Below are 57,671 nucleotides of genomic sequence, written 5' to 3' on the forward strand. Positions count from 1 at the left end.
GCACCACCGCCTGCCCGCTCAGCGCACCGGCCACGATCGTGCGCACCTTGCGCTCCTGCTTGCGGGACAACGGCAACGGTGCAGCAGCAGGGTGGGCCATACATGCTCCCGGGCAAAGGATGTGGCGGCGCGTCAGGACGAATACTGCCCCGCTCCGCCCGCGCTCCCGGACGGCGGGCCCCGAACCCCCGCCCCGGGGCCGGCCGTGCGCCACACTGGCGTCATGCCGGTTCCCCCAAGGAGACTCAAGGACGACGTCGACGGCACCGTCGACCACTACGCCGCGCAACTGGGCCGCTGGCCCGCCCTGGCCGAGGTTGATGTGTGCTGGCGCGGCTCGTTCGGATACCTGGCCGCGATCATCGAGCACGACGGGCAGGACGAGCACATCCCGCTGTGCCGCATCGAGTACCTCGGCGACGACGAGGAGTGGGCCTTCGCTCTCTACTCAGCCGCCACCGACTCCTACACCGCGGCCCTCCTGCACACCGGCACCGACATCGGCCACCCCAACGACGCCTTCGACACCGCCGCCATCGTCCACCTCGCCGACCACGAGGCGTGACCGCACCCAACCCGCCCAACCGGAAAAGGACCTGCAACGCGCTGCACTAGGGCCGGCGCCTCCGCGGCCTTGCCGTCGACCCGGCCCTCGCCCTCTTCCTCTTCCTCGAACGCCTCCGGGGGGTCGACCCCGACCCCGTCCCCGTCCGCCCCGCCCTCGGCGTCCGGGGCGGGGGCGGGCCCGCCCTCGGACCCGACGGGCGACCCCGTGCCGCGGCCCCCCTCCGCGCAGGCACCCCCGGCGGGCGGCAGGGCGCCGGCCGATCCGGCGGCGCCGCTGCGGGCGGCGGTACGGTCCCACGTGTGGGCCGCCGGCTGCGACCACGCCTACCTCTCCCCCCGGGAACCGGCGGCCGTGCCCCCGCCCCCGGTGGAGGCGGACGCCGCCGCCTGGGCGCGGGACCGGCAGGCCGTGCACGCCGGGAGCCAGATCGTCGAGGTCACCCTGCACGGCACGGGGGAGGGGGCCGTGGTCCTCCAGGGCATGGAGGTCCGGGTGGCCGCCCGCCGCACCCCGCCCGCCTGGAACGTCTACCAGATGTCCCAGGGCTGCGGCGGGGGACTGACCCCGGCCACGTTCGCCGTCAACCTGGACGCCCCGAGGCCGCTGGCCCGGCCCGTCGCGGGCAACGACGCCGGGGAGGCGATCCCCGCGCCGGCGTTCCCCATGCGGGTCTCGGCGGCGGAACCGGTCGTGCTGCGGGTGGAGACGGCCACCACCGGCTGCGACTGCGACTGGTACCTCGACCTGCGCTGGACCGGCCCCGCGGGCTCGGGCACCCTGCGCCTGGACGACGGGGGGAGCCCCTGGCGCACGAGCGCCCACCCGAACCGCCCGGTGTACGGATTTGCCACGGAGCGGTCCCGCTGGTCCCGCTGAGGCGGGCACCCGCCCCGCCCCGGCCCGGGCCGCCGGCTGCCCCGCGCGGGCCTGCGGACCCCGCCCGGCCGGGGCAGCGGCGCTGTCAGTGGCCCCACCTAGACTCGACGGCAGACGCGACCGCCGACCAACGGGAAGGGAGGACCCACCGTGACGCCGCCACCGCCGCCGCCGGCGGACCCCCTCGTCCCGCTGTTGCGGCACGCCGCCGTGTTCCTCCCCGACGCCGTCCCCCGCCGGGGCCGGCTCGCCTTCTGGGCTCCCGACGGCGCCCCCCTCCCCGAGGTCGGGACCACGCAGCCGCTGAGCGTCGTCCGCCCGCACGGCAGCGGGGTGCGCGCCCGGACCGTCCCGGCCGTGGCCCTGCCCGTCGTCGACGCGCTGCCCCTGCTGGTCCGCGCGTCCCGCGACCTCGGCGTGGCCTGCGCCCCCGCCACGCGGGCCTGGGCCACCGCCGCCACCCACGCGCTCAGCCTGGTCGCGCGCGGCCGGTTGCTGCCCGGGGTGACCCCCGAGGGCGTCGACGCCTGGCGGGCCGGCCCGCTCGACGCCGAGGACGTCGGGTACCTGCGCGCGGTCGCGGCCGCCCTGCCTTACGAGGCGTACGCCGCCCCGCTCGCCGGCCGCCGCCCGGTGACGCTCCCCGAACCGGAGGCCCTGGTCCGGGCGTTCCTGGACGCCGTGGCCGACGGCCTGCCCCGCACCCCGGCCGCCCCGGTGGCCGCCGGGCGTCCGTTCGCCGCGTCGGAGCCCCAGCGGGTCCCCGGCATACGGGAGTGGGCCACCCAGGTCGCGGCCGGCGCCGACACCGGGGTGGGGATCTCGCTGCGGCTCGACCTGTCCTCCTTCCGGCTGTTCGACGAGGCCGAGCCCGAGGACGTGCGGCGCGCCGGGGCCGCCGTGGTCCAGGTCCACAGCCTCGCGGACCCGACGCTCGTCGCCGACGCGGGCGCGCTCTGGGCCGGCACGGCCGCCGCCGGGTTCGGTCCGCGGGCGCGGATCGACGCCGTGCTCGCCCTGCGCCGGGCCGCCCGGGTGTGGCCACCGCTGCTGCGCCTGCTGGACCAGCCCGTGCCCGACGCCCTGGCCCTGTCGGATCCGGATCTGGAGGACCTGCTCGGCGCCGCCGCGACCCGGTTGGCGAGCGCCGGGGTGCTGGTCCACTGGCCGCGCGAGTTGGCCCGTACGTTGTCCGCGACCGCCGTCGTGCGGTCCACCGCACCCGGCTCCGCCACCGACGGCACGGCCTTCTTCGACGCCGGACAGCTCTTCGCCTTCTCATGGGAACTCGCCCTCGGCGGCGACCGGCTCACCCCGGGGGAGATGGACGCGCTCGCGCAGGCGCACCGGCCCGTGGTGCGGCTGCGCGACCAGTGGGTGCGGGTGGATCCCGAGCTGGTGCGCAAGGCCCGCAAGCGGGAGTTGGGCCTGCTGGACCCGGTGGACGCGTTGGCCGCCGTGCTGACGGGGACGACCGAGGTCGAGGGCGAGCCGGTGGAGGCGGTCCCGGTGGGCGCGCTAGCCGCGCTGCGGGAGCGGCTCACCGGCGAACTCGCGCCGTTGCCGCAACCCGCCGCGTTGAAGGCCACCCTGCGCGACTACCAGGCGCGCGGTCTGGCCTGGCTGGACCTGATGACCTCGCTCGGTCTCGGCGGCTGCCTGGCCGACGACATGGGCCTCGGCAAGACGGTGACGCTGATCGCGCTGCACCTGCACCGGGACCGGGCCGAGCCGACGCTGGTCGTCTGCCCGGCCTCGCTGCTGGGCAACTGGCAGCGGGAGATCGAGCGGTTCGCCCCCGGCACCCCGGTCCGCCGGTTCCACGGCGTCGGCCGCAGCCTCGAAGGGCTGGACGAGGCGGGCGGGTTCGTGCTCACCACGTACGGGACGATGCGCGCCGGCGCCCCCCGCCTGGCCGAGCAGCGCTGGGGCATGGTCGTCGCGGACGAGGCCCAGCACGTGAAGAACCCGCATTCGGCGACGGCGAAGGCCCTGCGCACCATCCCCGCGCCCGCCCGGGTGGCGCTGACGGGCACCCCGGTGGAGAACAACCTCTCCGAGCTGTGGGCGCTCCTCGACTGGACCACGCCCGGGCTGCTGGGCCCGCTCACCACCTTCCGGGCGCGCCACGCCCGCCCGGTGGAGCACCAGCAGGAGGAGGACGGCGGCAACGACGAGGCGGTCGCCCGACTGGCCGCGCTGGTACGGCCCTTCCTGCTGCGGCGCAAGAAGTCCGACCCCGGCATCGCGCCCGAACTCCCGCCGAAGACCGAGACCGACCACCCGGTGTCGCTCACCCGGGAGCAGGCCTCCCTCTACCAGGCCGCGGTGGACGAGGCGATGGCCGTGATCGAGACGAGCGAGGGCATCGAACGACGCGGAATGATCATGAAGTTGTTGGCCTCGCTCAAGCAGATCTGCAACCACCCCGCGCAGTACCTCAAGGAAGAGTCGCCCCGGATCCCGCACCGGTCGGGCAAGCTCGCGCTGCTGGACGAGTTGCTGGACACGATCCTGGCCGAGGGCGGCTCGGTGTTGATCTTCACGCAGTACGTGACGATGGCCCGCATCATCGAGCGGCACCTGGCGAACCGCGGCATCGCGCACCAACTGCTGCACGGCGGGACGCCGGTGGCGCGCCGCGAGGAACTCGTGGACCGGTTCCAGGCGGGCGAGGTGCCGGTGTTCCTGCTGTCGCTGAAGGCGGCGGGCACCGGCCTGAACCTCACGCGCGCCGGTCACGTCGTCCACTTCGACCGCTGGTGGAACCCCGCCGTGGAGGAACAGGCCACCGACCGCGCCTACCGCATCGGCCAGACCCAGCCCGTACAGGTGCACCGGATCATCGCGGAGGGCACCGTCGAGGACCGGATCGCCGAGATGCTGGAGGCGAAGCGGGCCCTGGCCGACGCCGTGCTGGGCTCCGGCGAGTCGGCGCTGACCGAGCTGTCCGACCGCGAACTGGCCGACCTGGTGTCCCTGCGGAGGCCCGAATGATCACCGCGCGGGACGATCGTCGGCGCACGTTCGAGACCGTGCCCCCCGGACTGGAGGCGACCACCTGGTGGGGTCGGGCCTGGGTGGTCGCGCTGGAGGAGCGCGCCCCCGACGCGGCCCGCCTGGCCCGGGGGCACGCCTATGCCGCCGAGGGCCACGTCGACGCGGTGACGATCACCCCGGGTCGGATCGTGGCGTACGTCCGGGGGAGCAGGGCCCGCCCGTACCGCACCGAACTGGCGCTGCCGGCCTTCGCGGACGCCGAATGGGGAGAGGTCCTGGAGACGGTCGCCGCCGACCCCGCGGCGCTCGCGGCCCTGCTGGAACGGGAGGTTCCGGAGTCCCTCGCGGAGACGGTCCTGCCGGGCCCGGCCGAACTGCTCGCGCGCTGCTCCTGCCCCGACGTGGGGCGGCCGCCGTGCAAGCACGCGGCGGCCCTCTGCTACCGGGCGGCCCGACTGCTGGACGAGGACCCGTTCGTGCTGCTGCTCCTGCGCGGACGCGGGGAGCGGGAACTGCTGGAGGAGCTGACCCGGCGCAACGCCGCCCACGCCGCCCACGAACAGCCCGACGCCACCGCCGACTTCCCCGGGGTCCCCGCCCGCGCGGCGGTGGCCCGCACCGCGCCGCCCCCGCTGCCGGCGCCGATGCGCGCCCCGGCCGCCCCCGGGCTGCCGCCCGCCTACCCGGCCGACCCCGCCGCGCCCGACCCGCTCGCACTGGACCAGCTCGCGACGGACGCGGGCGCCCGCGCCCTCGCGCTGCTGGCGACCGGCGAGGACCCGATCGCCGGCCTCACCCTGTGGCAGGACGCCGTCCGGCTGGCCTCCGCGCACCCGACGGCCGGCCTGACCGGCGTCGCCCGCACCCTCTACCGGGACCTGGCCCGCGCCACCGGCCGGACCACCACCGACCTTGCCCGGGGCGCGGCCGCCTGGCGCCAGGGGGGTCTGCCGGGCCTGTCCGTCCTCGACGAACCCTGGGATCCGCCGGCGGGCCCCTTCGACCGGGCGCGCCCCGCCCTGCTCGCCGCGGGCCGTGGCCTGTACCGCCCCGACCGCAACCGCCTCACCGCCGGGACCCGTCAGCTCCGGCTCGGCCGCGAGGGCCTCTGGTACCCGTACGAGTCCCGCCTCGACGACGCCGACTGGTGGCCCTCCGGCCGCCCGTCCACGGACCCGGTGACGGCCCTGCAGCGCTGAGCGCCCCGACGGACCGGTGCCGCCGGGCGGACCGGTGCCGCCGTGCGGAGCATGCGGCCCCGGGCGCCGTCCCGCGGTGTCCGTCGACCCTTCCTCGGCGTCCGCCAGGGCTTCGGCGACGGCGTCGTCGGACGCGTCCGCCCGCCGGCGTGGCTCGACGACGTCCGGCCGCGACGCCGGGGCGTCGGTACGGGGCATCGGTCCATGACGTCGGATCGCGATGCGGGGCCGTCAGGCCGGGCCGTCGCGGCGCGGCGTGGGGCGTCCGGTCGGGGCGTCGGTCCGCGCGGGGCCGTCAGGCCGGGGTGTCGGGTCGGTCGAGGTGGGTCGCCCAGTGGGTGAGCGCGGCGAAGTCGCGGTCGCGGAGCCCGTGGCGCGGATGGACGCGCAACAACAGGGCCGGGGCGGGGTGATGGGCGGCGACCCAGGCCCGGTCCCGCGGGTTGATCATGTCGTCGACCCAGGCGAACGGGCGGCCGGCGGCCCAGGCGAGGAGCGGGCGGGTCTTCCAGGAAAGGCCGTCGGGATCGTGGGCGAACAGCTCCGGCCACTCGATCACCGGGAGATCGCCGGGCAGCCCGATGCGCGGGGCGATCATCGTGTTGGCCTGGTGCATCCAGGTGGTCGCCCAGGCGAGTTCGTAGGGCAGGGCCAGCAATCGGGCACCGTGGGCGGGGTGCAGGCGGACCCGGAGCCCGCGCCGTGCGCTGCGCGAATCCGGGGCGCGGCGGGACATCCAGATCTCGGGACGCATCCGGTGGCTGTCGTACCCGCGCAGCCCGGCGAGCCGCGACCGGAAGGGGTTGAGCGGGCCGTCCACATCAAGGAGAAGCAGCGGGCTGTTCATCATGAGATAGGCATTACCCCGTACACGATGGGGTGAAATGCCCATCGGCGCTATAACCCGATTGGGGTTACGGCGTTGTTTCCGGTGCGGGCGTCTCGCCCGCGGACTCCTCCGGAAGGCGGGAAAACTGATGCGTCACAGTCGTCGCAATGGCTTGATCACGGCGGTGGTTGCGGGAGGTGGACTGGCGGTCGCGGGGGTGGGTGGCCTCGCCTACGCCGATGCGGACGCGGGCGGCAGAGCCGCAGGCTCCCCGGGCCTGCTCGCCGGGAACCTGGTGCAACTGCCGGTGAACACACCGGTGAACGTGTGCGGGAACACCGTCAGCGTGGTCGGGCTCCTCAACTCCGCCACCGGCAACCGCTGCACGAACGCCTCCCAGGGCGGCGGCGTCCGCTCCGGCTCGGGCGCCTCGGGGCAGGGCCACTCCTCGTCCTCCACGAAGGCCGGTACGGCCAACGGCGGCGGATCGGTGGCCGACGGACAGACGACGGGTTCTCCCGGCCTGCTGTCCGGCAACGGCATCCAGCTCCCCGTGGACCTCCCGCTGAACGTCAGCGGCAACTCCGTGAACGTGGTCGGAATCGGCAACCCCTCCAGCGGCAACATCTCCGTCAACGGCGGCAAGCCCAGCGGTGGCAAGCCGGTCCAGCCGCCCGTCGTCGTCACGCCGCCCGTCATCCCGCCGGCGCCCGTCACGCAGGTGAAGCCGCCGGCGCCGCATACCCCGCAGACGCCGCCCCGGCACACCGAAGCCCTCGCCCACACCGGGTCCGACGGCCTCGGCTACCTGATCCCCGGCAGTGGCGCGCTGCTGCTCGGCGGAGCGCTGCTGTACCGCCGCTTCCGTACGCAGGGTTCCGTCTAGGCCGTCTCGGCCCGGACCGGCTCCCCGGACGCCGCCCGCCATCCGTCCAGGATCGCGTCGATCCGCTCCGCCAGCCGGGCCCGGGCGGCGAACCGCGGCACTCCCGCCATGAGCAGGGCGTCGTACTCGGTGTCGAGGTGCCGCACGGCCGCCCGCACCGCCATGGACACCGCCGGTTCGTCCAGGGCCCGGCCTGCGGCGGTCCGGCCCACGCGGCCACTGCCGCGCAGCGAGGCGTGCGCCGCGATGACCCGCGCGCGTTCCTCCGGGCAGCCGGGGAACAGCCGCCGGATCTCGGCGGTGAAGGCCGCCGTGAAGCGGACGTCCTCGGCCGCGCGCCGCAGCCGGTCGCGGTCCCTGCGGCGGGCCCGCACCTCGGCGTCCGCGAGGCAGGCGCGCTCGGCGCGGGCCAGGGCGGCCTCCTCGACCAACAGGCCCTGGCGTTCGTAGCGATGGCGGCGTTTGTGCCGGCGCACCACGACGGCGGAGAGTGAACTGGCCTCCCGCGCACGTCGGGTGAGCGCCGCGTCGCCGCGCGGCAGGTAGACCAGATGGCCGAGGTCGACGCAGTCCAGGCAGCGGGGCACTCCCGCCTCGCGGACGAGGAGCCGGAGCGGGCCCTGCCGGCACTCGGCGCAGTGGATCCGCTTGTGCGACTCGAACACGACAAGACTCATGACGGAGTGATACCGCGCGGCGGTCCTTATATCACCTTGTAGAGCAGGGTTGTTGTCCTTTCATCGGATCTTCCTCGACGTCGTGATCTCCTCCTACCGTGAGGCGGCCGGGCCGCGGTGGCCCGTGGAGGAGGAACGATGGGCGGACGTCAGGCGACGGCGCGACGGCCGGGGGCGAGCGGGGGACCGGACCTCACGGGCCGGGAGATCGTGATCGAGCCCGGGCAGTGCACGGGATGGCACTACCACGACGTGCCGCTGATGGCGGTGGTCGCCTCCGGAACGCTGACCCGGATCCTGGACGACGGATCCGTCGAGACGCACCCGGTGGGAGCCACCTTCGTCGAACCCTCGGGCAGCGACCACGTCCACCTCGGCCGCAACCTGGGCAGCGAACCGGTCGTGCTCCACGTGACCTGCGCCCTCGCCGAGGACGCCCGTTGGTCCGTGGCCACGCCCGCCCCGTTCGGCGCGACGCCGTGCCCGTGCCCGGGGCACGCCCGCTGAGTCCGCGACACCGGCCGGTCGGACACGGCGCGCCCCGCGGGCCGCGGCCGGCTCAGACGAGTCGGCGTATCTCCCCGCGCACCCGGTAGAAGCCGCCGGACGCCGCGTGCAGCCCCTCCACCACGTAGCGGGCGCCGGCCTCCCGGATCCCGCGGGGGAACTGCACGTTCCAGCCGGGCTCGAAGCCGTCGGACACCACGTGCACCCGCGTCCGTCCGCCCTGCTGGACGCACTCCACCACCACACCGCCCGCCGGCGCCGCGGCCACCGAGACCGTCGCCACCGCCGAGGCTGACGCGGCCGGCGTGAACACGGGCAGCGCGGCGGCCGACTTGACGTCCATCGCCGTCGGCACCGAACCCTGCTGCGCGGCCGTGATCGCCTGCTCGCTCGCGTCCACGCACACCAGCGAACCGTCCGTGGTGACCAGGTACAGCCGCCCGTCGAGGTACTGCATCGACAGCGCCGACCCACTGCCCGTGCCCAGCTTCCACAGCCGCCGGCCGTCCGCGTCGAAGCAGTACACGGAGGAGGAGAGGTCGCCCGCGAACACGTGCCGCCCGTCCGGCGACGTCGCGCACGAGTACACGGCCGCGTCACACCGGTACGAGGCCTCCACCGCGCCCGTCGCCTTCGACAGCCGCTGCACCGTGTTGCGCCCGGTCCCCGCGTACACGGCGGAGTCCTCCTGCCACCCGAACAGCACCGAACCGTCCGTCGCCGTGTGCCACAACTCCCGCCCGCCGTCCGGGGCGTAGGCCGTCACGCCCTTGCTGTGGCCGTGGTACACCGCCCGCTCGTCGGCCCGCACCATCCAGGCGTTGGACCCCGACGAGCGCCGCGACCACTGGAACTCGTCCTCGTGGTCGATGACGGTCAGGCCGCCGCTGCGGTCGGACACGTTCAGCACGCCCTCGCGGATGTCGAGCCAGAAGATGTCCACGTCCGCGGCGATGTCGTACGCCCCGAACGGCACCTTCGACGACAGGTCGTACACCGTGCCGTCGTCACAGCCCGCGTAGATCCAGAACTCGTCCGCCACCAGGCACTTCACCCCGTCCGGCAGCGAGTACCGGGCCAGCACCTCGCCGCCGTGGCTCAGCGTGTAGACGTCACCCGCCTGGTTGCCGACCCAGCAGCGGTCCTCGTCCACGTGGATCCCGAACGCCGAGGAGCCCGTGCGGAAACGCCACAGCACGGGAGCCACCGCGCGCGCCGTCGACGGGGCCGAGGTCACCTGCCTGCGGGTCACCGACCGCGCCGCGCGGGCACCGCGAACGGCCGGGGCGTAGCCCTTGCGCACCTTCTCCCCGACCTTCTTCGCGGCGGCCGCGCGCGCCTTCTCCACCGTCGGGAAGGAGGAGTTCTGCACCTGGCCCTCCGCGCCGATGCGCCCGTACCGCACGGTGACGGACGTGCCGTCCACCGTCACCTCGTAGAACTTGTGCGCCCCGCCGTCGTCCTGCGACAGCTCCATGTACGTCGTCTCGCCGGCCATGACAGACCCCTCCCCGCGGTCGGGCCGACGACTCCGTTTCGCGCCGGTGATCCCTCGTGGAAAAAGTTAGGACCCGCCACTGACAATGGCCACGTGCAGCTGGAAGCGATCACATGGCAGCGGATGGCCGAGCGGCTCGCCGGTCGTCTGGAGGACCGGTCCGAGGGCCCCGACCGGGGACCCTGGCAGCGGGTGGGCATCGACGGCGCGCCCGCCGCCGGAACGGACGTGCTCGCGGACCGGCTCGCCGAGGAACTGCGCGGGCGGGGCAGGCCCGTACTGACGGTCCCGGCCGACGGGTTCCTGCGTCCGGCCTCCCTCCGCTTCGAGTTCGGCCGGCAGGACGTGGACGCCTACCTCGGCGGCTGGTACGACACGGCCGCCCTCTGGCGCGAGGTGTTCGGCCCCACCGACCCCGGCGGCACCGGACGGGTACTGCCCGACCTCTGGGACCCGGCGACCGACCGGGCCACCCGCAGCCCCTACGTCGAACTCCCCGCGGGCGGCGTGCTGATCGTGCACGGACCGCTGCTGTTCGGCCACTGGTTCCCCTTCGACCTCGGCGTGCACATCCGCCTCTCCCCGGGAGCCCTCGCCCGCCGGACCGAGGAGTCCGCGCGCTGGACCCTGCCCGCCTTCGCCCGCTACGAGGCCGAGACCGACCCGGCGGCCGCGGCTGACGCCGTCGTCCGGGCCGACGACCCCCGTCACCCGGCCTGGACGGGACTCGCGGACTGACCCCGCGGGCATCCACCCGGTCACGGACGTCCGGGATCGGCAACAGCGCGATTCCCGGTCGGTGACGAACGGGAATCGGGCGTCGTCGTGGCCGACGGCGGCGGGCTACGTTGTCGCCACGCTTCGACGGCGACCGCCGGGTGGCGCCTTGGCAGAGGGAGACGGCAATGGGTGGACGCGGCGAGACGATCGAGGGACCGAGACGGTCGCGGCGGGGGTGGACGCTCACGACGCTCGCCCTGTGCGCGGCCCTGACCCTCACCGCCTGCAACGGCGACGACGGCGCCGACGCCGCGGGCACGACGCCCGGCGCGAGCACCGCCGGTCCGAGCGCCCCCCCGACCGCGGTCGCCACCCCGACCGCGACACCGACCCCTCCCCAAGGTGCGGGACCGTCGGCGTCCGCCGCGTCCTCGAAGCCGACCGCACCCGCCACCGCCAAGGCGACCCCGGCGGGCAAGCCCAAGTCGCCCGCGCCCAGCTGCGACCACAAGATGCCGATCTCGCCCGACGAGATCGCCGTCAACCGCTACACGCCCGAGGGCGGCTTCCACAGCCTGATCGTCAAGCACGGCAACTGGGGCTGCGGCGCCCCCGACTCCGACGGCGCCCCCTTCGAGACGGTCGGCAAGGAGACGTTCATCCCGATCCAGGACGATGCGAAGATCACGGCCGTCACCCCGATCGTCGAGAGCACGGAGAACAAGCCGATCACCCTCGACGCCCTCATCGCGTGGCTCGTCGCCCACCCGAACCAGGGCCTGGTGTTCCGCTACCACCTCGGCGGCAAGGGCGCGATCGACACCCTGGACCAGGTGTTCACCCCGTGAACCCGCCCCCGGGGCGGCCCTGATCGACCCGCCCCGGGTCCCTCGACACCGGTCCCGGCCGGGCGGTGCGGGTGAGGGCGGCCCTACGGACGTCCGCCCATCCGGGTGACCGCCACCGCGGCCGCCCGGCACCCCGCGCGGGCCGCCTCCACCGGGGTCGCGCCCGCCAGCCGGGCCGCCAGGAAGCCACCGGTGAACGCGTCCCCCGCACCCGTGGAGTCCACCGCCGCGACGGCCTCGGCGTCGACCTCGGCCGTGATGTGCCCGCCCTCGGCGATCAGCGCCCCGGCCGCGCCCCGGGTGACCACCACCAGCGGCACCCGGCGGCTCAGCGCCACCGCCGCCCGGGCCACCCCGGCCGGCTCCGGGAGCCCCGCCAACAGCCGGGCCTCGTCCTCGTTCGGCAGCAGTACGCAGGCCCCCGCCACCGCCGTCAGGAAGCGCTCCGGGCCCAGCGTGGCCAGGAACCCCGCCGAGGCCGGGTCCACGCTCACCGGCACCCCCCGGGTCCGGGCCGCCCTCAGCGCCACCCTCGCCAACTCCCGGCTGCTGTCCGCGAAGAACAGGTACCCCGACAGGTGCAGGTGCGCGGCCCCGTCCAGCAGCGCCGGCGCCCAGTCGGCCGGGCACAGCCGCAGGGACGCCCCGCTGTCGGTCAGGAAGGTCCGCTCCGCGTCCTTGCCGACCAGCGCCACCACCGTCCCGGTCGGCTCCGCCCGGTCGACGACCAGCTTGGGGCGAACCCCCGCGTCCACCAGCGCCCGCTCGTGCCAGCGCGCCGACTCGGTGCCCACCCGCGCCAGGATCCGTACCTCCGGGGCACCCTCGTGCGCCGCCCAGCAGGCGGCGTTGCCGCCCGCCCCGCCGGGCTGGGTACGGATACGGGCGACCGTGTCGGTGGCCGGCGCGAGCGGTACGGTGTGCACCGCGACCACGTCCGTCACCACGTCCCCGACGACCAGCAGCGCACCCGGCGCGCCCCCCGCCCCACGCGCGGCCGGCTCCCGCGGGGCCGTCGTCGTCGCGTCCGTTGTCGTGTCCGGCCCGCTCGTGCCCGGCCCGTTCGCGTCCGGCCCGCTCGTGCCCGAGCCGGTCGCGCCCGTCTCCGTCGATCCCGCTCCGGTCACCCCCCGCCCGGTCATGCCCGGGCCGCCCAAGCCCCCGCGATCCGGGCCCCGAGCCGGACGTTGCCCCGCACCGCCGCCAGGTTCGCCTCCAACGACGCGCCGCCGGTTGCCCGTACCAGGAACCCCAGGAGGAACGGGGTCACCGCCTGCCCCGTGATGCCCCGCTCCCGGCACGCGTCCAGTGCCTCCGCCAGCACCCGGTCGTGCAGCTCCGGATCCAGCTGCTCCGCCTCCGCCACCGGATGGGCGACCAGCAGCGCGGACTCCGGCCCGCCGAGCGCGTCCTGAGCCGCCATCACCGCCGCCACCTCCTCGGGCCGGTGCACGGTCCAGTCCACCGGCTCGCCGGAACTGGACAGGTAGAAGCCGGGGAAGCGGTCCGTCCCGTACCCGAGCACCCCGACCCCCAGGGTCTCCAGCCGTTGCAGCGTGGCGGGCACGTCCAGGATCGACTTCACCCCCGCGCAGACCACCGTGATCCGGGTGCGCGCGAGCAGCGACAGGTCCGCCGACTCGTCCTGGGTGTGGGCGAACTCCCGGTGCACCCCGCCCAGCCCGCCCGTGGCGAAGACGCGCAGACCGGCCCGCGCCGCCAGGAAGGCCGTCGCGGAGACCGTCGTCGCCCCGGTCGCGCCCGTCGCGAGGGCGGGCGCCAGATCCCGGTGGCCGAGCTTGCGCACGTCCTCGCCCCCGGCGATCCGCTCCAGTTGCCCCTTGTCGAGGCCCGCGTACGCCACTCCGTCCACCACGGCGATCGTCGCCGGAACCGCCCCCTCGGAGCGGACCAGGGCCTCCAACTCGGTGCCCACCGCCAGATTGCGGGGGCGCGGCAGGCCGTGCGCGATGATCGTCGACTCCAGGGCGACGACGGGCCTCCCGGCGGCCAGCGCCTCGCGCACCTCCTCCGAAAGGACGGGTACCGAGGAGGGCGCCGAGGCCGGGACGGCGGACGCGGACAGGGGCGCGGATGCTCTGTGCTGTGGCATGCACCCATCCATGGCACCGGATTCGCGCCCCCAAACGCGCTCCCGCCGCTCCCGCGCGAACCTGTCCGAGTACCGCGCCCGGCGCACCGCCCGCCCCACCCCGGACCACGCCCGCGCGGGACGAGGTCCACGACCCGGACGCCCACGCCGCCGCCACCGTCGCGCACCCGCCGCCCTGGCCGAAACCCGGCGGACACCGGGCCCCAAGGGGTGGACAGGATGCCTCGTCCGGCGCGTCCGCGCTGGACGCTCTGGTCGCCCCTAGGCGGGGGACCACCCGATTAGGCTGGCGCGCCATGAGCACCCGTGATCACAGCGCAGCCCCCGCCTCCTTCGCCGTCTCCGTGACGGACTTCCCCGACGCCGAACTGGAGGTGGAGGAGCTCGACCCGGCCCAGATCGTCTCCGGCACGCCCGTCGTCACGGGCAAGGTGCTGTGGGAGGCCGAGGACGGCTCGCAGATCCGGGGGATCTGGCAGATCACCCCCGGCGTGGTCACGGACACCGAGGCCGACGAACTGTTCGTGGTGGTCGGCGGCCGCGCCACCATCGAGGTCGAGGGCGGCGACACGCTGGAGGTGGGCCCCGGCTCCGCCTGCGTGCTCCGGGAGGGCGACAAGACCACCTGGACCGTCCACGAGACGCTGCGCAAGGCCTACCACATCAGCTACTAGGCAACCGGACCTGTCGCCGGCCGGACGGCCCCGCGGACGGCTACGCGCCCGCGTCGGCCTGCGCGGGCACCGGGTGCCGGCGCGCGGTGAAGAGGGCCAGGGCGGCCATCGGCAGCAACAGCGCGGCGCCGATCGCGTTGAGCCACCCGTATCCCGCCCGGGCCATGACCAGGCCGGCCGCGGCCCCGCCCAGACCGGCGGCCGCGTTCATCGTGAGGTCGCTCAACCCCTGGACGGCGGCCCGCGCGGGCTGCGGTACGGAGTCGGTCAGCAGGGCCGAGCCCGAGACCATCCCCGCGGACCAGCCGAGACCGAGCAGGAACAGGCCGAGCGCGGACTGCGCGTGACTCGGTCCGGCGGTACCGGCGAGCAGCGCGGCGACCGACAGCAGCCCGGCCGCGAGCCCGATCACGGACAGCCGGCCGATCCGGTCGGCGAGCCATCCCATGACGGGGGAGAAGGCGAACATGCCCGCGATGTGACCGCTGATCACCAGACCGACGAGCTCCAGGTCGGCGCCGTGGTGACCGAGGTCCACCGGGGTCATGACCATGATCGAGACCATGGTGGTGTGCGACACCGCGACGGTCAGCAGGGCGAGCCTGGCGCGCGGCGACTCCCGGACGGCCGTGAAACCGGCGCGCAGCGAGCGCCCGGCCCGGGTCTGCTCCCCGGGCGCGGCCAGCGCCCGGGCCGTCAGCAGCGGATCGGGTCGCAGGAGGACGCCGATCAGCGTGCCGGTGAGGACGAAGACGGCGCCGGCCCACACGAAGGGGCCCGCCGTCTCGGGTATGGAGGTGCCGGCGAAGCTGTGACTGGCCGGTGCGGAGAGGTTCGGGCCGAGCACCGCGCCGATGGTGGACGCCCACACGACCACGGAGATCGCCCGCGCGCGGCGGTCGGGCGCCGCGAGGTCGGCGGCGGCGAACCGGGCCTGGAGGTTGGCGGAGGACGCGGCGCCGAAGGCGGCCATGCCCACCAGCAGGAGTGGGAAGTTCCTGATCGTGGCGGCCAGGACGACGAGGGCCGCGCCGGCGGCTCCGATCGCGTAGGCCAGGACCAGACCGGGGCGGCGCCCGCGCGCGGTCATCAGGGCGGCGAGCGGCAGCGAGAGCAGCGCGGTGCCGATCACGGACGCGGTGGACGCGAATCCCGACATGGCCTCGGTGCCGCTGACCTCGGTGGCGAGGACCGGGGCCAGGGCGATGCTGATGGGCACGCCCAGCCCGCCCAGCATCTGAGCGGCGATCAGCACGGCGGAGGTGCGCCGCTGCAACCGGGGGAGATCCGCTGCCACGACCGGGGGCGCGGTGCGTTCGGTGCCGGGGGAGGCCGTCACTGTGCACACCCCCTCGGAGGCCGCGGCAGGCGTACGGAGGACGGGGAGCCGGGTGCGGCGGCGGGAGTGTTCACCGCGGCAGTGTGCCACCCCGTACCGCCAGGTGGAACCGGGTATCGGGGCCGCACGGTCGCGCGCCCCGCGCACCCGCGAGCGGCGGGGCGCGCCCACGACGGGCGCCGGGCCCGTGCGTCGGACCCGCCTCGCAGTGGCTTCGCAGCGGGTCCGGAACGGGTCTCGGAACAGGGGTCTCAGAACAGCGGCTGCGGAAGCACGCCCTCCAGGGCGAGCAGCAGGCGCTTGGTCTCCACCCCGCCGCCGAACCCGCCGATCCCGCCGTCGTTCTCCACCACCCGGTGGCAGGCCACCACCAGCGGCAGGGGATTCGAGCCCATGGCGTTGCCCACGGCCTGGGCCGCGCCCGGCTGCCCGACCCGCGCGGCGAGTTCCCCGTACCCGACGACCGACCCGTAGGGCACCGAGCGGTCCAGCTCCCGGAGCACCTGACGGTTGAAGCCGGAGCTCAGCCGCCAGTCGAGCGGCAGCTCGAAGCGCCGCAGCGAACCGGCGAAGTAGGCGTTCAGCTGGCGCACGGGCTCGGCGAGCAGGACCTCCTCGCCGGGCGCCGGCCGCCAGGCGTCGGCGCCGAGCCGGGAGACCAACGCGCCGATCATCTTCTCGACGCGGTCCGGGCCGGCGTGGAACTCGACCCGGACCAGCCCCTCGGGGGTCGCCGCCAGGAGCAGGGGGCCGATGTCGCCGCTGACGACCGTCCATTCGAGGTGCGGCCCGCGGGGCCGCTCGGAGCTGTCCACCCGTCCACGGTACGGCGCCCCGCGGACAACGACGACGGGTTCGCCCCGGCCGGGGCTCAGTACCAGCCCACCGCCCTGCGGACGACGTCGGGCGTGTTGGTGATGATCCCGTCCACGCCCATCTCCTGGACCTTCCGCGCCGTCGCCGCGTTGTCCACGGTCCAGGTGTCCACCTCCATGGCCTTGCCGTGGGGGCCGCGCAGGGCGTGCACGGCCGCCACCCAGTCCGCCGACAGGGTGGTGTGCCAGGGGTTGATCCGGTCGGTGAAGGCGGCGTAGCGCGGCAGCTCGGCCACGGTGGGCGTGCCCAGGAAGGCCGTCACGAGGTCGGGCCGCAGGTCGTGCACGATCCGGATGGAGTCGGCGCTGAAGCTCTGCACCACCAGCCGCCGGTCCACGCGGTTCCTGTCGAGCCAGCCGGTGGCGTCCAGCAGGTTCAGGGTCTCCCGCTCGATCCCCGGGTAGATCTCCGGCCGCTTGATCTCCAGCAGCAGCTTCTGCTGGTTGCGCCGCACCCGGGCGAGGTACTCCCGCAGGGTCGGCACCGTGGCGCCCGCGTACTGCTTGTCCTTGCCGAACCAGCTGCCCGCGTCCAGCAGGGCGATCTCGTCCGCGGTGAAGTCCTTGACCAGCCAGGGCTTGCGGTCGGGGAACACCTGCTCGACGTCGGTGGTGCGGGCCAGGTTGTCGTCGTGGATCACGACCAGGACGCCGTCCTTCGTGCGCTGGACGTCGTTCTCGACCCAGTCGATGCCCATCCGCATCGCGAGGTCGATCGAGGCCAGCGTGTTCTCCGGGGCGTACGCCGAGGCCCCCCGGTGGGCGTAGACCACCGGAGGGGAGGACGCGACCGTGCCGGACCCCGAGGCGGGACCGGACGCGGTGGCCGAGGTGGCCGTGCCCAGCACGGAGAGGGTGAGGCCCAGGACTGCGGCGGCCACGGCGGCTGGTCGGACGACGTACATGTGCGTTCTCCTCGGGTCGTGAGCCCTGCTCCTGCCTCAAACGGGCGCGGAGCGGCAGACGTTGCGGCGATGCACTTCACGGAGTTTCGCGATCATCATGCGGTTGAAGATCACGGGGCCGCCACCGAACTACGACAAACGGACCAGAATGGAGCAGACCCGCCGGACCCCCGGAGGCCGTGCCGGGCGTGAGTGTCAGTGGGGGGTCGTACGGTTGAGGCATGCGGCCCGTATCGAAGATCGAACGCACGGTGGCGCCTTTCGAGGTCGTCAGCCCCTACCAGCCCAGCGGCGACCAGCCGGCGGCCATCGCCGAGCTGGAGAAGCGCATCCGTGCAGGTGAGAAGGACGTCGTACTGCTGGGTGCGACCGGCACCGGCAAATCGGCGACCACGGCCTGGATGATCGAGAAGCTCCAGCGGCCGACGCTGGTGATGGCGCCGAACAAGACCCTCGCCGCCCAGCTGGCGAACGAGTTCCGCGAGCTCCTGCCGAACAACGCCGTCGAGTACTTCGTCTCGTACTACGACTACTACCAGCCCGAGGCCTACGTACCCCAGTCGGACACCTACATCGAGAAGGACTCCTCGATCAACGAGGAGGTGGAGCGGCTGCGCCACTCCGCGACCAACTCGCTGCTGACCCGGCGCGACGTGATCGTCGTCGCCTCCGTGTCCTGCATCTACGGCCTCGGCACCCCGCAGGAGTACGTGGACCGGATGGTCTCGCTGAAGGTCGGCGAGGAGTTCGACCGGGACCAGCTGCTGCGCCGCTTCGTCGACATCCAGTACACGCGCAACGACGTGGCCTTCACCCGCGGCACCTTCCGGGTACGCGGCGACACCATCGAGATCTTCCCGGTCTACGAGGAACTGGCCGTCCGCATCGAGATGTTCGGCGACGAGATCGAGGCGCTGTCCACCCTGCACCCGCTGACCGGCCAGGTCATCAGCGAGGACCGCGAGCTGTACGTCTTCCCCGCCAGCCACTACGTCGCCGGCCCCGAGCGCATGGAGAAGGCCGTCGCCGGCATCGAGGCCGAGCTGACCGATCGGCTGGCCGAGCTGGAGAAGCAGGGCAAGATGCTGGAGGCCCAGCGGCTGCGCATGCGCACCACCTACGACCTGGAGATGATGCGCCAGATCGGGTCCTGCTCCGGCATCGAGAACTACTCGCTGCACATGGACGACCGCGAGCGCGGCTCCGCCCCGAACACCCTCATCGACTACTTCCCCGAGGACTTCCTGCTCGTCATCGACGAGTCGCACGTCACGGTGCCGCAGATCGGCGCGATGTACGAGGGCGACGCCTCCCGCAAGCGGACCCTGGTCGACCACGGCTTCCGGCTGCCGTCCGCCCTGGACAACCGGCCGCTGAAGTGGGAGGAGTTCCAGGAACGGATCGGCCAGACCGTCTACCTGTCCGCCACCCCCGGCAAGTACGAGCTCTCCCGCGGCGACGGCTTCGTCGAGCAGATCATCCGCCCCACCGGCCTCATCGACCCCGAGGTCGTCGTCAAGCCCACCGAGGGCCAGATCGACGACCTGGTGCACGAGATCCGCCAGCGGGTGGAGAAGGACGAGCGCGTCCTGGTCACGACGCTCACCAAGAAGATGTCCGAGGACCTCACGGACTACTTCCTGGAGCTCGGCATCCAGGTCCGCTACCTGCACAGCGACGTGGACACCCTGCGCCGCATCGAGCTGCTGCGCGAGCTGCGGGCCGGCGAGTACGACGTCCTGGTCGGCATCAACCTGCTGCGCGAGGGCCTCGACCTGCCCGAGGTCTCGCTGGTGGCCATCCTCGACGCGGACAAGGAGGGCTTCCTGCGCTCCGGGACCTCCCTGATCCAGACCATCGGCCGCGCGGCGCGCAACGTCTCCGGCCAGGTCCACATGTACGCGGACAAGATGACGCCGGCCATGGAGAAGGCCATCGACGAGACGAACCGGCGCCGCGAGAAGCAGATCGCCTACAACACGGCGAACGGGATCGACCCGCAGCCGCTCCGCAAGAAGATCAACGACATCGTCGCCACGATCGCCCGCGAGGAGCTGGACACCGAGGAACTGCTCGGGACCGGCTACCGGCAGGCGAAGGAGGGCAAGGGGGCCAAGGCCCCGGTGCCCGCGCTCGGCGGGAAGGCCGCCGGGGGCAAGGCGGGTGGAAAGGGAGCGAAGGGGGCCAAGGCCGCGGCCACTCCCACGGACCGCCCGGCCGCCGAACTGGCCGCGCTGATCGAGCAGATGACCGAACGGATGCGGGGGGCGGCGGCGGAGCTCCAGTTCGAGGTCGCGGCCCGGATCCGCGACGAGGTGGGCGAGCTGAAGAAGGAGCTTCGACAGATGAGGGAAGCGGGCCTCGCCTGAGGTGGGGGCTGTCAGTAGGGTTGGGCGACAGCCGCAGGTACACGCTGCGACCCGCCGACATCGGGGCGGGCCATGGAGAGGGGACATCACGTGACGGTCAACATGACCAAGGGTCAGGCCATCAGTCTGCAGAAGGCGGACGGAGGCACGCTGACCGCGGTCCGGATGGGGCTCGGCTGGCAGGCGGCGAAGCGTCGGGGGCTGTTCGGGTCGCGGACCCGGGAGATCGACCTGGACGCGTCGGCGGTGCTGTTCGCCGACAAGCAGCCGGTGGACGTCGTGTTCTTCCGGCACCTGCAGAGCGACGACGGTTCGGTCCGCCACACCGGTGACAACCTGGTCGGCGGCGTCGGCCAGGGCGGGGACGACGAGGCGATCCTCGTCGACCTCCAGCGCGTGCCGGTGCACATCGACCAGATCGTCTTCACGGTGAACTCCTTCACCGGGCAGACGTTCCAGGAGGTGCAGAACGCCTTCTGCCGCATCGTCGACGAGACCAACGGCCAGGAACTGGCCCGCTACACCCTCGACGGCGGCGGCGCCTACACCGCGCAGATCATGGCGAAGGTGTCCCGCGTGGGCGCCGGCTGGCAGATGACGGCCCTCGGAAACCCGGCCAACGGTCGGACCTTCCAGGACCTCATGCCGTCGATCCTGCCGCACCTGTAAGCAGCACCGGACAAGAGCAAAGAGAAGAAGGCACGGGGGAGGGCTGCACGATGACGGCCGAACTGGTCCGGGGGCAGAACCACCCCCTGTCCAAGAGCAGGGTGGAGATCAGGGTCTCGGCGGGCACGCCGGTACTGGCCCTGGTCTCGACCGGTGACGACGAGGGCCGGTTGGCCGGACCCGCGGCGCTGGCCCACCCCGGCGCCCGGGCCCTGCCGGGCCTGGAGGTGCCGGACACGGTCGCGGGCGGGCACCGCTTCGCCGTCGACCTCGACGCCGTCGACGAAGCCGTCCACCGGCTCCGGGTGGTGCTCGTGCTGCCGCCCGGCGGCCCGGCGCGCTTCGGCGCGGTGCCGGCCTCGTACGTCGCCGTCGCCGAACCACAGGGCGCCGAGCTCGCCGGGTACACCCTGACGGGCCTGGAGTCCGAGACCGCCGTGGTCGCCCTGGAGCTGTACCGGCGCCAGGGCGCCTGGAAGGTCCGGGCCGTGGGCCAGGGGTACGCCGGCGGGCTGAGCGCCCTGCTGGTCGACGCCGGGCTGCCCGCGCCGGCCGCCGCCGAGCTGGCCGCCGTGGCCACGGGACTCGTGGCCACGGGGGACATCACCCTCGCGGCCATGCCGACCGGGCCGGTCCCCACCGTCCCGCGCGGCCTGCGCGCCCCGCTGGACGCGCCGCCCGCGACCGGGGCCCCGCAGGCCCCCGAGCCCCCGGACCCGATCCCGGTCTCCGACGTGCCCCTCGCGGGCGCGGGATCGGCCGGCGACACCGCGGGCGGTCCGCCGACCATCAGCTACGCCCACCCGCGCCGCCGCCGGACCAGCACCGAGGCGCCCGAGCCGGCGCCGCGTGCGGCCGAACCGGACGAGCCGGGCCGACCTCCGCGCCCCGTCGCCGGCGACGCCAGTGGCTGGTCCATGGACGAGCGGCTCTACAACCAGGTCTGGGGCATGTTCGAGGACATGGCCCGCACGGTCGCCGCCTACCGCAGCGCCGTCGAGTTCGCCGACTCCCGCATGGACCGGGAACTCGACGAGGCGCTCTCCGACCCGCGCCACCGCCTCGGCGGCTCCGGCGACGGCGCCCGCGCCACCGCCCGGGCACGGCGCGAGGAACTCGTCGCCCAGGCCCGCGCCGTGCTCGACCGGGACCTGGCCCAGCTGGTCGCCGAGTCCGAAGTCGTCGAACCCGCGCTGCCGGCCGCGTACGCCCGCTGGGACAACCCCGTCTGGCACGCCCCCGGCACCCCCCAGGAGAATCCGCTCGCGCTGCGCCTGGGCGACCTGTCGCTGCCCGAACGGCCCGAGCTGCGCATCCCGATGCTCATGCGGGTGCCGCTGGAGCGCGGCCTGTGGATCGACAACGGCCGCACCGGCTCCGAGGCCGCCATGGCCATGGACACCGACCGGCTGCGCCGGGCCGCCATGGACATGGCCGTCGCGCACGCCGTCCGGCTGCTCGCCGTCCACCCCGGCGACAAGTACTCCGTCCACGTCATCGACGCCGCCGGGGCGGGCGCCGCCTCGCTGGCCCCGCTCGTCCGCTCCGGGGTGCTGGCCGGCCCGCCGGCCTCCGGTGCCGCCGGGGTGACCCAGACCCTCGCGCAGCTGACCCGGCGGGTCGATCTCGTACAGATGGCGCTGCGGGCCGGCGCCCCCGAGGACCTGCCGCCGGACGTGGACACGGCCGAGCAGCTCCTGATCGTCCACGACTTCCCGCACGGCTTCGACGACCGTTCCGTCACCCAGCTGCGCTACCTCGCCGACGAGGGTCCAGCGGTCGGCGTGCACCTGCTGATGGTCGCCGACCGTGACGAGGCCTCCGCGTACGGGCCGCTGCTCGACCCCCTGTGGCGCTCGCTGATGCGACTGTCGCCGATCCCCGACAACCACCTGGCCGACCCCTGGGTCCATCACGCCTGGACCTTCACCCCGGACCTGCCCCCGCAGGGCAGCCGGGTCCTCGACCAGGCACTGAACCGCATATCGGAGGTCCGGCGCAGCGCCCGCCCGTGAGTCGGACGGCAGGTCGCGCGAACCGTTCCATGACGGATGTGTGACCTGCCACTGACCTTTTCTTGGTACTCCCTTTACCTTTCCTCGGTTCGCCGGGTACTGTGGTGCACGCGGAGGGGAGTATTCCTGCTACCTGCTACGGCGTACCCGTCAATACGGACCGCGATCGGTCCCGGGGCGCCGGCCCGAGGCCTCCAGGCCATCCGGGTGGAAGAGACCTCCGGCAGCGATGACGCTGACGAAGTGCTGAGCCATCCCGCCGGAGGCGTGTAGACAGTGGACGTTTCATTCAACATGTGGTTGCTGACCATTCTCGGTCTGAGCATCCTGATCGGCGCCGATTTCTTCATCGGCCGCAAGCCCCATGACGTATCCATGAAGGAAGCGGGCATCTGGACGGTCGTCTGGATCGCGCTCGCCGGCCTCTTCGGCCTCGGCCTGCTGTACTTCGGCAACGGCCAGGCGTCCCAGGAGTTCTTCGCCGGCTTCATCACCGAGAAGTCGCTGAGCGTCGACAACCTCTTCGTCTTCGTCCTGATCATGGCGAAGTTCGCGGTGCCTTCCCAGCTCCAGCAGCGCGTCCTGCTGATCGGCGTACTGATCGCCCTGGTGCTCCGCGCGATCTTCATCGCCGCCGGCGCCGCGATCATCACCAACTTCTCCTGGGTCTTCTACATCTTCGGCGCGTTCCTGATCTACACCGCCTGGAAGCTCATCCAGGAGGCGCGTGGGAACGACGAGGAAGAGGAGTTCGAGGAGAACCGCCTCCTCAAGACCATCGAGAAGAAGTTCGGCGTCGCCGACCGCTACCACGGCACGAAGCTCTTCATCCGGAACAACGGCAAGCGCATCATGACCCCGCTGATGGTCGTCATGCTCGCCATCGGCACCACCGACGTGCTGTTCGCCCTGGACTCGATCCCCGCGATCTTCGGCCTCACCCAGGACCCGTACATCGTCTTCACCGCCAACGCCTTCGCCCTGATGGGTCTGCGCCAGCTGTACTTCCTCATCGGCGGCCTGCTCAAGAAGCTGGTCCACCTCAGCTACGGCCTGTCCGTCATCCTCGGCTTCATCGGCATCAAGCTGGTGCTGCACGCCCTGCACGAGTCCGGACTGCACGTCCCGCAGATCTCCATCCCGGTCTCCCTGGGCGTCATCTGCGGCGTGCTGGTGATCACCACCATCACCAGCCTGATCGCCTCGAAGAAGCAGGCGGCGGCCGAGGCCGCCGCCGACTCCAAGACCATCGACGCCTAGGCCCTGTCGGGGTCGGGAGTCCTTCGACTCACACGGGGGCGGCCGCTTCGGCCGCCCCCGTTCGCGTGCCCCCGGCCGCCTTCGAGGCCCGCTCGCCGAGCACCGTCGGGTTCGTCTCCGGCAGCAGCGCGAAGCAGCCCAGGCTGACCAGGGCGATCACGGTCAGGTACACCGCGACCCCCCAGGGCGGCCCGGAACCGTCCGCCAGCGCGGTCGCCACGATCGGGGTCAGCGCCCCGCCCAGCACCCCGCCCAGGTTGTAGCCGACGGCCGCCCCCGTGCAGCGGATCCGCGGGGCGTACAGCTCGGGCAGGTACGCGCCCACCACGGCGAACATCGTCACCATGCCCAGCAGCGCCACCACGCAGCCCAGGGTCATCAGCAGTGGATCCGCAGTCCGCAGCAGCGCGACGAAGGGGAACATCCACACCGCGCAGAGCGCGCAACCGGCCAGGCACAGCGGGCGGCGCCCCCACCGGTCGCCGCACAGCGCCACCAGCGGGGTCGCCAGACCCTTCAGGGCGACCGCCGCCATCACGCAGGCCAGCATGACCGTACGGTCCACCCGCAGGTGCTCGGTGGCGTACGCCAGGGACCAGGTGGTGACCGCGTAGAAGACGGCGTAACCGATCGCCAGCGCCCCGCCGGTCAGCAGGAGCAGCCGCCAGTGGCCCCGCACCACCTCGCCGAGCGGGCTGCGCGCGCGGCGGCCCGTCTCGGCGAGCGCGCGGAACTGCGGGGTCTCCTCGACCGAGTGCCGCAACCACAGCCCGGCCAGCGCGGGCACCGCGGCGGCCCAGAACGGGACCCGCCAGCCCCAGGCGGTGAACTGCGCGTCGGTCAGGGTCGCGGACAGGGTCAGCATCAGACCGTTGGCCAGCAGGAAGCCCACGGCCGGGCCGGCCTGCGGGAAGCTCGCCCACAGCCCGCGCCGGTGCTCGGGCGCGTGCTCGGCCGTCAACAGCACGGCGCCGCCCCACTCGCCGCCGAGCCCGAGTCCCTGGAGGAAGCGCAGCAGGAGCAGCAGGAGCGGGGCGGCGATGCCGATGGACGCGTACGAGGGCACACAGCCGACCGCCACCGTGGCGAGGCCGGTCAGCAGCAGGGAGCCCAGCAGGACGGGGCGGCGGCCGTACCGGTCGCCGATGTGGCCGAAGACGGCCGAACCGAGGGGGCGGGCCAGGAAGCCGATGCCGAAGGTGCCGAAGGCGGCGAGGGTCCCGGCGAGCGGCGAGAGGGACGGGAAGAACAGCGGGCCGAGCACCAGGGCCGCGGCCGTGCCGTACACGAAGAAGTCGTAGAACTCGATGGCGGTGCCGGCGAGGGAGGCCGAGGCGAGCCGCAGCATCGAGGGAGGTGCCGAGGAGGGGACGGGGGAGGGGTCTTGTCGCATGGTGCGGGAACTACCCCGCCCCACACCCTCGGGACGTGCGTTCGGTCGTCATCGACCGGAAGGAGTGCACCCCTTCACGGCGTTGACGGGGCTCCGACCGGCCGTCGGACGGCGGCCGGCGGTCGGCGAACCGCCACCGGAGGCCGGCCGGCATCCGACGCCGGCCGGACGACGGTGACCGCTACCAGCCGCGCTCGCGCCATTCGGCCAGGTGCGGCCGCTCGGTGCCGATCGTGGTGTCGTTGCCGTGCCCCGGGTAGACCCAGGCCTCGTCCGGCAGCTGCTCGAAGAGCTTGTGCTCGACGTCGTCGATCAGCTGCGCGAAGGCCTTCGCGTCGCCCGAGGTGTTGCCGACGCCGCCCGGGAAGAGGCAGTCGCCGGTGAACACGTGCGGGTGTCCGTGCGGGTCGTCGTAGACCAGCGCGATCGAGCCGGGGGTGTGACCGACCAGGTGCCGCGCGGTCAGCTCGACGCGCCCCACCCGGATCGTGTCCCCGTCCCGCACCGGCACGTCCGTGGCGACCGGGATGCCCTCGGCGTCGAAGGCGCCCGCGTACGTGCGCGCGCCGGTGGCCTCGACCACCGCCTGGAGCGCGCCCCAGTGGTCGCCGTGCCGGTGGGTGGTGACCACGGACGCGATGCCGCCGTCGCCGATCAGCTGCAGGATCGTCTCCGGCTCGGCGGCCGCGTCGATCAGCAGCTGCTCGTCGGTCGCCCGGCAGCGCAGCACGTAGGCGTTGTTGTTCATCGGGCCCACCGCGACCTTGGAAATCATCAGGTCCGAGAGTTCATGCACGTCGGCCGGACCGCCGACCTTCACCGCTCCGCTGTACGTCATGTGTCGATCCTAGAGCGGCGGGAGAGCGGGGAGGGAGCCGCCGTCCACCGTCAGGTGCGCGCCGAGGTCGCCGCGCCCGGCCAGCCAGCCCAGCAGTTCGGCGCCGGTGCCGGACACGGTGACCGGGGCGCCGTCGCCGCCTGAGACGTTCCAGGTGCGGCCGGGGCCGCCGGACCCGAGCACGAGGGTCACCGGCGGGACCTCCCGCCGGCCGGACCAGCGGTCGGCCAGGAACTCGATCTCACGGGCGGTGAACTCGTCCGGGAGGTCGGCGAGCCCGTACCCGATGCCGAGGTCGACGTGGTGCAGCTCGACCTCCACGAGACGGCGGAAGGGGATCCGGGCGACGGAGTCGGTGACACCGTTGCGCAGCTCCACGGTCCGGGACCAGTCCTGCGGGAGTTCGGTCGCCGCCTCGTACCGGGAGGCGGAATTCCGGAGGTCCTCCAGCTGTTCCACCAGGGGTCGGCCCGAGTCGCGCGCGATGTCCGCGTCGCGCGTGGCGGCGCTCGCGTACATGGGGCGTCCTTCGACGACGTTCACGAGGGCGTCCGCGTTGCGTGCCAGGTGGGCCAGGACGTGGCCGCGGGTCCACCCGGGGAGGAGTGACTCCTCGGCCAGGGCGGCGTTGTCCAGTTTCGCGGCCGCGGTCAGCAACCGATCGGTGGCCTCACGCAGGGATCGCAGGTCGTGCACATGATCAGTCATGCATCCGAGCCTAGTGCGGACAAGGCCTCCGCCACACGATCGGGTGAACAGGTCTTGCGCGTGCCGTAAATCGAATGTGCGTGCTATACGCTCGGAAGTCCACTCATCAAGCCCATCGCAGAGGCGCCCCCCATACCCTGGGACGGGGGCCCGTGCCCCCGCTCTCTCAAGAAAGGTGCGGACCGGCGTGACCGACCGTCTCATCGTTCGTGGCGCTCGCGAGCACAACCTGAAGAACGTCTCGCTCGACCTGCCCCGCGACTCGCTCATCGTCTTCACCGGACTCTCCGGGTCGGGCAAGTCCTCCCTGGCGTTCGACACGATCTTCGCCGAGGGCCAGCGCCGCTACGTCGAGTCGCTCTCGTCGTACGCCCGCCAGTTCCTCGGCCAGATGGACAAGCCCGACGTCGACTTCATCGAGGGCCTCTCCCCGGCCGTCTCGATCGACCAGAAGTCCACCTCGCGCAACCCGCGCTCGACCGTGGGCACCATCACCGAGGTCTACGACTACCTCCGCCTGCTCTTCGCGCGCATCGGCAAGCCGCACTGTCCCGAGTGCCGGCGGCCGATCTCACGGCAGTCGCCGCAGGCGATCGTCGACAAGGTCCTCGCGCTGCCCGAGGGCAGCCGCTTCCAGGTCCTGTCGCCGCTGGTGCGCGAGCGCAAGGGCGAGTTCGTCGACCTCTTCGCCGACCTCCAGACCAAGGGGTACAGCCGGGCGCGGGTGGACGGGGAGACCATCCAGCTCTCCGAGCCGCCCACGCTCAAGAAGCAGGAGAAGCACACGATCGAGGTGGTCGTCGACCGCCTCACCGTCAAGGACGGGGCCAAGCGCCGGCTCACGGACTCCGTGGAGACCGCCCTCGGGCTCTCCGGCGGCATGGTCATCCTCGACTTCGTCGACCTCGCCGAGGACGACCCCGAGCGTGAGCGGATGTACTCCGAGCACCTCTACTGCCCGTACGACGACCTGTCCTTCGAGGAGTTGGAGCCCCGCTCCTTCTCCTTCAACTCGCCGTTCGGCGCCTGCCCCGAGTGCACCGGCATCGGCACGCGCATGGAGGTCGACCCGGACCTGATCATCCCGGACGAGGAGAAGTCCCTGGACGAGGGCGCGGTCTCCCCGTGGTCCCTCGGGCACACCAAGGACTACTTCCAGCGCCTGATCGGCGCGCTCGCCGGGGAGCTCGGCTTCCGGACCGACATCCCGTGGGCCGGGCTGCCGCTGCGGGCGCGCAAGGCCCTGCTGTACGGCCACAAGACGCAGATCGAGGTCCGCTACCGCAACCGGTACGGGCGCGAGCGGGCGTACACCACCGCCTTCGAGGGCGCCGTGCCGTTCGTCAAGCGGCGGCACGCGGAGTCCGAGAGCGACGCCAGCCGCGAGCGCTTCGAGGGCTACATGCGCGAGGTGCCCTGCCCGACCTGCGAGGGCACCCGCCTCAAGCCGATCGTGCTCGCGGTCACGGTGATGGACCGGTCCATCGCCGACGTCGCCGCGATGTCGATCAGCGAGTGCGCGGACTTCCTGGGCCGGCTGCGGCTCGACGCCCGCGACAAGAAGATCGCCGAGCGGGTCCTGAAGGAGGTCAACGAGCGACTGCGGTTCCTCGTCGACGTCGGCCTGGACTACCTCTCGCTGAACCGCGCCGCCGGCACCCTCTCGGGCGGCGAGGCCCAGCGCATCCGGCTCGCCACCCAGATCGGCTCCGGCCTGGTGGGCGTGCTGTACGTCCTCGACGAGCCCTCCATCGGCCTGCACCAACGGGACAACCACCGGCTGATCGAGACGCTGGTGCGGCTGCGCGACATGGGCAACACCCTGATCGTGGTCGAGCACGACGAGGACACCATCAAGGTCGCCGACTGGGTCGTGGACATCGGTCCCGGCGCCGGCGAGCACGGCGGCAAGGTGGTGCACAGCGGCTCGCTCAAGGAACTGCTGAAGAACACCGAGTCGATCACCGGGCAGTACCTGTCGGGCAAGCGGTCCATCCCGCTGCCGGACGTCCGCCGCCCCGTGGACGGCGAGCGCCGGCTGACCGTCCACGGCGCCAAGGAGAACAACCTGCGGGACATCGACGTGTCCTTCCCGCTGGGCGTGCTCACGGCGGTCACGGGCGTCTCGGGCTCCGGCAAGTCCACGCTGGTCAACGACATCCTCTACACCCACCTGGCCCGCGAGCTGAACGGCGCCCGGTCCGTCCCGGGACGACACACCCGGGTGGACGGGGACGACCTCGTCGACAAGGTCGTTCACGTCGACCAGTCCCCGATCGGCCGGACGCCGAGGTCCAACCCGGCGACGTACACCGGTGTCTTCGACCACGTGCGTCGGCTCTTCGCGGAGACCATGGAGGCGAAGGTGCGCGGCTACCTGCCGGGCCGCTTCTCCTTCAACGTCAAGGGCGGCCGGTGCGAGAACTGCTCCGGCGACGGCACGATCAAGATCGAGATGAACTTCCTGCCGGACGTGTACGTCCCGTGCGAGGTCTGCCACGGCGCCCGGTACAACCGGGAGACGCTGGAGGTCCACTACAAGGGCAAGTCCATCGCCGAGGTCCTCGACATGCCGATCGAGGAGGCGCTGCACTTCTTCGAGGCGGTGCCGACGATCGCCCGGCACCTGAAGACCCTGAACGAGGTCGGTCTCGGGTACGTCCGGCTCGGTCAGTCCGCGCCGACGCTGTCGGGCGGTGAGGCGCAGCGCGTGAAGCTGGCGTCCGAGCTGCAGAAGCGGTCGACGGGGCGGACGGTGTACGTCCTCGACGAGCCGACGACCGGCCTGCACTTCGAGGACATCTCGAAGCTGATCAAGGTGCTGTCGGGGCTGGTGGACAAGGGCAACTCGGTGATCGTCATCGAGCACAACCTGGATGTCATCAAGACCGCGGACTGGGTCATCGACATGGGCCCCGAAGGCGGCTACGGCGGCGGCCTGGTCGTCGCCGAGGGCACCCCGGAGCAGGTCGCGTCGGTCGGGGCGAGCCACACCGGCAAGTTCCTGCGCGACATCCTGGGCGCGGACCGGGTCTCCGACGCGGGGTCGGCTCCGGCCCGGTCCGCGGCGAAGAAGCCCGCGGCGAAGAAGGCCACCGCCAAGAAGGCGGCGGCAGCCCCGGCGAAGAAGGCGGCGGCGGCCAAGAAGGCGGCGGCCCCGGCGAAGAAGACGACGAGGGCCCGCAAGGCCTAGGTCCTGTCGTCGATCGGGAAAGGGGCGCCCGCGTACGGCTTCGTACGCGGGCGCCCCTTCGTCATGCCGGGCGGGCAGGTGGAGCGTCGGGCGGGCGGCCGGCGGCGTGCGGGCGCGGGCGGCGATCAGGTGGCGATGCCGACCGCGTGGCCGATCGTCGTCGGGTCGGCCAGGGTGCTCAGGAGGGCGTCCGCGACGTCCGCGCGGGCGATGGACTTGCCGTCGGGGACGTTGGCGTCGAGGGCCCTGCGGTAGGTGCCCGTGCGGGGCCGGTTCAGCAGGCGCGGCGGGCGGATCACCGTCCACTGGACGGACCCCGCCCCGATCGCCTCCTCCATCACCGCCAGGTCCGCGTACAGGTCCCGCAGCACCCGCCGCAGGATCGGGTAGACCACCGCCCGGGTCAGGAATCCGTCCCGCGGGTTCGGCGGCCCCAGCGGGGCGGCGCTCACCGCCGACAGGCGCCGCACCCCGGACCGGCCCATCGCCGAGACGATCGACCGCAGGGCCGGGCCGGCGATCGGGGTCAGTCGGGCCTGCTTGTTGTTCGCAGGGCCGAGTGCGGAGATCACCGCGTCCCGGCCCGCGAGGAACGGGAGCAGGGCCTCCTCGTCCGTCAGGTCCCGCACCACGGCCACCTGGAGGCGGTCGTGCGCCGGCACGTCCAGCCGCGCCGGGTCGCGTACGACGGCCGTCACCTCGTGGCCTGCGTCGAGTGCCTGGCGGACGACTTCGCGGCCGACCCCGCCCGTGGCCCCGAACACCGTGAGTCTCATGGCGAACTCCTGCCCCGTTGGTGATGGGTGAGTAGGGGTGGGTGAGTGTTCACTCACCCCTGTTTCCCTTAGAGTGAGTGAATGCTCACCCCCACGTCAAGTCGCCCCACGCCGGAGCGTCTGCTGGACGCCGCCGAGACGCTGATGCGCACCACCGGGCTGGCCAACGCCACCACCAAGGCCATCGCCCGCGAGGCCGGCTGCTCGGAGGCCGCGCTCTACAAGTACTTCGCGAACAAGGAAGAGCTGTTCGTCCGCGTCCTCATGGAGCGCCGGCCCAACGCCGCCGCGCTGATGGCCGCGCTGACCACCGACCCGGGGAAGCAGTCGGTCGAGGACCGGCTGGCCGACATCGCCCGGCACGCCTCGCTCTTTTACGCCGACGCCATGCCCATGGCGGCCTCGCTCTTCGCGGACCCCGCCCTGCTCGTCCGGCACCGCGAGGGCGTGCGCGAGATCGGCGCCGGGCCGCACGTGGTGCTCGACGCCCTGACCGACCACCTGGTGCGTGAGCGCGACCGCGGGCGGCTGCGCCCCGACGCCGATCCGGGAGCCGCCGCGGCCCTGCTGCTCGGCGCCTGCTTCCAGCGGGCCTTCTTCCTGCACTTCTCCGGCGCCGACGTGGTGCGGCCGGTCGAGGAGTTCGCCCCGGGCCTGGCCCGCACGGTCTGGGCCGCGCTGCGCCGAGACGAAGCCGCGGCGGGGTGAGCCGGTACCGCGCCGGGGGACCCGTACCGCGCCGGGGTGAGCCGGGCCGTCGGGTCAGAGTTCGGTGGCGTACGGGGGCTCCGCGCCCGCCCGGGTGCAGGTCACCGCCGCGGCGCGGGCGGCGTACGCCAGTACCTCCGGCCAGTCCACCGGCCCCGGCCGCCCCGTCAGCCGGTGCAGCAGCGCCGCGTTGACGGTGTCGCCCGCGCCGATCGTGTCCACGACGGGCACCCGCAGGCCGGGCACGGAGTGCTCCGCGCCCTCGCGCGTCCACACCGTCAGGCCCGCCCCGCCCCGGGTGAGCACCACGGCCGACGGTCCGGCCGCCAGCCAGTCGGCGACCCGGCCGCCCAGCCAGGCCGCGTCCTCCTCGGAGAGCTTGAGGATCGACACGTGGGGGAGCCGTCGCAGGAAGCGGTCCCGATAGGCGTCCGCGTCGGGGATCAGCGCCGGCCGGATGTTGGGGTCCATGAGGGTCGTCAGCCCGCGCCCCGACTCGCGGCGCAACAGGGCGTCGTAGGCGCTCGCACCGGGCTCCAGCACCAGGGAGCAGGTGCCGAGCGCGAGGGCCCGTGCGCCGGGCGGCAGGGCGGGCGGGAGGGTGAACAGCCGGTCGGCCGTCCCCTCGGTGTGGAAGACGTAGGCCGCCGAGCCGTCCGGGGCCAGCGACGGCACGGCCAGCGTGGTCGGTTCGGGGCCGCGCTGGACCAGCGAGAGGTCCACCCCGGCGGCCCGGAGGCCGTCCAGCAGCGAGACGCCGAAGCCGTCCGTCGACACCCGGGAGCAGAAGGCGACGTCGGCGCCGAGCCGGCCCAGCGCCAGCGCGGTGTTGTACGGTCCGCCGCCCGCCCGGGGCAGCAGGGCGCCCGGTGGCTCCGCGACGGGCACCAGGTCGATCAGGGCTTCTCCACCGACGACGATCACGCGGGGGAAAGTATCCCATCGGGCGCGGGTATCGTCGGGTGGACCGAACCCCACGCCGAATCCCGGGAGAGTTCCATGTCCGCGTCGCAGTCCGCCGCCCGTCGTACCGTCCTCAAGGGCGCGGCCGCGCTCGCCGGGGCCGCGGGCGCCGGGGTGACCCTGGCGGCCTGTTCCACCGAGACCGACAGCGGCGGCCGCTCCCCGGCGGTGCCGACGGAGCCGGTCGAGCTGGGCGCGGCGAGCGAGGTCCCGGTCGGCGGCGCGAAGCTGTTCCGCGAGCGCAAGCTCGTCGTGAGCTGCCCGGCGGAGGGCCAGTACAAGGCGTTCAGCGCCCAGTGCACGCACGCCGGATGCGTCCTCGACAAGATCGTCGAGGGTGAGGGGAACTGCCCCTGCCACGGCAGCCGCTTCGACGTGGCCACCGGCAAGGTGCTGCGCGGCCCGGCCTCCGCCCCGCTGCCGTCGGTCCCGGTGAAGGTCGAGGGCGGCCGGCTCGTCGCCGGCTGACCCCGCTCCGCAACGGACGCGGGGGCAACGGGCGGAGCCATGGGCGGGGAGCGGCGCACGCGGCTACTCCCAGTCCCACGCGATGCCCAGGATCCCGCGCCGCACGCCTTCCTCCAGCAGGTGCACCGCCCGGTGCCGGCCGCTCGGGGTCAGGTCCGCGAGGCCGTCGCGGCGCGCCCCCGGGCCGCTCCGGCTGAACCGCCGGCAGCGCACGGGCAGGGCCGCCTCGTCGAAGCGGACCTGGAGCATGTACTGGCCGCCGGTGTAGCTGAAGCCGCGCACGTACTCGGTGCACCGGCCGCCCGTGCCGTCCTCGAAGCCGTAGCCGAAGACGTACGTGTCGCCCGCGCGGAGCCGTGCGTCGAAGAGCAGTTCGGCGACCACCACCTCCGCCTCGCGGTGCCACCGCACCCGTCCCGTCCGGCAGTTCTCCTCCGCCCGCACCCGGATCCGGGCGGGGTCGCAGCCGGGGTCGCCGTGGTGGACGGCGAGGTACCGGTCGACCCCGTCGCGGTGGGCGCGCACCACGTGCTGCGAGACCCGGCCCACCAGCTCGCCGGCGGCGCCGATCCGCACCCGCTCGTGGTGGCCGACCGTGTGCAGACCGCCGTCCGAGGGCAGTTCCATTCCGGCCAACAGCTCCTCCACCGCAGCGCCCACGCTGACCAGGGAGCGGTACGAGCGACCCGGCGGGCGAATCGTTTCGGCGGAGGCGCCGTCCGGCGTGTCCAGCAGACGTGACAGGGTTCCCCCGGGCAGTTCCAGGATCTCCTCCAGCGCCTGCACGGCCCTCAGGGACTCGGCGCGACGCGGGCGGCGCGCGCCCTGCTGCCAGTAACTCAGGCTCGTCACGCCCAGTTTGATGCCCCGCGCGGCGAGCCGGTGCTGGACCCGGTGCAGGGGCAGGCCGCGGGCCGTCAGCGCGGCCCGCAGCGCGAGGTGGAAGGGGCCCGCGCGCAACAGTCGCGGCAGGTCGTGGGCACGGTCCGCAGTCGTCCGCATGGCGGAAACCTCCTGTGAACGTTCACGCGTCGCGGGGCGGGAGACCGCGTCCGGGACGCCCGGGATTCAGGTGGGCCCTGGTGAGCACGGGTGGACGGAGGGCGGCCGTTCACATTCCGGTTGCCCCGTTCACACGGCGATGTCACCGCGTATTGAAGCGTGTTGACCTGATCGCGACAACACCCCGATGCTCCTCCACAGCGTCCGGACGCGCTCCTCCGATCCCCACTCTCCACCCCGGGAGGAACGCGATGCGCAAGCCCAACCGGCGGCTGTCCCCGGCCGCCCTCCTCATCGCCCTGTTCTTCGTCCTGTCCACCGGCACCGCCACCGCCGTCGACGCCGGCACGGACTCCGCTCTCGCCTCCAAGCGCCTGAACATCACCATGCAGGCCCAGCAGAAGACCAACTGGTGCTGGGCCGCGGGCGGCAACACGATCGCGACCTGGTTCGGCCGTTCCTACAGCCAGAACCAGTTCTGCAACGCCGCCTTCAACCGCCAACAGGGCACCGAATGCCCCAACAACCAGGCCACCCTGGGCAACGTCCAGACCGGTCTGCGCTGGGCCGGCGTCAACTCCGGCTCGTACGTGACCGGCTGGCTCCAGTACTCCACCGTCCAGACCGAGATCAACGCCGGCCGACCCATGGAGACCCGCATCCAGTGGTCCAACGGCGGCGGCCACATGCACGTGATCTACGGCTACGACACCGCGAACAGCTGGGTCTACTGGGGCGACCCGTGGCCCTCCAGCGACCGCTACAACTGGGCCTCCCACGCCTGGTACGTCGACAACGACACCTTCTCCTGGACCCACTCCCTCTACCGGATCGGAGCGTGACGCCGTGACCGCCGTACCCCTGCGCGCCGCCGCCGTCGCGGTCCTCGCCGGTGCCTGCCTGCTCCTGTCCCCACAGGCCCAGGCGTCCCCCGTACCGCAGCCCCCGTCCGCCGGCGCCGACGTCCGGGCAGCCGCCCGGGAGGCGGCCGTCGCCCCCGACACCCTGGCCACCCTCGCCCGGTTCTTCGCCCGGGAGGGCAAGGTCGGCCTCGCGCAGGCCAAACCCCGCATCGAGGGCGAGACGATCCCCGTCCACCACCTCTCCCCGGACTTCGTCGCCGGCAAGGCGGGGGCACCCGTGGCCCGCCTGCAGTTCCTCGCGAGTCAGGCCGTCTCCTCGGACGGCCAGCGGGCCGCCCTGTGGACCGCCCGCACACCCGCCGGCTGGCAGGTCGTGAACATCGCCACCGGCGACGACGAATTCCGCTACGCCGGACTCGGGGCGGAGAAACTCCCCGGCGGCACCGTGTTCCGCGAGCCGCAGATCGACGCGTGGTACGTGGCCCGGGGCGACCGGGTGCTGCCGCTCGACGAGGACGCGACGCGGGCCGTGGGAGCCACCGGGACCAGCCTGGCCGGCTACCGGGCACGCGTCGCCAAGGCCTACGGCGACAAACTCCCCGGCTCCGCCTACGCCAGGGACGGCCGCGCCGGCGGCTACGCCGAACCCGCCGCGGCGACGGCGGCCCGCCCCACCGGGTCCTCCCCGTCCCCGGCCTCGCCGGCGGCCGGGGCGGCCGGGGCCGCCGGGGTGCTCGCGCTGGGCGGCGCCGGGATCCTGCTCCTGCGCCGCCGCGCGGTCCGCCCGTAGGTCCTGTCGTCGAAGCGGCGCCGCGGCCAGGCGAGACTTCGACGACAAGGCCCGGGAAGGCCCGCGGGGCCCGGCCCTCCGCCAGGGGGCCGGGCCGCGCGGTCGGCCCACGCGGGCGGTCCCCGCGGGCCCGGGCGGCGCCCCTCCCCGGGCGCCGCCCCGTACGCCGTCGCGCCGAAGGGCCGCGACCGGGCCGGCCCCCGGCGACGGGGGCCGGTGCCGGGGGACCGTTGTCGGCCGTCGCCAGTAGGGTGGTTGGCATGGCCGACCCTTCCAGCTACCGCCCCCAGCCGGGGCAGATCCCCGACTCCCCGGGGGTCTACAGGTTCCGCGACGAGCACCGCCGGGTGATCTACGTCGGGAAGGCCAAAAGCCTGCGGCAGCGCCTGGCCAGCTACTTCCAGGACGTCGCGAACCTGCACCCGCGCACCGCCACGATGGTCACGACCGCCGCCTCCGTCGAGTGGACCGTGGTGTCCACCGAGGTCGAGGCGCTCCAGCTGGAGTACTCCTGGATCAAGGAGTACGACCCCCGGTTCAACGTGAAGTACCGGGACGACAAGAGCTACCCCTCCCTCGCCGTCACCATGAACGAGGAGTACCCCCGGGTCCAGGTCATGCGCGGACCCAAGAAGAAGGGCGTGCGCTACTTCGGCCCCTACGGGCACGCCTGGGCCATCCGAGAGACCGTCGACCTGATGCTGCGCGTCTTTCCCGTGCGCACCTGTTCCGCCGGGGTGTTCAAGCGGTCCGCCCAGATCGGCCGGCCCTGCCTGCTCGGCTACATCGGCAAGTGCTCCGCACCCTGCGTGGGCCGGGTCACCCCCGACGAACACCGTGAACTGGCCGAGGACTTCTGCGACTTCATGGCCGGCCGCACCGGCACCTACCTCACCCGCCTCGAACAGCAGATGCACGAGGCCGCCGAGGACATGGAGTACGAGAAGGCCGCCCGGCTGCGCGACGACATGGGGGCCCTGCGCCGCGCCATGGAGAAGAACGCCGTCGTGCTCGCCGACGCCACCGACGCCGACCTCGTCGCCGTCGCGGAGGACGAGCTCGAAGCCGCCGTGCAGATCTTCCACGTACGCGGCGGCCGGGTCCGCGGCCAGCGCGGCTGGGTCACCGACAAGGTCGAGGCCGTGGACACCGCCGGGCTCGTCGAGCACGCCCTCCAGCAGCTGTACGGGGAGGAGAAGGGCGAGGCCGTCCCCAAGGAGGTGCTGGTCCCGGCGCTGCCCGAGGACACCGCGGCACTGGCCGAGTGGCTGGCCGAGCGGCGCGGGTCCCAGGTGAGCCTGCGCATCCCGCAGCGCGGGGACAAGAAGGCCCTCATGGAGACCGTCCACCGCAACGCCGTGCAGTCCCTCGCCCTGCACAAGACCAAGCGCGCCGGCGACCTGACCACCCGCTCCCGGGCCCTGGAGGAGATCGCCGAGGCGCTGGACCTGGACGGCGCGCCGCTGCGCATCGAGTGCTTCGACATCTCGCACCTCCAGGGCGACGACGTCGTGGCCTCGATGGTGGTCTTCGAGGACGGGCTCGCACGCAAGAGCGAGTACCGGCGCTTCCAGATCAAATCGTTCGAGGGACAGGACGACGTCCGTTCCATGCACGAGGTGGTCTCGCGGCGCTTCCGCCGCTACCTCCAGGAGAAGCTGAAGACGGGGGAGTGGTCCCCCGAGGACGCCCGGGACGGCGAGATCCCGGCCGAGGACGACGGTCGGCCCAAACGGTTCGCCTACCCGCCGCAGCTCGTGGTGGTCGACGGCGGGCAGCCGCAGGTCGCCGCCGCCAAGCGGGCCCTGGATGAGCTGGGGGTCGACGACGTCGCCGTGTGCGGCCTGGCCAAGCGGCTGGAGGAGGTGTGGCTGCCCGGCGAGGACGACCCCGTCGTGCTGCCCCGCACCAGCGAGGGCCTCTACCTGCTCCAGCGGGTCCGTGACGAAGCCCACCGGTTCGCCATCCAGTACCAGCGCAGCAAGCGCGGCAAGCGCCTGAAATCGAGCCCGCTGGACGACGTGCCCGGACTCGGCGAGAGCCGCAAACAGGCCCTCGTCAAGCACTTCGGTTCGGTGAAGAAGCTGAGACAGGCGACAATCGACCAGATCTGCGAGGTCCCGGGCATAGGCCGCAAGACGGCCGAGACCGTGGCCGCGGCCCTCGCCCACGCGGTTCCCGCCGGTCCTGCCGTCAACACGGCGACAGGGGAGATCATGGAAGACGAGACCCCCGCGCCCGCGGGAGCATCGTCCGAACGGGGGACCGAGCAATGACCGAGCACGAGACCACGCACGACCGAGACGGAGCACAGGTGAGTACGGGCACGACAGTGGAGCCCGGCGAGGCCGCCGAGGCGGCCATCCCCGAGCTGGTGATCATCTCCGGGATGTCCGGAGCCGGCCGCAGCACCGCGGCGAAGTGCCTGGAGGACCTCGGCTGGTTCGTCGTCGACAACCTCCCCCCGGCGCTCATCCCCACCATGGTGGAGCTCGGTGCCCGCTCGCAGGGCAACGTGGCGCGCATCGCCGTCGTCGTCGACGTCCGCGGCCGGCAGTTCTTCGACGCGCTGCGCGAGTCCCTCGCCGACCTCGAAGGCAAGGGCGTCACCCGGCGCATCGTCTTCCTGGAGTCCTCCGACGACGCGCTGGTCCGCCGCTTCGAGTCGGTCCGCCGCCCGCACCCCCTCCAGGGCGACGGCCGCATCACCGACGGCATCGCCGCCGAGCGCGACCTGCTGCGCGAGCTGCGCGGCGACGCCGACCTGGTCATCGACACCTCCAGCCTGAACGTCCACGAACTGCGCGCCAAGATGGACGCCCAGTTCGCGGGCGACGAGGAGCCCGAGCTGCGGGCCACCGTCATGTCCTTCGGCTACAAGTACGGCCTCCCCGTCGACGCCGACCTCGTCGTCGACTGCCGATTCATCCCCAACCCGCACTGGGTCCCGGAACTGCGCCCCTTCACCGGGCTCAACGAGGAGGTGTCGGGCTACGTCTTCAGCCAGCCCGGCGCCAAGGAGTTCCTCGACCGGTACACCGAGCTGCTCCAACTCATCGCCACCGGCTACCGCCGCGAGGGCAAGCGCTACGTGACCATCGCGGTCGGCTGCACCGGCGGCAAGCACCGCAGCGTGGCCATGTCCGAGAAGCTCGCCGCCCGCCTCGCCTCCGAGGGAGTCGAGACCGTCGTAGTGCACCGGGACATGGGGCGCGAGTGACCGGACGGAGTCTGAGACTGCGCCGCCTGCGCCGTCTCACCCCCGGGCGGGGGGAGGCCGGCGCGGGCCGTCGCCGCGGCGCCACGCCGAAGGTGGTCGCGCTGGGCGGCGGCCAAGGGCTGTCGGCCTCCCTCGCCGCCCTGCGGCGGATCACCGGTGACCTCACCGCCGTGGTCACCGTCGCCGACGACGGCGGCTCCAGCGGCCGGCTCCGGGAGGAGCTCGGCGTGCTGCCGCCCGGCGACCTGCGCAAGGCGCTGGCCGCGCTGTGCGGCGACGACGAGTGGGGCCAGACCTGGGCCCGGGTCATCCAGCACCGCTTCCAGTCCCGCGGGGACCTGCACGAGCACGCCGTCGGCAACCTGCTGATCGTCGCCCTGTGGGAACAGCTCGGCGACCCCGTCCAGGCACTCGACCTGGTCGGCAAGCTGCTGGGCGCACAGGGCCGGGTGCTGCCGATGTCGGCGGTGCCCCTGGAACTCCAGGCGCTGGTCAAGGGGCACGATCCGGCCCGCCCGGACGACGTGGACACCGTCCGGGGGCAGGCCACCGTGGCCCTCACCCCGGGCGAGGTGCTCTCCGTACAGGTCGTGCCCGGCGACCCGCCGGCCGTGCCGGAGGCCGTCGCGGCCGTGCTCGACGCCGACTGGGTGGTGCTCGGACCGGGATCGTGGTTCTCCTCCGTGATCCCGCACCTGCTGGTGCCCGAACTGCTCGACGCGCTCATCGAGACGAAGGCCCGAAGGGTCCTCTCGCTGAACCTCGCGCCGCAACCCGGCGAAACAGAGGGCTTCTCTCCGCAGCGTCATTTGGAGGTTTTGGCCCGACACGCCCCTAAACTCGCCCTGGACGTGGTGCTGGCCGACGAGGCCGCCGTGCCCGACCGCGAGTCCCTCTCCGATGCCGCGAAACGGTTCGGTGCCGCGGTCGAGCTGGCGCCGGTTGCCAGGCAGGACGGCTCTCCGAAGCACGACCCGGAGCTGCTGGCCGCCGCGTACGACCGTATTTTTCGGATGCATGGAAGGATCGGCCCATGGCGATGACGCCTGCGGTGAAGGACGAGATCTCTCGCCTGCCCGTCACCCGGACCTGCTGCAGGAAGGCCGAGGTCTCGGCGATCCTCCGGTTCGCCGGTGGTCTGCACCTGGTGAGCGGCCGCATCGTCATCGAGGCGGAGCTGGACACGGGGGTCGCCGCCCGGAGACTGCGCAAGGACATCCTGGAGATCTTCGGCCATTCCTCGGACCTCGTCGTGATGGCTCCCGGCGGACTGCGCCGCGGCAGCCGCTTCGTCGTGCGCGTCGTCGCCGGCGGGGACCAGCTGGCACGCCAGACGGGCCTCGTGGACGGCCGGGGACGCCCCATCCGGGGCCTCCCGCCCCAGGTGGTCTCCGGGGCCACCTGCGACGCGGAGGCGGCCTGGCGCGGTGCCTTCCTGGCCCACGGCTCCCTCACCGAGCCGGGTCGGTCGTCCTCCCTGGAGGTCACCTGCCCCGGTCCGGAGGCCGCCCTGGCCCTGGTGGGCGCCGCCCGCAGGCTCTCCATCGCCGCCAAGGCGCGCGAGGTGCGCGGTGTCGACCGGGTCGTCGTCCGCGACGGCGACGCGATCGGGGCCCTGCTCACCCGGCTGGGCGCGCACGACTCGGTACTGGCCTGGGAGGAGCGGCGGATGCGCCGCGAGGTCCGCGCCACCGCCAACCGCCTGGCCAACTTCGACGACGCCAACCTGCGCCGCTCCGCCCGCGCCGCGGTGGCCGCCGGAGCCCGGGTGCAGCGCGCGCTGGAGATCCTCGGCGAGGAGGTCCCCGAGCACCTCGCGGCCGCCGGCCGGCTGCGCATGGAGCACAAGCAGGCCTCCCTGGAGGAGCTGGGTGCGCTCGCCGACCCGCCGCTGACCAAGGACGCGGTCGCCGGCCGGATCCGTCGCCTGCTGGCGATGGCCGACAAGCGGGCCCAGGACCTGGGCATCCCGGGCACCGAGTCGAACCTCGACCTCAGTGAGGAACTGGCCGACAACATGGCCGGCTGACCCTCGCGACGACGCGAGATCCCACCGTGGCCCCCGGGTGCCCGCACGAGTGAATCGTGCGGGCACCTTTCGGCACGCCCCATTGACATGCGCATGGGCGGTCGTGAGCCTGTCGTCCGAACGCTTTCGTGGCAGACGACGCCCAGGGGGGCACATGAGGCACCGCGCGAGATCGATCCTCGCCGCAAGCGCACTCGTCTTCGGAACCACACTGGCCGCACTGCCCGTCGCGGCCCAGGCGCAGCCCACCGCGGAGGACGGATCCGCCGCCTCCGACGAGGTGCGGGTCTACGACGCGGACATCACCCGCGAACAGGTCCCGCTGGTCCTCGCCGCCGGCCAGGACGCCCACGAACTCGCCGAACGGGCGCCCGAGCACGGGACCGCCAAGGTCGAGCTGTTCCTGACCGCCGGCCAGGCGAAGGAACTGGCGGCCCGCGGCGTGAGGCCGGTCGAGCGCAGGATCGCCGCCGGCGCGACGGCCCGCGCGAAGGCCGCCGGCGACGGGGTGTTCCGCCCGTACAGCGGCAAGGGCGGCCTCCAGGAGGAGATCCTCCGTACCGCGCAGGAGAACCCGGCGCTCACCAAGGTCGTCTCCATCGGCAAGACCGTCCAGGGCAAGGACATCCTCGCCCTCAAGGTCACCAAGAACGCCAAGCAGGCCAAGGACGGCGGCAAGCCCGCCGTCCTGTACATGTCGAACCAGCACGCCCGCGAGTGGATCACCCCCGAGATGACCCGGCGGCTGATGCACCAGACCCTCGACGGCTACGGCAAGGACGCCCGGATCACCAGGCTGGTCGACAACACCGAGCTGTGGTTCCTGCTCTCCGCCAACCCGGACGGCTACGACCACACCTTCACCGCCGACTCCGCCCGCCTGTGGCGCAAGAATCTGCGCGACAACAACGGCGACGGAAAGATCACGGCCGGCGACGGCGTCGACCTCAACCGCAACTTCCCCTACAAGTGGGGCTACGACAACGAGGGTTCCTCGCCGAACCAGGCGAGCGAGACCTACCGCGGCCCCAAGGCCGGTTCCGAGCCCGAGACCGCGGCGCTCGACCGGTTCGAGAAGCGCATCGGCTTCGAGTACGCCATCAACTACCACTCCGCGTCCGAACTCCTCCTCTACGGAGTCGGCTGGCAGGTGGCCACCCCGACCCCCGACGACGTCGCCTACAAGGCGCTCGCCGGGACCCCCGAGAACCCGGCCGTCCCCGGCTACCACCCACAGCTCTCCTCCGAGCTGTACACCACGAACGGCGAGGCCGACGGACACGCCGCCAACGTCAACGGCGTCATGATGTTCACGCCGGAAATGACCACCTGTCAGACGGCCGCCGCGAGCGACCCGAACGACCGGTGGAAGCCCGAGGACTGCGCCTCCGGATTCAACTTCCCGGACGACGAGAGGCTGATCCAGGCCGAGTTCGCCAAGAACGTCCCCTTCGCGCTCGCCGTCGGCGAGAGCGCCGCGCGCCCCGACCAGCCGGCCTCCTCCGTCGGCCTGAAGGCCGCCGACTTCACCGTGGACCCGTTCACCACGTCCTACGTCGCCCGCGGCGAGGACCAGACGGTCGCCGTCACCGCCCGCAAGGCCCTCAAGGACAAGGAACTCAACTTCCGGATCAACGGCGGCCGCACCCACGGCGAGGGACTCAAGGCCTGGAAGGGCGGCGAGACCTACGGCGGCGAGGACAACAACTGGTTCGACGAGTACCGGGCCAAGGTCGACGGCGCCAGGCCCGGCGACAAGGTCGAGGTCTGGTTCACCGGCCGCGACCGCTCCGGCAAGCGGGTCTCCAGCGAGCACTTCACGTACACCGTGGCCGAGCGGCCCCGGGCGGACGTCCTGGTGATCGCCGAGGAAGGCGCCCCGGCACAGCACGCGCGGACGTACGTCGACGCGCTGCGCGCCAACGGGCGGTCCGCCGCCGTCTGGGACGTCGCCGTCCAGGGCGCCCCGCACCCCCTCGGAGTCCTCTCGCACTTCCGCACGGCCGTCCACTACACGGGAGCCGAGAGCCCCGGCGGTGACACCCAGCTGGCGATCCGCGACTTCCTCAACGAGGGCGGCAAGCTGATCGAGGCCGGCGAACTGGCCGGCGGCAACGCCCAGGTCGGCCCCGCCGTCACCAACGACTTCAGCCAGTACTGGCTCGGCGCCTACGGCCGGGCCGGCGTGAGCGCCCCCACCGGCTTCACCGGAGCCGGCGGCCTCGCCGGGGCCACGGGCGGCCTCGGGGACGCGGCGGGCAACCCGCTGAACGCGCCCGGCTCCTACACCGTCACCTCGGACACCCTGCCGGCCGCGCAGTTCCCGCGGTTCAAGAGCGCCCAGGCGGGCCAGTACGCCGGGGTCGTCAACCCGTACGCCCCCTACGCCGGCGCCGGCATGGCCTCGGCCCTGCACACCGACGACGACTGGAAGCGGCTGACCCGGACCGTGGACCTCACCAAGGTCTCCGCCGCCGACAAGCCGGCCCTGCGCATGGCCCTGAACTGGAACACCGAGGAGGGCTACGACCACGCCGCCCTGGAGGCCCGCACGGCCGGCGGCGAGGACTGGACGACCCTGCCCGAGGCGAACGGCCTGACCAGCGCCGCGGTCCCGACCGAGTGCGAGGGCGGGTTCCTGCTGAACGGCCACCCGTTCCTGCGCCACTACCTGACGCTCGACGCCGGCGGCTGCGCCTCGCAGGGCACCAGCGGGGCCTGGAACAGCTTCACCGGATCCTCCGGCGGCTGGAAGCAGGTCTCCTTCGACCTGAGCGCGTACGCCGGCAAGACCGTCGAGGTCTCGCTGTCCTACGTCACCGACCCGGGATCGGGCGGCCGCGGCGTCTTCGCGGACGAGGCGCGGCTGAACGCGGCCGGAGCCGACCAGGCCGTCGAGGGCTTCGAGACCTCGCTGGGCGCCTGGGGTACCGGGCCCGCACCTGCCGGAAGTCCCGACGTTCCGGGCGATTGGTCCCGGTCCGGGGAGCTGTTCAAGTCGTACGCGGCGGTGACTACGCGTGACACCGTTCTGGTCGGTTTCGGCCTGGAACACCTGCCGACCGCGAAGGACCGAGCCGTACTCGTCGGTAAGGCGCTCCGTTCACTGAACCACTGAGCCGCACCCCTCCCGACGCTCACCGTGAGTGACGGGGGCGAAGGTCCCGGAGGTCCCGCGCCGGCGCTTGCGGTGCCGGACCTCCCTGGCGGACAAGGGTGTGTCAGTCCCCGGCCGATGTCACTCCGAAGCTCACGGAGAGGTAGGGTCGTAAGCGGTCGGGGACATCCCATACAGCTCGCCGGCGGACAGGCCGGCGCACCAACGAGGAGATCGGTTCGTGACGATCCGCGTAGGCATCAACGGTTTTGGCCGAATTGGCCGCAACTACTTCCGTGCGCTCCTGGAGCAGGGAGCGGACATCGAGATCGTCGGTGTCAACGACCTGACTGACAATTCCACCCTGGTGCACCTGCTCAAGTACGACACCATCCTGGGCCGCCTCAAGCACGAGGTCTCCCACACCGCCGACACCATCACGGTGGGCGGCAACACCTTCAAGACCTTCGCCGAGCGCGACCCCGCGAACCTCCCCTGGGGTGAGCTGGGTGCCGACATCGTCATCGAGTCGACCGGCATCTTCACGAAGAAGGCCGACGCCGCCAAGCACATCGCGGCCGGCGCGAAGAAGGTCCTCATCTCGGCTCCGGCCAAGGACGAGGACATCACGATCGTGATGGGCGTCAACCAGGACAAGTACGACGCGGCCAACCACCACGTCATCTCCAACGCCTCCTGCACCACCAACTGTGTGGCGCCGATGGCCAAGGTTCTCCTGGAGAACTTCGGCATCGTCAAGGGCATGATGACGACGGTCCACGCGTACACGAACGACCAGCGCATCCTGGACTTCCCGCACTCGGACCTGCGTCGTGCCCGCGCCGCCGCCGAGAACATCATCCCGACCACCACCGGTGCCGCCAAGGCCACCGCGCTGGTCATCCCGGAGCTGGCGGGCAAGCTCGACGGCATCGCGATGCGCGTCCCGGTCCCCACCGGTTCCGTGACCGACCTGGTCATCGAGCTGGAGCGCGAGGTCACCAAGGACGAGGTCAACGCCGCGTTCCAGAAGGCCTCCGAGGGTCAGCTCAAGGGCATCCTGGACTACACCGAGGACGCGATCGTCTCCTCCGACATCGTGAACTGGCCGTACTCCTGCACCTTCGACTCCTCCCTGACCATGGTCCAGGGCAAGCAGGTCAAGGTCATCGGCTGGTACGACAACGAGTGGGGCTACTCCAACCGCCTCGTCGACCTGACCGTGTTCGTCGGCGAGCGGCTCTAAGGGTCACCAAGGTTTCAGGGCAAGGCACCACGATGTAGGCACAGGGCTCGGGCAGCGCGATGAAGCGCTGTGCGGGCCCTGTGGCTTGCCTCGTCCCTCTCGCCCCGCACGGGCACAAGGCCCTGCGTGGGGAAAAGGAGCAGAAAGACACATGAAGACGATCGACGAACTTCTCGCCGAGGGCGTCTCCGGCAAGCGGGTCTTCGTCCGGGCCGACCTCAACGTGCCGCTGGCCGAAGGCAAGATCACCGACGACGGCCGCATCCGCGCCGTCCAGCCGACCATCGCGAAGCTCGCCGAAGCCGGCGCCCGCGTGGTCGTGGCCTCGCACCTGGGCCGTCCCAAGGGCGCCCCGGACCCGGCCTTCTCGCTGGCCCCCGCCGCGGTCCGCCTCGGCGAACTGCTCGGCAAGAACGTCGCGTTCGCCACGGACACCGTCGGCGCCTCCGCCAAGGAGACCGTCGCGGCGCTCGCCGACGGCGAGGTCGCCCTCATCGAGAACCTGCGCTTCAACGCCGGCGAGACCTCGAAGGACGACGCCGAGCGCGGCGCCTTCGCGGACCAGCTCGCCGAGCTCGCCGACGTCTACGTCGGCGACGGCTTCGGCGCCGTGCACCGCAAGCACGCTTCGGTCTTCGACCTCCCCGCGCGCCTGCCGCACGCGGTCGGCTACCTCATCGCCGCCGAGATCGACGTCCTGAAGAAGCTGACCGCCGAGGTCAAGCGCCCGTACGTGGTCATCCTCGGCGGCGCCAAGGTCTCCGACAAGCTCGCCGTCATCGACGAGCTGCTCGGCAAGGCCGACCGCCTCCTCATCGGCGGCGGCATGGCCTACACCTTCCTCCACGCCAAGGGCCACGAGGTCGGCATCTCCCTGCTCCAGAAGGACCAGGTGGACGTCGTCAAGGAGTACATGGAGCGCGCCGAGGCCAACGGCGTCGAGCTGGTCCTCCCCGTCGACATCCTCGCCTCCACGGACTTCCCCGACCTCAAGGGCAAGACCCCCGCGGAGTTCATCACCGTCGACGCGGACAAGATCCCCGCCGACAAGGAGGGTCTGGACATCGGTCCCAAGACCCGCGAGCTGTACGCGTCGAAGATCGCCGACGCGGAGACCGTCTTCTGGAACGGTCCCGTGGGCGTCTTCGAGCACCCCGACTACGCCGGCGGCACCCGCGCGATCGCGCAGGCCCTCGTCGACAGCGACGCGTTCACCGTGGTCGGCGGCGGGGACTCCGCCGCCGCCGTGCGTACGCTCGGCTTCGACGAGAACGCTTTCGGCCACATCTCGACCGGTGGCGGCGCCTCCCTCGAATACCTCGAGGGCAAGACGCTCCCCGGCATCGCCGCACTGGAGGTCTGAACCAAAGTGACTTCGCGTACCCCGCTGATGGCGGGCAACTGGAAGATGAACCTCAACCACCTCGAGGCCATCGCGCACGTCCAGAAGCTCGCGTTCGCCCTGGCCGACAAGGACTACGACGCCGTCGAGGTCGCGGTGCTGCCGCCCTTCGTCGACCTGCGTTCGGTCCAGACCCTGGTCGACGGCGACAAGCTGAAGATCAAGTACGGCGCCCAGGACATCTCGGCGCACGACTCCGGTGCCTACACCGGCGAGATCTCCGGCCCCATGCTGTCGAAACTGAAGTGCGCGTTCGTGGCCGTCGGCCACAGCGAGCGCCGCCAGTACCACGGCGAGAACGACGAGATCTGCAACGCCAAGGTCAAGGCCGCCTTCAAGCACGGGATCACCCCGATCCTCTGCGTCGGCGAGGGCCTGGACGTCCGCAAGGCCGGCGAGCAGGTCCCGCACACGCTGGCCCAGGTCGACGGCGGACTGAAGGACGTACCGGCCGAGCAGGTCGAGTCCATCGTCATCGCGTACGAGCCCGTGTGGGCCATCGGCACCGGTGAGGTCGCCACCCCCGAGGACGCGCAGGAGGTCTGCGGGGCGATCCGCGGACGCCTCGCCGAGCTGTACTCCCAGGAGCTGGCCGACAAGGTCCGCATCCAGTACGGCGGCTCGGTGAAGTCCGGCAACATCGCCGCGATCATGGCGCAGCCCGATGTCGACGGCGCGCTCATCGGCGGCGCCGCGCTGGACGTGGACGAGTTCGTCAAGATCGTCCGGTTCCGCGACCAGTGACCGGTGTGACCATCGCAGCGAGTATGCGGTAGGGCGGATCCGTCGTACCCTTGCGGGGGCCAGGAGGCTGAACCACCAGCCACTGGCCCCCGCGCACATCCCGGAAAAGCCAGAAAGTAGGAATCAGCCGTGATTATGGGGTTCTCGATCGCCCTGATCGTCTTCAGCGCCCTGCTGATGCTGCTCGTGCTGATGCACAAGGGCAAGGGCGGCGGCCTTTCCGACATGTTCGGCGGCGGCATGCAGTCGTCGGTCGGCGGTTCCTCGGTCGCCGAGCGCAACCTGGACCGCATCACCGTCGTGATCGGTCTGCTCTGGTTCGCCTGCATCGTGACGCTCGGTCTGATGATGAAGTCGACCAGCTGACCGTTCCGGCCATTCCGGCGGTCCGGCGGGCTCTCCCCGGCCTATCATGGGCCTTTGCGGGGGCGGTCCTTCCAGTTCCTGGACGGTCGCCCGGTCTTCCGTGACTCGGGCGCCCGCGGCAGCGGACCTCCCCTCGCACTCCGCGGCACCATCACGCAGGGAGTTACGACCGTGGCAAGTGGCAACGCGATCCGTGGCAGTCGGGTCGGAGCGGGGCCGATGGGCGAGGCCGAGCGCGGTGAGTCCGCGCCCCGCCTGCGCATCTCCTTCTGGTGCTCGAACGGGCACGAGACACAGCCCAGCTTCGCCAGTGACGCGCAGGTGCCGGACACCTGGGACTGCCCGCGCTGCGGGTTCCCGGCCGGCCAGGACCGGGACAACCCGCCGGCTCCGCCGCGCACCGAACCGTACAAGACGCACCTGGCGTACGTGCGGGAGCGGCGCACCGATGCCGACGGCGAGGCGATCCTCGCCGAAGCCCTCGCCAAGTTGCGCGGCGAGATCTGAACCGTTCGAACCTCGGCCTCCGGCCGGTTCGCACTCAAGAGTGACTTGGGGCCCGGCCCCGCGGAGGACACGAACCCGCGGGCCGGGCCCCTTTGTGCGTGTTGGCCCCCTTCACATCCCTTAGGTTGGGGCGTGGCGGGGCACGACAGGACGGAAGAAGTGGGTTGATGTCCGAGATGAACGCAGACACCCGTACGAGGCTGAACCGGACACCCGAGTGGCTCGCACTCGGCAAGCACCGGGAAGAGCTGGGGCAGACGCATCTGCGGGAGCTGTTCGAGGCGGATCCGGGCAGGGGCACCGGCTACACGCTGCGGGTCGGCGATCTGCACATCGACTACTCGAAGCACCTCGTGACGGACGAGACGCTCGCGCTGCTGCGCGCACTGGCCTCGGCGACCGGTGTGGCCGAGCTGCGCGACGCGATGTTCCGCGGCGAGAAGATCAACACGACGGAGGACAGGGCGGTCCTGCACACCGCCCTGCGCGCCCCGAGGGACGCGGTGATCGAGGTGGACGGCGAGAACGTCGTCCCCGACGTGCACACCGTCCTCGACAAGATGGCCGCGTTCTCCGACCAGGTCCGGTCGGGCAAGTGGACCGGCTTCACCGGCAAGCGCATCAAGAACGTCGTCAACATCGGCATCGGCGGCTCCGACCTGGGCCCGGCGATGGCGTACGAGGCGCTGCGCGCCTTCGCCGACCGCGGGCTGACGCTGCGTTTCGTCTCCAACGTGGACGGCGCCGACCTGCACGAGGCGGTACGGGACTTCGACCCGGCGGAGACGCTGTTCATCATCGCGTCGAAGACCTTCACCACGATCGAGACCATCACCAACGCCACCTCGGCGCGGGACTGGCTGCTCGCGGGGCTGGGCGGTGACCAGAGCGCCGTGGCACGGCACTTCGTGGCGCTGTCCACCAACGCCGAGAAGGTCACCGGGTTCGGCATCGACCCGGCCAACATGTTCGAGTTCTGGGACTGGGTCGGCGGGCGCTACTCCTTCGACTCCGCGATCGGCCTCTCGCTGATGATCGCGATCGGCCCGGACGCCTTCCGGGAGATGCTGGACGGCTTCGCGGCCATGGACCGGCACTTCCGGACCGCGCCGCCGGAGGAGAACGCGCCGCTGCTGATGGGCTTGTTGGGGGTCTGGTATGGCGGGTTCTTCGACGCTCAGTCGCACGCGGTGCTGCCGTACAGCCACTACCTGTCGCGGTTCACGGCCTACCTCCAGCAGCTGGACATGGAGTCCAACGGCAAGTCGGTGGACCGGGACGGCAACCCGGTGGACTGGCAGACCGGACCGGTGGTGTGGGGCACGCCCGGCACGAACGGGCAGCACGCCTACTACCAGTTGATCCACCAGGGAACGAAGCTGATCCCGGCGGACTTCATCGGCTTCGCCAGGCCGGTGGCGGAACTCTCCGCGCCGCTGAAGGCCCAACACGACCTGCTGATGGCGAACTTCTTCGCGCAGACGCAGGCCCTGGCCTTCGGCAAGACCGCCCAGGAGGTCCGGGCGGAGGGCGTCGACGAGGCGCTGGTCGCCCACAAGACGTTCGCGGGCAACCACCCCACGACGACGATCCTCGCGACCGAGCTGACGCCCGGCGTACTGGGGCAGCTGATCGCCCTGTACGAGCACAAGGTGTTCGTCCAGGGCGCGGTGTGGAACATCGACTCCTTCGACCAGTGGGGAGTCGAACTCGGCAAGGTGCTCGCCAAGCGGGTGGAGCCGGCGCTGACCGAAGGGGCGGACGTGGAGGGCTTCGACGCCTCGACGCGGGCCCTCGTCGCGACGTACCGCTCGCTGCGCGGCCGGTCCTGATCCGGGGCGGGGGTGGGGGGGGGGGGGGGGGGGGGGGGGGGGGGGGGGCGGGCCGCCCCCCCCCCCCCCCCCCCCCACCCCCGCCGTTCGGACGCGGAAGGTCAGGCCGAGGCCGGCGGGTACATGTCCGACGGCAGCTTGGCGGCCGCCGCGCGGTCGAGGAGCCACAGGGTGCGGCTGCGCCCGTAGGCCGCCGCCGCCGGGGCCTGGACGTCGCCCGCGCCGCCGAGCGCGAGCGCCACCGCGCCCGCCTTGTCCTCGCCCGCCGCCAGCAGCCAGACCTCGCGGGCCGCCCGGATCGCCGGAAGGGTCAGCGAGACCCGGGTCGGCGGCGGCTTCGGGGCGCCGTGCACACCGACCACCGTGCGCTCGGTCTCGCGGGACGCCGGATGCTCCGGGAACAGCGACGCCACGTGGGTGTCCGGGCCGACGCCCAGCATCAGCACGTCGAAGCGGGGGACCGGGCCGTGGTCCTCCGGACCCGCCGCCTTGGCAAGTTCCGCCGCGTAGGCCGCGGCGGCGGCGTCGACGTCCGCCCCGTACGGGCCGTCCGAGGCCGGCATGACGTGGACGCGCGCCGGATCGACCGGCACCGCGTCCAGGAGCGCCTCGCGGGCCTGGACGTGATTGCGCTCGGGGTCGTCGGCGGGGACGTACCGCTCGTCGCCCCACCACAGGTCCAGCCGCGACCAGTCGATCGCGTCCCGGGCCGGAGCGGCCGCCAGCGCCGCGAGCAGACCGTTGCCGTTGCGGCCACCGGTCAGCACCACCGAGGCGCTGCCGCGTGCCGCCTGCGCATCCACGATCTTCGTGATGAGCCGGGCCGCCGCGGCCTGGGCCATCAGCTCCTTGTCCCGGTGGACGACGACCTGGGGAGTCGTCATACCCATGTGCGTGCCGCCTTCTTGCTCGTTGCTGCGGGGAAATGGCTCGGCCGCCGGTCGGACCCCCTCGCGGGCGTCCGACCGGCGGCCGTGGTGCGTCACTGCTTGGCCGAGGCCTTCTTGGCCGGGGCCTTGCCCGCCGGCTTCGCGGGCGCCTCGGCCTTGGCCGCAGGGTCCTGCGCCTTGCCGGCGGAAGCCTCCGACGAGTCGGCCGGGGCCTTCTTCGCGTCCAGCCGGTCCACGCCGAACTTCAGCGAGGCCTCGTACGTGTTGTCCGGGTCCAGCCGGCGCAGTTCCTCCGCCAGCAGCTCGGCCGTGTCACGACGCTTGAGCGCCACCGCGCGGTCGGGCTGACCCGGCATGCACAGCGTGGCCAGCGCCCCGTCCGCCCGGTCCAGGACGATCACGCCGTCCGTGGTCTCCAGCCGGACGGCCGTGAGGCCGGGGCCGCCGGAGTGGGTGCGCTTGACCGGTACGCCCAGACGGTCCGCCAGCCACATGGCCAGCAGCTCGCAGCTCGGGTTGTCGTCCTCGCCCTCGACGGTCGCCGAGAGGACGGAGACGCGACTCTGCTGGTCGAGCGCCGCGGCCAGCATCGAACGCCACGGGGTGATCCGGGTCCAGGACAGGTCCGTGTCACCCGGCGCGTAAGCCTTGGCCCGGCTGCCGAGCGCGGCGATCGGGCTCTCGGAGGCGTACGTGTCCGTGATCCGGCGCTGTCCCAGCGAGCCCAGGGGGTCGCCCGCCAGGTCCGCCGGAGCGCCCTCCGGCCACCAGACCACCACGGGGGCGTCGGGCAGCAGGAGCGGGAGAACCACCGACTGGGCGTGGTTGACCAGTTCGCCGTGCATGCGGAGCACGACCGTCTCGCCGGAGCCGGCGTCCGCCCCGACCCGGATCTCCGCGTCGAGACGGGCGTCGCGGCGACTGCGCGGCGAGCGGCTGATCCGCTTGACCACGACGATGATCCGCGAGGGGTGCTCGTGGGATGCGTCGTTCGCCGACTTGAGCGCGTCGTACGCGTTCTCCTCGTCGGTCACGATCACCAGCGTGAGGACCATGCCGATGGCCGGCGTGCCGATGTCCCGGCGTGCCTGCACCAACGCGGCGTTGATCTTGCTGGAGGTGGTCTCCGTAAGGTCGATCTTCATGGCCGGCGCCAGCTCCGTCCGTCTCGTGCGAGCATCTCGTCCGCCTCGACCGGTCCCCAGGTGCCCGCCGGGTACTGCGCGGGCTTGCCGTGCTTGTCCCAGTACTGCTCGATCGGGTCGAGGATGTTCCAGGAGAGCTCGACCTCCTGGTGACGCGGGAAGAGGTTCGCGTCACCCAGCAGGACGTCGAGGATCAGCCGCTCGTAGGCCTCGGGGCTGGACTCCGTGAAGGACTCGCCGTAGGCGAAGTCCATCGTGACGTCCCGCACCTCCATGGAGGTGCCGGGCACCTTGGAGCCGAAGCGGACCGTCACGCCCTCGTCCGGCTGGACCCGGATGACCAAGGCGTTCTGCCCCAGCTCCTCGGTCGCGCCCGACTCGAACGGGAGGTACGGGGCCCGCTTGAAGACCACCGCGATCTCGGTCACCCGACGGCCCAGGCGCTTGCCGGTCCGCAGGTAGAACGGGACGCCCGCCCAGCGACGGTTGTTGATCTCCAGACGGATGGCCGCGTAGGTGTCGGTCTTCGACTTGGGGTCGATGCCGTCCTCTTCGAGGTACCCGACGACCTTCTCGCCGCCCTGCCAGGCCGCCGAGTACTGGCCGCGCACGGTGTGCTTGCCCAGGTCCTCGGGCAGCTCCACGGCGGTCAGCACCTTGAGCTTCTCCGCCACCAGCGCCTTCGGGTGGAAGGAGCCGGGCTCCTCCATCGCGGTGAGCGCGAGCAGCTGGAGCAGGTGGTTCTGGATCACGTCACGGGCGGCGCCGATGCCGTCGTAGTACCCGGCCCGGCCGCCGATGCCGATGTCCTCCGCCATGGTGATCTGCACGTGGTCGACGTACGACCGGTTCCAGATCGGCTCGAACATGGTGTTGGCGAAGCGGAGCGCCAGGATGTTCTGGACGGTCTCCTTGCCGAGGTAGTGGTCGATCCGGAAGACCTCGTCACGGGGGAAGACCTCGTGGACGACCTTGTTGAGCTCTTCCGCGCTCTTCAGGTCGTGGCCGAAGGGCTTCTCGATGACGGCGCGCCGCCACGAGCCTTCCTTCTGCGCCAGACCGTGGTCCTTGAGCTGCTGGACCACCTTGGGGAAGAACTTCGGCGGAACCGAGAGGTAGAAGGCGAAGTTTCCGCCGGTGCCCTGGGCCTTGTCGAGTTCCTCGATCGTGGCCTTCAGCGTCTCGAAGGCCGCGTCGTCGTCGAAGTCGCCCTGGACGAAGCGGCAGCCCTGGACGAGCTGTTGCCACACCTCCTCACGGAAGGGGGTGCGCGAGTGCTCCTTGACCGCGTCGTGCACCTCCTGGGCGAAGTCCTCGTCCTGCCACTCGCGCCGGGCGAACCCGATGAGCGAGAAGCCCGGCGGGAGCAGGCCGCGGTTGGCGAGGTCGTAGACGGCAGGCATCAGCTTCTTGCGCGACAGGTCACCCGTAACGCCGAAAATGACCAGGCCGGACGGCCCCGCGATGCGCGGGAGCCGCCGGTCCTGTGCGTCACGAAGCGGGTTCGCTCCGTTCACAGACAAAGTGTTCAGGCCTCCGTGGGGGCAAGGCGCACGAGTTCCGCCTCGGTCGACTTCAGCAGGTCGTTCCAGGACACCGCGAACTTCTCGACGCCCTCGTCTTCCAGCAGCTGAACGACATCGTCGTACGAGATGCCCAGCTTCGCGACCGCGTCGAGCTCGGCGCGCGACTGCTCGTAGGTGCCGCGGATGGTGTCGCCGGCGACCTCGCCGTGGTCGGCGGTGGCCTCCATGGTGGCTTCCGGCATGGTGTTCACGGTGCCGGGGGCGACCAGGTCCACCACGTACAGGGTGTCCTTGTAGGCCGGGTCCTTGACGCCGGTCGAGGCCCACAGCGGTCGCTGCTTGTTCGCGTGCGCCTTGTCCAGGGCGGCCCAGCGCTCACCGGCGAAGACCTCCTCGAAGGCCTCGTAGGCCAGACGGGCGTTGGCGAGGGCCGCCTTGCCCTTCAGGGCCTTGGCCTCGTCGGTGCCGAGGTCGTCGAGGCGCTTGTCGATCTCGGTGTCCACGCGGGACACGAAGAACGAGGCGACCGAGTGGATCTTGGCGAGGTCCAGGCCGGCGGCCTTGGCCTTCTCCAGACCCGCCAGGTACGCCTCCATGACCTCGCGGTAGCGCTCCAGCGAGAAGATCAGGGTGACGTTGACGCTGATGCCCCGGCCGATGACCTCGGTGATCGCCGGCAGGCCGGCCTTGGTCGCCGGGATCTTGATGAGCGTGTTCGGGCGGTCCACCAGCCAGGCGAGCTGCTTGGCCTCGGCGACGGTCGCCGTGGTGTTGTGGGCCAGCCGGGGGTCGACCTCGATCGAGACCCGGCCGTCCTGACCCTCCGTCGCGTCGAACACGGGGCGCAGGATGTCGGCGGCGTCACGGACGTCCACCGTCGTGATCATGCGGATCGCCTCTTCGACGGTGACCTTGCGGGCCGCGAGGTCGGCGAGCTGCTGCTCGTAACCGTCGCCGCTGCTGATCGCCTTCTGGAAGATCGACGGGTTGGTGGTGACACCGACGACGTGCTGCTGGTCGATGAGCTCGGCGAGGTTGCCGGACGTGATGCGCTTGCGGGACAGGTCGTCCAGCCAGATCGCCACGCCCTCGTCGGAGAGGCGCTTGAGTGCGTCTGTCATGGGAATTGCATCTCCTACTGGTTCGTGTACCGGTGTCAGCGCGCGGCGGCGGTGAGGCCGCCCGTTTCGCTGAGGGAGGCCTGGGCGGCGGCGGTGACGGCCTCGGCCGTCAGACCGAACTCGCGGAACAGCAGGGCGCCGTCGGCGGAGGCGCCGAAGTGCTCCAGCGACACGATCCGGCCGGCGTCGCCGACGTAGCGGTGCCAGGTCAGACCGATGCCGGCCTCGACGGCGACGCGCGCCTTGACGGCGGGCGGCAGGACGCTGTCCTTGTACGCCTGGTCCTGCTCCTCGAACCACTCGACGGACGGCATCGAGACCACGCGGGTCGGGATGCCCTCGGCCTGGAGCGCCTCGCGGGCGCCGACGGCGAGCTGGACCTCGGAGCCGGTGCCGATGAGGATCACCTGCGGCTCGCCGCCCTCGGCGTCGAGGAGGACGTACCCGCCCTTGGCGGCGTTCTCGTTCAGCTCGTAGGTGGGCACGCCCTGGCGGGTCAGCGCCAGACCGTGCGGGGCGCCCTTGCCGAACACCTTGGTGTGGCGCCGGAGGATCTCGCGCCAGGCGACGACGGTCTCGTTCGCGTCCGCCGGGCGGACCACGTTCAGGCCCGGGATGGCGCGCAGCGAGGCGACGTGCTCGACCGGCTGGTGCGTCGGGCCGTCCTCGCCGAGACCGACGGAGTCGTGCGTCCACACGTAGGTGACCGGCACGTGCATCAGCGCGGAGAGGCGGACCGCGTTGCGCATGTAGTCGGAGAACGTCAGGAACGTGCCGCCGTAGATGCGGGTGTGGCCGTGCAGCGCGATGCCGTTCATGGCCGCGGCCATGGCGTGCTCGCGGATCCCGAAGTGGATCGTGCGGCCGTACGGCTGGGCGCCCGGGAGCGGGTTGCCCACCGGCAGGAACGAGGAGTTCTTGTCGATGGTGGTGTTGTTGGAGCCGGCGAGGTCCGCCGAGCCGCCCCACAGCTCCGGGATGACCGCGCCGAGGGCCTCCAGGACCTTGCCGGACGCGGCGCGGGTGGCGACGCCCTTGCCGGTCTCGAAGACGGGGAGCTTCTCCTCCCAGCCCTCGGGCAGCTCGTTGGCGTTGATGCGGTCGAACTCGGCCGCGCGCTTCGGGTCGGAGGTGCGCCAGGCGGAGAAGTCCTTCTCCCACGCGGCCTTGACCTCGCGGCCCCGGTCGAGCGCCTCGCGCGTGTGGGCGAGGACCTCGTCGGCGACGTCGAAGCTCTTCTCCGGGTCGAAGCCCAGGACGCGCTTGGTGGCCGCGACCTCGTCGGCGCCGAGGGCCGAGCCGTGCGCGGCCTCGGTGTTCTGGGCGTGCGGGGCGGGCCAGGCGATGATCGAGCGCATCGCGATGAACGACGGGCGCCCGGTCTCGGCCTTGGCGGCCTCCAGCGCGGCGAACAGCGCCTTCGGGTCCAGGTCGCCGCTCTCCTGCGGGGCGACGCGCTGGACGTGCCAGCCGTAGGCCTCGTAGCGCGCGAGGGTGTCCTCGGAGACGGCCGTCTCCGTGTCGCCCTCGATGGAGATGTGGTTGTCGTCCCACAGCAGCACGAGGTTGCCGAGCTTCTGGTGGCCGGCCAGCGAGGACGCCTCGTGCGAGATGCCCTCCTGGAGGCAGCCGTCGCCGGCGATCGCGTAGATCATGTGGTCGAACGGGGAGGTGCCCGGGGCGGCCTCCGGGTCGAACAGACCGCGTTCGTAGCGGGCGGCCATGGCCATGCCCACCGCGTTGGCGACGCCCTGGCCCAGCGGGCCGGTGGTCGTCTCGACGCCCTTGGTGTGTCCGTACTCCGGGTGACCGGGGGTCTTGGAGCCCCAGGTGCGGAACGCCTCCAGGTCAGCCAGCTCCAGGCCGAAACCGGCCAGGTAGAGCTGGGTGTAGAGGGTCAGGGACGAGTGCCCTGCGGAGAGCACGAAGCGGTCACGCCCGACCCATTCGGGGTCGGCCGGGTCGTGCCGCATGACCTTCTGGAAAAGGGTGTACGCGGCGGGGGCCAGGCTCATCGCCGTACCGGGGTGGCCGTTCCCGACCTTCTGTACCGCGTCGGCGGCCAGGATGCGGGCGGTGTCGACGGCCCGCTGGTCCAGTTCGGTCCACTCGAGCTCTGTGGTGGTCGGCTTGGTGCTCACCGTTTGTCAGGGCTCCTCTCCACATGTCGTTTCCCGGTGACGAACGGTGCACCGGCGCGATTCCGAGCCTACCCCCGCCGGGGCGTGCGGCTATTCGAGTGCCGGTAGTGCGTCGCCTGGTTGGCCACTGGTGTTCACCTGGGCTCCGGCCGATCGGCCCAACACGAGGCGACCCCCGCGCAGGGCGACACAAGAGCAACGTCTAGAGTGGCGTGGTACGCGCAAGCCTTTACCGGACTTTCACGCCTGAAGAGTGCGAGTCGGAGCTTGCTGGATTCTCTCTCAGGGGTGTGCGTGACGGCCGTCGAATCCCGTCCAGCGGCGGTGCTCGGGACGAGCCCCGGTCACCGGCCGTTCGGGGCCAGGGCCATGGCATTCGTGGCTTTGACCAAGCCTCGGATCATCGAACTTCTGCTGATCACCACAGTGCCGGTGATGTTCCTGGCCGAGGGGGGCGTCCCCTCCCTCTGGCTGGTGCTCGCGACCTGCTTCGGCGGTTACCTCTCGGCCGGTGGCGCGAACGCGCTGAACATGTACATCGACCGCGACATCGACGCGTTGATGGACCGTACGGCGCAGCGGCCGTTGGTGACCGGCATGGTGAGCCCGCGTGAGTGCCTGGCCTTCGGCCTCGGCCTCGCGGTGGTCTCCACCCTCTTCTTCGGGCTCCTCGTCAACTGGCTGTCCGCGGCCCTCTCGCTCGGCGCGCTCCTCTTCTACGTCGTGGTCTACACGATGCTGTTGAAGCGGCGCACCGCGCAGAACATCGTCTGGGGCGGCATCGCCGGTTGCATGCCGGTGCTCATCGGCTGGTCCGCGGTGAAGAACGAGGTCTCCTGGGCCGCGATCATCCTGTTCCTCGTCATCTTCTTCTGG

General features: G+C 72.3%; 49 protein-coding genes (1 of these 49 running past the window's edge). 30 read left to right on the forward strand and 19 right to left on the reverse strand.

Annotation, left to right across the window (positions count from 1 at the left end; translation table 11 throughout):
- The first annotated feature begins 223 nt into the window (after positions 1–223).
- The 4 genes from OTB19_RS03855 (at position 224) to OTB19_RS03870 (ending at position 5,643) form a co-directional block, all read left to right on the forward strand.
- Positions 224–565, forward strand: coding sequence for a hypothetical protein (locus OTB19_RS03855; protein WP_267796493.1), 342 nt, complete (start codon positions 224–226; stop codon positions 563–565).
- Between the two features lie 207 nt (positions 566–772).
- Positions 773–1,444 (forward strand): hypothetical protein, encoded by a 672-nt coding sequence (locus tag OTB19_RS03860; protein ID WP_267796494.1) that lies wholly within the window; start codon positions 773–775, stop codon positions 1,442–1,444.
- A 150-nt stretch (positions 1,445–1,594) separates the two neighbouring features.
- A complete protein-coding gene (locus tag OTB19_RS03865; protein WP_267796495.1) occupies positions 1,595–4,441 on the forward strand; it encodes a DEAD/DEAH box helicase in 2,847 nt (948 codons plus the stop codon).
- On the forward strand, positions 4,438–5,643 hold the full coding sequence (locus OTB19_RS03870) for an SWIM zinc finger family protein (protein ID WP_267796496.1): 1,206 nt from the start codon (positions 4,438–4,440) through the stop codon (positions 5,641–5,643). Before OTB19_RS03865 ends, OTB19_RS03870 begins: the two co-directional genes overlap by 4 nt.
- 295 nt (positions 5,644–5,938) lie before the next feature.
- On the opposite strand, the gene OTB19_RS03875 is transcribed toward OTB19_RS03870, so the two are convergent.
- Positions 5,939–6,493, reverse strand: a complete 555-nt coding sequence (locus OTB19_RS03875; protein ID WP_267796497.1) for an HAD domain-containing protein — start codon at positions 6,491–6,493, stop codon at positions 5,939–5,941.
- A 163-nt stretch (positions 6,494–6,656) separates the two neighbouring features.
- Between OTB19_RS03875 and OTB19_RS03880 the strand changes: the two genes are divergently transcribed.
- Positions 6,657–7,358 carry a chaplin gene (locus OTB19_RS03880; RefSeq protein WP_324289480.1) on the forward strand — a complete coding sequence of 234 codons (702 nt, stop codon included), beginning with the start codon at positions 6,657–6,659 and terminating at the stop codon, positions 7,356–7,358.
- On the opposite strand, the gene OTB19_RS03885 is transcribed toward OTB19_RS03880, so the two are convergent.
- A complete protein-coding gene (locus OTB19_RS03885) occupies positions 7,355–8,035 on the reverse strand; it encodes a DUF2293 domain-containing protein (protein ID WP_267796499.1) in 681 nt (226 codons plus the stop codon). The two genes, OTB19_RS03880 and OTB19_RS03885, sit on opposite strands and share 4 nt — an antisense overlap.
- A 138-nt stretch (positions 8,036–8,173) precedes the next feature.
- On the opposite strand from OTB19_RS03885, the gene OTB19_RS43365 reads away from it, so the two are divergent.
- Positions 8,174–8,542, forward strand: coding sequence for a cupin domain-containing protein (locus tag OTB19_RS43365; protein WP_324289481.1), 369 nt, complete (start codon positions 8,174–8,176; stop codon positions 8,540–8,542).
- Positions 8,543–8,594: 52 nt separating this feature from the next.
- On the opposite strand, the gene OTB19_RS03895 is transcribed toward OTB19_RS43365, so the two are convergent.
- Entirely contained in the window at positions 8,595–10,040 is a 1,446-nt protein-coding gene (locus tag OTB19_RS03895) for a WGR domain-containing protein (RefSeq protein WP_267796500.1), read from the reverse strand.
- A 93-nt stretch (positions 10,041–10,133) separates the two neighbouring features.
- Between OTB19_RS03895 and OTB19_RS03900 the strand changes: the two genes are divergently transcribed.
- Together OTB19_RS03900 and OTB19_RS03905 are read left to right on the forward strand one after the other, a co-directional pair.
- Positions 10,134–10,778, forward strand: a complete 645-nt coding sequence (locus OTB19_RS03900; RefSeq protein ID WP_267796501.1) for a uridine kinase — start codon at positions 10,134–10,136, stop codon at positions 10,776–10,778.
- A 167-nt stretch (positions 10,779–10,945) separates the two neighbouring features.
- Positions 10,946–11,608 carry a hypothetical protein gene (locus OTB19_RS03905; RefSeq protein WP_267796502.1) on the forward strand — a complete coding sequence of 221 codons (663 nt, stop codon included), beginning with the start codon at positions 10,946–10,948 and terminating at the stop codon, positions 11,606–11,608.
- Between the two features lie 83 nt (positions 11,609–11,691).
- Here the strand turns inward: OTB19_RS03905 and OTB19_RS03910 are convergent, their stop codons facing one another.
- Positions 11,692–12,750: a carbohydrate kinase family protein gene (locus OTB19_RS03910; protein ID WP_267796503.1), complete on the reverse strand. Its 1,059-nt coding sequence runs from the start codon at positions 12,748–12,750 to the stop codon at positions 11,692–11,694.
- Positions 12,747–13,721 carry a pseudouridine-5'-phosphate glycosidase gene (locus OTB19_RS03915; RefSeq protein WP_267796504.1) on the reverse strand — a complete coding sequence of 325 codons (975 nt, stop codon included), beginning with the start codon at positions 13,719–13,721 and terminating at the stop codon, positions 12,747–12,749. Before OTB19_RS03915 ends, OTB19_RS03910 begins: the two co-directional genes overlap by 4 nt.
- A gap of 296 nt (positions 13,722–14,017) precedes the next feature.
- Here OTB19_RS03915 and OTB19_RS03920 point away from each other — a divergent pair, with 296 nt between their 5' ends.
- A complete protein-coding gene (locus OTB19_RS03920; RefSeq protein WP_267796505.1) occupies positions 14,018–14,395 on the forward strand; it encodes a cupin domain-containing protein in 378 nt (125 codons plus the stop codon).
- A 40-nt stretch (positions 14,396–14,435) separates the two neighbouring features.
- Here the strand turns inward: OTB19_RS03920 and OTB19_RS03925 are convergent, their stop codons facing one another.
- From OTB19_RS03925 to OTB19_RS03935, 3 genes are all read right to left on the reverse strand, one after another.
- The gene (locus OTB19_RS03925) at positions 14,436–15,743 is read right to left on the reverse strand and encodes an MFS transporter (RefSeq protein WP_420716787.1); all 1,308 of its coding nucleotides are present in this window, start codon (positions 15,741–15,743) and stop codon (positions 14,436–14,438) included.
- 242 nt (positions 15,744–15,985) lie between these two features.
- Positions 15,986–16,549 (reverse strand): methylated-DNA--[protein]-cysteine S-methyltransferase, encoded by a 564-nt coding sequence (locus OTB19_RS03930; RefSeq protein WP_267796507.1) that lies wholly within the window; start codon positions 16,547–16,549, stop codon positions 15,986–15,988.
- A gap of 56 nt (positions 16,550–16,605) precedes the next feature.
- Positions 16,606–17,514, reverse strand: a complete 909-nt coding sequence (locus tag OTB19_RS03935) for a glycerophosphodiester phosphodiesterase (protein ID WP_267796508.1) — start codon at positions 17,512–17,514, stop codon at positions 16,606–16,608.
- A 221-nt stretch (positions 17,515–17,735) separates the two neighbouring features.
- Here OTB19_RS03935 and uvrB point away from each other — a divergent pair, with 221 nt between their 5' ends.
- The 4 genes from uvrB (at position 17,736) to OTB19_RS03955 (ending at position 23,827) form a co-directional block, all read left to right on the forward strand.
- A complete protein-coding gene (uvrB, locus tag OTB19_RS03940) occupies positions 17,736–19,883 on the forward strand; it encodes an excinuclease ABC subunit UvrB (protein WP_267796509.1) in 2,148 nt (715 codons plus the stop codon).
- 90 nt (positions 19,884–19,973) lie between these two features.
- A complete protein-coding gene (locus OTB19_RS03945; RefSeq protein ID WP_053681568.1) occupies positions 19,974–20,552 on the forward strand; it encodes a TerD family protein in 579 nt (192 codons plus the stop codon).
- A 50-nt stretch (positions 20,553–20,602) separates the two neighbouring features.
- The gene (locus OTB19_RS03950; protein ID WP_267796510.1) at positions 20,603–22,567 is read left to right on the forward strand and encodes a TerD family protein; all 1,965 of its coding nucleotides are present in this window, start codon (positions 20,603–20,605) and stop codon (positions 22,565–22,567) included.
- 276 nt (positions 22,568–22,843) lie between these two features.
- On the forward strand, positions 22,844–23,827 hold the full coding sequence (locus tag OTB19_RS03955) for a TerC/Alx family metal homeostasis membrane protein (RefSeq protein ID WP_267796511.1): 984 nt from the start codon (positions 22,844–22,846) through the stop codon (positions 23,825–23,827).
- Positions 23,828–23,855: 28 nt separating this feature from the next.
- Here the strand turns inward: OTB19_RS03955 and OTB19_RS03960 are convergent, their stop codons facing one another.
- The 3 genes from OTB19_RS03960 to OTB19_RS03970 all read right to left on the reverse strand — a co-directional run bounded on the left by OTB19_RS03960 (position 23,856) and on the right by OTB19_RS03970 (position 26,766).
- Positions 23,856–25,175: an MFS transporter gene (locus OTB19_RS03960; protein WP_267796633.1), complete on the reverse strand. Its 1,320-nt coding sequence runs from the start codon at positions 25,173–25,175 to the stop codon at positions 23,856–23,858.
- Between the two features lie 226 nt (positions 25,176–25,401).
- Positions 25,402–26,058: an MBL fold metallo-hydrolase gene (locus OTB19_RS03965; RefSeq protein WP_267796512.1), complete on the reverse strand. Its 657-nt coding sequence runs from the start codon at positions 26,056–26,058 to the stop codon at positions 25,402–25,404.
- Positions 26,059–26,067: 9 nt separating this feature from the next.
- Positions 26,068–26,766 carry a maleylpyruvate isomerase family mycothiol-dependent enzyme gene (locus OTB19_RS03970; RefSeq protein WP_267796514.1) on the reverse strand — a complete coding sequence of 233 codons (699 nt, stop codon included), beginning with the start codon at positions 26,764–26,766 and terminating at the stop codon, positions 26,068–26,070.
- A gap of 187 nt (positions 26,767–26,953) precedes the next feature.
- Between OTB19_RS03970 and uvrA the strand changes: the two genes are divergently transcribed.
- Positions 26,954–29,959, forward strand: coding sequence for an excinuclease ABC subunit UvrA (gene uvrA / locus OTB19_RS03975; protein ID WP_267796515.1), 3,006 nt, complete (start codon positions 26,954–26,956; stop codon positions 29,957–29,959).
- Positions 29,960–30,084: 125 nt separating this feature from the next.
- On the opposite strand, the gene OTB19_RS03980 is transcribed toward uvrA, so the two are convergent.
- The gene (locus OTB19_RS03980) at positions 30,085–30,735 is read right to left on the reverse strand and encodes an NAD(P)-dependent oxidoreductase (protein WP_267796516.1); all 651 of its coding nucleotides are present in this window, start codon (positions 30,733–30,735) and stop codon (positions 30,085–30,087) included.
- A gap of 81 nt (positions 30,736–30,816) precedes the next feature.
- Here OTB19_RS03980 and OTB19_RS03985 point away from each other — a divergent pair, with 81 nt between their 5' ends.
- The gene (locus OTB19_RS03985) at positions 30,817–31,443 is read left to right on the forward strand and encodes a TetR/AcrR family transcriptional regulator (RefSeq protein ID WP_267796518.1); all 627 of its coding nucleotides are present in this window, start codon (positions 30,817–30,819) and stop codon (positions 31,441–31,443) included.
- Positions 31,444–31,497: 54 nt separating this feature from the next.
- Here OTB19_RS03985 and OTB19_RS03990 read toward each other — a convergent pair whose 3' ends face one another.
- Positions 31,498–32,367, reverse strand: a complete 870-nt coding sequence (locus tag OTB19_RS03990; RefSeq protein ID WP_267796520.1) for a carbohydrate kinase family protein — start codon at positions 32,365–32,367, stop codon at positions 31,498–31,500.
- Positions 32,368–32,442: 75 nt separating this feature from the next.
- Between OTB19_RS03990 and OTB19_RS03995 the strand changes: the two genes are divergently transcribed.
- Entirely contained in the window at positions 32,443–32,874 is a 432-nt protein-coding gene (locus OTB19_RS03995) for a Rieske (2Fe-2S) protein (RefSeq protein ID WP_267796521.1), read from the forward strand.
- 63 nt (positions 32,875–32,937) lie between these two features.
- Here the strand turns inward: OTB19_RS03995 and OTB19_RS04000 are convergent, their stop codons facing one another.
- Complete coding sequence (locus OTB19_RS04000) at positions 32,938–33,876, reverse strand: hypothetical protein (RefSeq protein WP_267796522.1); 939 nt, start codon at positions 33,874–33,876, stop codon at positions 32,938–32,940.
- Between the two features lie 251 nt (positions 33,877–34,127).
- On the opposite strand from OTB19_RS04000, the gene OTB19_RS04005 reads away from it, so the two are divergent.
- The 13 genes from OTB19_RS04005 to pgi all read left to right on the forward strand — a co-directional run bounded on the left by OTB19_RS04005 (position 34,128) and on the right by pgi (position 49,972).
- Positions 34,128–34,718 carry a papain-like cysteine protease family protein gene (locus OTB19_RS04005; protein WP_267796523.1) on the forward strand — a complete coding sequence of 197 codons (591 nt, stop codon included), beginning with the start codon at positions 34,128–34,130 and terminating at the stop codon, positions 34,716–34,718.
- Positions 34,719–34,722: 4 nt separating this feature from the next.
- Positions 34,723–35,529 carry a hypothetical protein gene (locus OTB19_RS04010; RefSeq protein WP_267796524.1) on the forward strand — a complete coding sequence of 269 codons (807 nt, stop codon included), beginning with the start codon at positions 34,723–34,725 and terminating at the stop codon, positions 35,527–35,529.
- 260 nt (positions 35,530–35,789) lie between these two features.
- A complete protein-coding gene (gene uvrC, locus OTB19_RS04015) occupies positions 35,790–37,805 on the forward strand; it encodes an excinuclease ABC subunit UvrC (protein WP_267796525.1) in 2,016 nt (671 codons plus the stop codon).
- On the forward strand, positions 37,802–38,749 hold the full coding sequence (rapZ, locus tag OTB19_RS04020; RefSeq protein ID WP_053681595.1) for an RNase adapter RapZ: 948 nt from the start codon (positions 37,802–37,804) through the stop codon (positions 38,747–38,749). Before uvrC ends, rapZ begins: the two co-directional genes overlap by 4 nt.
- Complete coding sequence (locus OTB19_RS04025) at positions 38,746–39,792, forward strand: gluconeogenesis factor YvcK family protein (protein WP_420716788.1); 1,047 nt, start codon at positions 38,746–38,748, stop codon at positions 39,790–39,792. Before rapZ ends, OTB19_RS04025 begins: the two co-directional genes overlap by 4 nt.
- The gene (gene whiA / locus OTB19_RS04030) at positions 39,783–40,778 is read left to right on the forward strand and encodes a DNA-binding protein WhiA (protein ID WP_053681599.1); all 996 of its coding nucleotides are present in this window, start codon (positions 39,783–39,785) and stop codon (positions 40,776–40,778) included. The genes OTB19_RS04025 and whiA overlap by 10 nt, the downstream gene beginning before the upstream one ends.
- 154 nt (positions 40,779–40,932) lie before the next feature.
- Positions 40,933–43,896: a M14 family metallopeptidase gene (locus OTB19_RS04035; RefSeq protein WP_267796526.1), complete on the forward strand. Its 2,964-nt coding sequence runs from the start codon at positions 40,933–40,935 to the stop codon at positions 43,894–43,896.
- A gap of 220 nt (positions 43,897–44,116) precedes the next feature.
- Positions 44,117–45,121: a type I glyceraldehyde-3-phosphate dehydrogenase gene (gap, locus tag OTB19_RS04040; protein ID WP_267796527.1), complete on the forward strand. Its 1,005-nt coding sequence runs from the start codon at positions 44,117–44,119 to the stop codon at positions 45,119–45,121.
- A 151-nt stretch (positions 45,122–45,272) separates the two neighbouring features.
- Positions 45,273–46,484 (forward strand): phosphoglycerate kinase, encoded by a 1,212-nt coding sequence (locus OTB19_RS04045; RefSeq protein ID WP_267796528.1) that lies wholly within the window; start codon positions 45,273–45,275, stop codon positions 46,482–46,484.
- A 6-nt stretch (positions 46,485–46,490) separates the two neighbouring features.
- Positions 46,491–47,267, forward strand: coding sequence for a triose-phosphate isomerase (tpiA, locus tag OTB19_RS04050; protein WP_053681606.1), 777 nt, complete (start codon positions 46,491–46,493; stop codon positions 47,265–47,267).
- Between the two features lie 135 nt (positions 47,268–47,402).
- On the forward strand, positions 47,403–47,633 hold the full coding sequence (gene secG, locus OTB19_RS04055; protein WP_267796636.1) for a preprotein translocase subunit SecG: 231 nt from the start codon (positions 47,403–47,405) through the stop codon (positions 47,631–47,633).
- 171 nt (positions 47,634–47,804) lie between these two features.
- Positions 47,805–48,140, forward strand: a complete 336-nt coding sequence (locus tag OTB19_RS04060; protein WP_007263454.1) for an RNA polymerase-binding protein RbpA — start codon at positions 47,805–47,807, stop codon at positions 48,138–48,140.
- Positions 48,141–48,316: 176 nt separating this feature from the next.
- Positions 48,317–49,972: a glucose-6-phosphate isomerase gene (gene pgi / locus OTB19_RS04065; RefSeq protein ID WP_267796637.1), complete on the forward strand. Its 1,656-nt coding sequence runs from the start codon at positions 48,317–48,319 to the stop codon at positions 49,970–49,972.
- A 101-nt stretch (positions 49,973–50,073) separates the two neighbouring features.
- Here the strand turns inward: pgi and pgl are convergent, their stop codons facing one another.
- From pgl to tkt, 5 genes are all read right to left on the reverse strand, one after another.
- Entirely contained in the window at positions 50,074–50,856 is a 783-nt protein-coding gene (gene pgl, locus OTB19_RS04070) for a 6-phosphogluconolactonase (protein ID WP_267796529.1), read from the reverse strand.
- Between the two features lie 98 nt (positions 50,857–50,954).
- A complete protein-coding gene (opcA, locus tag OTB19_RS04075) occupies positions 50,955–52,007 on the reverse strand; it encodes a glucose-6-phosphate dehydrogenase assembly protein OpcA (protein ID WP_267796531.1) in 1,053 nt (350 codons plus the stop codon).
- Positions 52,004–53,530: a glucose-6-phosphate dehydrogenase gene (zwf, locus tag OTB19_RS04080; protein WP_371591348.1), complete on the reverse strand. Its 1,527-nt coding sequence runs from the start codon at positions 53,528–53,530 to the stop codon at positions 52,004–52,006. Before zwf ends, opcA begins: the two co-directional genes overlap by 4 nt.
- A gap of 5 nt (positions 53,531–53,535) precedes the next feature.
- Positions 53,536–54,654: a transaldolase gene (gene tal / locus OTB19_RS04085; RefSeq protein WP_267796532.1), complete on the reverse strand. Its 1,119-nt coding sequence runs from the start codon at positions 54,652–54,654 to the stop codon at positions 53,536–53,538.
- A 35-nt stretch (positions 54,655–54,689) separates the two neighbouring features.
- A complete protein-coding gene (gene tkt, locus OTB19_RS04090; protein ID WP_267796533.1) occupies positions 54,690–56,795 on the reverse strand; it encodes a transketolase in 2,106 nt (701 codons plus the stop codon).
- A gap of 294 nt (positions 56,796–57,089) precedes the next feature.
- On the opposite strand from tkt, the gene OTB19_RS04095 reads away from it, so the two are divergent.
- Positions 57,090–57,671: the 5' portion of a heme o synthase gene (locus OTB19_RS04095; RefSeq protein ID WP_267796535.1), read on the forward strand. It continues 360 nt past the right edge of the window; the window shows 582 of its 942 coding nt (coding positions 1–582); its start codon is at positions 57,090–57,092; its stop codon lies off the right edge, out of view.

Origin of the sequence: Streptomyces sp. H27-H5 (genome assembly GCF_026627505.1) — a bacterium.
Classification (GTDB): domain Bacteria; phylum Actinomycetota; class Actinomycetes; order Streptomycetales; family Streptomycetaceae; genus Streptomyces.

What these genes read in the sequence shown, in the direction of transcription:
- opcA (WP_267796531.1), bottom strand. Translation starts at nt 52,007, where the DNA reads ATGAAGATCGACCTTACGGAGACCACCTCCAGCAAGATCAACGCCGCG.
- pgl (WP_267796529.1), bottom strand. Translation starts at nt 50,856, where the DNA reads ATGACGACTCCCCAGGTCGTCGTCCACCGGGACAAGGAGCTGATGGCC.
- whiA (WP_053681599.1), top strand. Translation starts at nt 39,783, where the DNA reads ATGGCGATGACGCCTGCGGTGAAGGACGAGATCTCTCGCCTGCCCGTC.
- OTB19_RS03980 (WP_267796516.1), bottom strand. Translation starts at nt 30,735, where the DNA reads ATGAGACTCACGGTGTTCGGGGCCACGGGCGGGGTCGGCCGCGAAGTC.
- OTB19_RS03995 (WP_267796521.1), top strand. Translation starts at nt 32,443, where the DNA reads ATGTCCGCGTCGCAGTCCGCCGCCCGTCGTACCGTCCTCAAGGGCGCG.
- tal (WP_267796532.1), bottom strand. Translation starts at nt 54,654, where the DNA reads ATGACAGACGCACTCAAGCGCCTCTCCGACGAGGGCGTGGCGATCTGG.
- OTB19_RS03870 (WP_267796496.1), top strand. Translation starts at nt 4,438, where the DNA reads ATGATCACCGCGCGGGACGATCGTCGGCGCACGTTCGAGACCGTGCCC.
- OTB19_RS03895 (WP_267796500.1), bottom strand. Translation starts at nt 10,040, where the DNA reads ATGGCCGGCGAGACGACGTACATGGAGCTGTCGCAGGACGACGGCGGG.
- secG (WP_267796636.1), top strand. Translation starts at nt 47,403, where the DNA reads ATGGGGTTCTCGATCGCCCTGATCGTCTTCAGCGCCCTGCTGATGCTG.
- OTB19_RS03920 (WP_267796505.1), top strand. Translation starts at nt 14,018, where the DNA reads ATGAGCACCCGTGATCACAGCGCAGCCCCCGCCTCCTTCGCCGTCTCC.
- OTB19_RS03875 (WP_267796497.1), bottom strand. Translation starts at nt 6,493, where the DNA reads ATGATGAACAGCCCGCTGCTTCTCCTTGATGTGGACGGCCCGCTCAAC.
- OTB19_RS04035 (WP_267796526.1), top strand. Translation starts at nt 40,933, where the DNA reads ATGAGGCACCGCGCGAGATCGATCCTCGCCGCAAGCGCACTCGTCTTC.
- OTB19_RS03855 (WP_267796493.1), top strand. Translation starts at nt 224, where the DNA reads ATGCCGGTTCCCCCAAGGAGACTCAAGGACGACGTCGACGGCACCGTC.
- OTB19_RS03915 (WP_267796504.1), bottom strand. Translation starts at nt 13,721, where the DNA reads ATGCCACAGCACAGAGCATCCGCGCCCCTGTCCGCGTCCGCCGTCCCG.
- OTB19_RS03935 (WP_267796508.1), bottom strand. Translation starts at nt 17,514, where the DNA reads ATGTACGTCGTCCGACCAGCCGCCGTGGCCGCCGCAGTCCTGGGCCTC.
- OTB19_RS43365 (WP_324289481.1), top strand. Translation starts at nt 8,174, where the DNA reads ATGGGCGGACGTCAGGCGACGGCGCGACGGCCGGGGGCGAGCGGGGGA.
- OTB19_RS03965 (WP_267796512.1), bottom strand. Translation starts at nt 26,058, where the DNA reads ATGACGTACAGCGGAGCGGTGAAGGTCGGCGGTCCGGCCGACGTGCAT.
- OTB19_RS04000 (WP_267796522.1), bottom strand. Translation starts at nt 33,876, where the DNA reads ATGCGGACGACTGCGGACCGTGCCCACGACCTGCCGCGACTGTTGCGC.
- OTB19_RS03960 (WP_267796633.1), bottom strand. Translation starts at nt 25,175, where the DNA reads ATGCTGCGGCTCGCCTCGGCCTCCCTCGCCGGCACCGCCATCGAGTTC.
- OTB19_RS03950 (WP_267796510.1), top strand. Translation starts at nt 20,603, where the DNA reads ATGACGGCCGAACTGGTCCGGGGGCAGAACCACCCCCTGTCCAAGAGC.
- OTB19_RS03970 (WP_267796514.1), bottom strand. Translation starts at nt 26,766, where the DNA reads ATGACTGATCATGTGCACGACCTGCGATCCCTGCGTGAGGCCACCGAT.
- uvrB (WP_267796509.1), top strand. Translation starts at nt 17,736, where the DNA reads ATGCGGCCCGTATCGAAGATCGAACGCACGGTGGCGCCTTTCGAGGTC.
- OTB19_RS04045 (WP_267796528.1), top strand. Translation starts at nt 45,273, where the DNA reads ATGAAGACGATCGACGAACTTCTCGCCGAGGGCGTCTCCGGCAAGCGG.
- OTB19_RS03910 (WP_267796503.1), bottom strand. Translation starts at nt 12,750, where the DNA reads ATGACCGGGCGGGGGGTGACCGGAGCGGGATCGACGGAGACGGGCGCG.
- OTB19_RS03885 (WP_267796499.1), bottom strand. Translation starts at nt 8,035, where the DNA reads ATGAGTCTTGTCGTGTTCGAGTCGCACAAGCGGATCCACTGCGCCGAG.
- OTB19_RS03985 (WP_267796518.1), top strand. Translation starts at nt 30,817, where the DNA reads ATGCTCACCCCCACGTCAAGTCGCCCCACGCCGGAGCGTCTGCTGGAC.
- OTB19_RS03905 (WP_267796502.1), top strand. Translation starts at nt 10,946, where the DNA reads ATGGGTGGACGCGGCGAGACGATCGAGGGACCGAGACGGTCGCGGCGG.
- rapZ (WP_053681595.1), top strand. Translation starts at nt 37,802, where the DNA reads ATGACCGAGCACGAGACCACGCACGACCGAGACGGAGCACAGGTGAGT.
- OTB19_RS04005 (WP_267796523.1), top strand. Translation starts at nt 34,128, where the DNA reads ATGCGCAAGCCCAACCGGCGGCTGTCCCCGGCCGCCCTCCTCATCGCC.
- pgi (WP_267796637.1), top strand. Translation starts at nt 48,317, where the DNA reads ATGAACGCAGACACCCGTACGAGGCTGAACCGGACACCCGAGTGGCTC.
- uvrC (WP_267796525.1), top strand. Translation starts at nt 35,790, where the DNA reads ATGGCCGACCCTTCCAGCTACCGCCCCCAGCCGGGGCAGATCCCCGAC.